This is a genomic window from Acinetobacter sp. YH12236 (assembly GCF_013417645.1).
Classification (GTDB): domain Bacteria; phylum Pseudomonadota; class Gammaproteobacteria; order Pseudomonadales; family Moraxellaceae; genus Acinetobacter.
This window is the reverse complement of sequence record NZ_VPDM01000018.1, coordinates 1-55521: the sequence shown is the minus strand read 5'-3', so window position 1 is coordinate 55521 and position 55521 is coordinate 1. Positions and strand designations below refer to the sequence as shown.

Below are 55521 nucleotides of genomic sequence, written 5' to 3'. Positions count from 1 at the left end.
GTACTTTTTCTTCAAAGCTTAATTCGCGCTGTTGTTGCAACATGTCCGGACTTTCTTGCTGTTCTTCTCCGGTCTTTTGCTCCATCAACGGTGCAGGCATATCGCTCGACATACGATGTGCTTCACGAAATTTACCTGAACCTTGCTGGTCAGTTTGAGCCAGAAAATCTGCATGCTCAATTTTTTCATCAGTTTGACGAATACTGACTGCAATTTCTTTGGTCATGCTCTCCTGATCTTGTGGCATACCAAATTCCAGCGTGAGAAAAATTACGTGCAAAATAACAGCTGCAAATACGGCGCTATTAAAAATTGGATCTTTCCACCAGGCTTTGACCAGAGGCATTAATATCATGGTTGATCTCATCGCTACGAACCCAGACTTGAGTTCATCTCCCAAACAGCATTTTTAAAATTAAAAAATAAACGGCTTTGCATTTTTGTTTTAAAAATGCCAAACCCATCAAATCTTCAACGTTAGATAACTAAAACCCTAAAAATGGTGCTATTTATTTTGCTAAACTGCAAGCTGAAACTCTTGTATTTTTTATACAATTCGACAAGATACACTTCGAATTAAAACATATAGTTGCCAGGACGCTTAAAGATGCAAACGCTAATTTCCAATATTTCTAATAAAATTCGCCAGGCATATCAAAAGGCGGAAGGATTTATTGAGGATGAACGCGAATTTCCTTTGTCTCAAGTTTTCCTGAATGCGACATTTCAACGTTTTGTCACTGACAATGTTTCCATGCTGAAAGATCTGCATGCCGATCTGCATGATGACTGGTTACGACTCTATGCCACGCTGGACTATAAAGGTCTGAACGTGACCTTATCGGTTGATTTAAAACTGGTGCAAATGGAGCTGAATAAGAATACGCAGCTCATTGTATTTGAACAGATCAGTGATACCCAGTTGATTGAAGCCAAATACCCAAATGTCTTTTATAAACTGGGGGTACGATTCGCCCTGTTTTTCTATCAGCGCGTGCTGAATAAGGACCCTCTTGGCATGATTCTGGAAAAACTCGGTGTCATTAAAGTAAAAGATGATTTATTGCATCTGGATCTGAATCGCTGGTTAGGCAAAAACCGCTCGGTGATTGAGACGCTTGGTAAGGTTCATGTAAATCACGCCGTACTTCGCGAAGCTGAACTGGTGGTGATCGGTAATGTGAATCTTGCTGCCCTGTTCAGAAAGCTTTCTCAGGAAAAAGAAGAGAAATGGGACGAAGACGACATGGATGACAATAAAGTCACACCGATCAAACAGAAAGAACCGACTTAAACTGTGTGTAATTCAATAACTAAACAAACTCACCAGTAACTACATGAAATATACATTTTTATTGAAAATCTCCCTTCATTTTCCATATTTTGACCAAATAATAAAAAGTGGAAAGTGATCAATTTTATCTGAAATTACACAGGACAATTCTTTATGGCGAAAACTGTATTCAAAACTTTAGGTGTGACTGCAGGCTTGACTACCGCAATGGTACTTACTGGTTTATCCACCCAGACCTTCGCCATGGCGCCTTTCCAAGCCAATTATCAGTTTAGCTACAATGGAAAAAATATGGGTTCTGCTACCCGTACCTTAAGCAAATCTGGTAATAACTGGACCTATGTTTTTGCAGCCAAAGCAGGTGGCGTTGCTTCAGCGACTGAAACCAGCCGTTTTACTTTCAATAATGGCAAGATTGGTTCAAGCAGTTTCAGCCGTACCAGCAAGATTCTGGTGCATAGCAACACCATGAGTATTAACTTTAATCCTTCTAGCAAAACGATCAGTACCAAGAAAGATGATGAAAAACGTTCTTTTGCCTGGAGAGCAGATGTACTGGATGAGCTAAATGCTGAATTGCAGATTCGTGAAGACCTGAAAAATGGTGGTTTAAAATCGAATTACTACATTGCTGATGCCAAAGAAGTGGAAGGCCGTAAATTCGTCAAACAAGGTACAGAAACGGTGAGCACCAAATATGGTTCATTTAGTACCATTAAAGTAGTGATTAAACACAACAAACCAGGCCGTGAAACTACTTTCTGGTTAGCACCGAAACTGGACTACTTACCAGTCAAAGTATCGCATGTCGACAAGAAAACCTCTTACGGTTTATTGCTGACCAGCTATAACGGTAAAACGAACTAAGGTTTTTTGGTGAATTTCGCTTGATTTTTTTTGGGTGCTTTTTACAATACGCTTTTGCTTTAAAAAGCACCTGCTCTTGAGGATTCTCCCGTGCACGCACTAGAACAGAAAATCTTAGCCGAAGGTATCGTTCTATCTGAAGAAGTTTTGAAAGTTGATTCTTTCTTAAATCACCAAATTGATCCAATCATGATGCAGCAAATTGGTCAGGAATTTGCGCGTCTGTTTAAAGATGCTGGTATTACCAAAATTATTACCATTGAAGCGTCCGGTATTGCACCTGCAGTCATGGCAGGCTTAGAGCTTGGTGTTCCAGTAATCTTTGCACGTAAATACCAGTCTCTCACTTTAAAAGATGATTTATACCGTTCTAAAGTATTTTCATTTACCAAACAGACTGAAAGCACGATTGCCATTTCAAATAAACACATTAGTTCATTTGACAAGGTTTTAGTGATTGATGACTTCCTGGCAAATGGTCAGGCAGCACTGGGTCTTGCTGACTTGATTCATCAGGCGAATGCTGAAGTGGTAGGGATCGGGATTGTGATTGAAAAATCATTCCAGCCAGGCCGTGACTTGTTACTTGAAAAAGGTTACCGCGTTGAATCATTAGCGCGTGTGAAATCTTTGGCAAATGGTACTGTCGAATTTGTTCGCGATTAAGTTTACAAATGAATATTTTAAAGGGTGCTTCGGCACTCTTTTTTATTGGATTTTTTTAATTTCGGTTAGCTAGGAATAACTAAAATATAGCTATAAAATTATCTATTTTCGACTGCACGTAAATAGTTGTACTCCGACTTTTTCTTATGAGATTTCAAGACAACTAAAGCCTCAAGAATTTATTATCCGAAAAATAACAACAATTTAAACTGATATTATTATAAAATAAGAGGCCTAACTATCTGCCAATAGTTAGACCCTTGGTTTATTTTCAACAATAAACTATTTGACAGTCACAGTAATACTACCGCTGTTGACAGCACCAATGGCGGTAGTTGTGATACTGTTGTTAACAGCAGTTTGAGTTCCTTCTGCAATTGCACTTACAGATGCATCAATGGTACCTGCATTGTAAGCAATATTTGCTGCACTATAATTACTTAAAGTTTCATTGATTTGCTCACTGTAGTTGGTCGCCAGTGTAGTACTCACTACTTCTGAGATGTCTGAACTATCAGCAACCTCTGAGAGCTCTTCTACAGTTTCTGAGTTATTAGTTGCACTGGTAACTTCACTGAAGTCATAGTTATATGTCTCATCTGATACGTCTGATATCACGCTATTAAAGCTGCCTTGCTCTAGTGTAATACTACCTGTATTCGCGGCGCCAATTGCTGTAGTTTCAATCGTACCTTCAATTGAACTAATTGCATCCTGTGCTTCTCTTGATACCTCTCCTAATGCTTGTAAATCGACGCTGGCATCAACATCACCTGTATTTACTGCAAGATTCAAGGCAGAACCATTTTCCACCTGCTGAGAGATCGACTCCAGGGTCGCTTGTAAACCAGTATCTACGGTTACTTCAGTTGGTGTTTCATCATCTTGAGCATATGCCATACCTGCACCAGACAGGAAAGCGACGGATAAAGCGATTGTTTTGATCGTGTTTTTCATCGTTGTTTTTCCTTTTTTAGCTTTGAAATACTTCTCGCTCAGTATTTCTTTCTCATAATGGGAGCGAGCCCATTTTTACTGGTCAATTAATCACGCTGAGAACTTGACCAGTAATTTTCTATAACTTCAGGATTGGCATCCCACAACATGGATACCTTCTCCTCTTCTTTTTCTTTAGAATTCGTTTCTTGCGAATTTTTTTCGTTCTTTACTACACCTGAAGAAGATGAAGCTTTTTTCTTACTGATATATTTAATTAAATCTTGTTTACTCATTTCAGGATCTGCTTCAGGATTCTGAATCACTTCGGATTCTTTGTTTTTAGGTGGCTTCGTATCCTTACTCGGTGAATTGGTCGATTTATTTTTTTCATTGGATGAAGAAGATTCTGTTGCAGCTGACTCCTGAACAGCAGTACTGGACGCTATACTATTTTGCTCCTGAATTTTTTTGTACTTATGCAAAGCCACAGAACTTCGCGTCAGATTAAGCTGACCATATTCAGGTGGTATTTGCGCACGGCAACCTGCAAAGACTGGAGGTGGAACGACCTGACTGAGTAATTCAAAAGTGGCCAGATTCAACATTTGCCGTAAAGCAAAATTAGTCGCCTCACGTTCTCCTTTACCGATTTGAACATTTAACAAGGTACGTCCAGTAAACCGCCCTGCACTGACACCATAATCCTGTGCAGCAATCTGCTTTTGCAGCGATACATTCGCAACGACTTTACTCGTACGTGTATCGGTAAGAGATAAATCCAGACCAACCATAATACGGGTTTGACTGTAGTTCGGGCCAACACCCGCAATCTGCATATCAAATCCACCCCCCGGAATAAAATCCAGACTGTTAATACTGCCAGTCACATAATAATCAGAGGCCTGAATCTGTCTTGGATCCCGAATCCCCCACTTGGCTTCACTTTCAATAATTCGGGGATCACGTCGGTTCATTAAGTTGACTCCCGCCTGAAATAAAGCAGACTGCACCATATCTCCAGCGCCTTGAGTGACCATTTTCCCACTACCTCCATTGGTCACCACATCTTTACCGGTTTGATCCAGAATCGCACCCACAGAGAAGCTGACATCATTACGTAATTGCCCTTTTAAACAGGATAAAGCCATATCAAAAGGGGTAAAAATATCGGTAATAGGAGGTCCTTGTACCAGTTTCACCGGTTTCTTAGTGGAAAATGCATGTATTTACAACTCAGCTAAACTTCTCTGAATAAAATTCCACTAGAATCAAATTGGTATGAAATGTTCCTGACTTCAATATTCAGAACCTACATACTGTTGAGCCGGATGTGCTGAATAATTACTTGTCTAAGTAAGGTTCCATATCACACATTTGCTTAAAACGAATAAATACTAATCGCTGATGGAAAATCCTATGCAATGTCCTAAATGTGGTTCAACGGAAATTGAGCTACGCGATCACGAAAAGAATCTGAAAAAAATTGGTGGTATTTTAATGACCTCAGCTGGTGCCACTGCGGGCACAGTAGGTGGCGCAGCCTCTGGCGCTTCAATTGGTGCTGCCATTGGAACAGTCGCAGGTCCTTTAGGGGTAATTGTAGGCGGCACGGTGGGAACCTTCGTAGGCGCAATCAGTGTCGGCATTACTGGGGGGGTGGTCGGAAACTTCTTAGGTAAAAAAGCAGGTGTTTCCGTAGATCGCAACTTATTTCTGGATTACCAGTGTCTGAATTGTAAACATAGATTTAGTCAAAAAGATCAAAAAGATCAAAAAGATCAAAAAGATCAAAAAGATCAAAAAGAAGATTAGTAAAATCAAGGAAATGAAGCTGATTCTTCATTTCCTTTTTAATTAGCTTATTAAGCTTGATTGAGTTTTAAAGCAACCTCGGCCAGACGTTTACCTTGTACTTCACACAAAATTTTCTCATCCTGGCTTAAACCTTGATCATGTCGTGGGCCACTCACATGACTTGCGCCATAAGGCGTACCACCACTTTTAGTATTGGACAGCGCTGGTGTCGCATTGCTTAATCCCATGATCATCATACCGTGATGAAACAATGGCGGTAGCATCGTCAGTAAAGTACTTTCCTGTCCGCCATGCATTGAGCCTGACGCGGTAAAAACACAGACTGGCTTACCATGCAAAGCACCATTCAGCCATAAACTGGTGGTCTGATCCCAGAAGTATTTCATTTCTGAAGCCATATTCCCAAAGCGGGTGGGTGAACCTAATGCCAAAGCAGCACACTGGGCAAGATCATCTAAAGTACAGTAGATATCACCTTCTGCCGGAATACTCGGCTCAGCTTCTTTCACCACGGTCGCAATATTTGGAACAGTACGAATTTTTACAGCCATCCCTGCTGCTTCAACACCATTCGCAATCAGATGCGCCATTTCTTTGGTTGAGCCATATTTGCTGTAATATAAAACAAGGACATAAGGTTGCATAAAGTTCTTATTCATTACTTAAAAAAATAAAACTATACGGTATTTCGCAACTTTTTTGGGTAAGCTGAAGAATGAAAATTCATGATGAATAAAAAAATTGAGATTGAAAGCGCATGATCGTTGAATATTTAAAGAAGTTACCTTTTTATGAAAAACACTGGTTTCAATTTATTTTATTTGTACTACGGCGTTTCGAGGCTGACCGGTGTCGTGAGCAGGCCGGTTCACTGACCTATACTACCCTGTTTGCTGTAGTTCCGATGCTGACCGTGTTTCTGGTCATTATCTCTTCAATCAGGGCATTGGAACCGGCAAGACAACAGCTCCAACAGCTGATCTATAGTAACTTTTTACCTAAAACGACGATCGCTTTCGATAAAGCGCTCAATGCCTTCACGGAGAAATCCAGCAATTTAACTATTATCGGTATTCTTTTCTTATTCATCACCACAGTACTGATGCTCAGTAGCATCGAAACGGTCTTTAACCGGATCTGGCGTGTGACTGAAACCCGCGGTGGCATTATCGGTTTTATGCGTTACTGGACCATAATTTCACTTGGTCCAATTTTGCTGGGCAGCGCCTTTGTGATTTCTTCTACTTTGGCCTCCATGAATATTCTCAGTAATAACTTTGCCGGTTATGAACTGGATGGTGCCTTTATTCTCTGGGGAATATCTTTTTCTCTGACCGTGCTTGGCTTTTTTATTCTGAACTGGACTATTCCCAATCGGAGTGTACCGCTCAAATCAGCTTTTATTGCCGGTCTGTTTAGTGCCATCGTCTTCGAACTTCTGAAGAACCTGTTCGGCTTTTTGATGTCAAACTTTACCAGTTATGAAATTGTTTACGGAGCTTTCGCAGCTGTCCCTATTTTCCTGCTCTGGATTTATCTGTCCTGGATTATTGTATTGCTGGGCGTGGAAATCAGCTATGCCCTGACTGCATTCGAATCTGGACAGGACAATAAGCGCCATCCAATCGTCATGTTGCTGGATCTATTAGAACTGTTTTATAAAAAGCAGAAAACTGGTGAAAGTGTCAGTGAAGCCCAGGCACTAGAAGTTTTGGGACGGGATGAAATTGGACGCTGGCCTAGCTATGTCAGCATGTTTGAAAAACAGAATCTGATTAAACGTACAGATGACAATGAATATGTGCTGGTACGCGATCTGGATCAGGTCAGCTTCTGGAATTTTTATCTACAGCTTCCTTATCCATTGCCGCGCAAACAGCATCTGACTGATGTGCATACTGATGATCTCTGGATGCAAAAGTTCTCACCTAAACTGAATGAAACTGATCAGTTTCTGGAAGAAAAGCTCAGTTTTCCATTATCAGAACTGTTCCGCAGTAAATAAATTCAATCCTCTCTTTTGAGAGGATTTTTTTAAATGAATTGGATCAATTGTCAGCAGATAATCATCCTTGCTGTCATTAAAGCTATAATCCAAAAACTAAGTGTCGTTATTTTCATTGACCGGATTTTTATATAGAGGTTTGAGTCTTGATCTGAGGCACAGGCTTGTTTAACCATCCCTGTAAACTCACCAGAATCACGCCCAGCATCACCATACAGGTCCCAACAATGAAATTGATCTCGATATGCTCATTTAGAATTAACACGCCAAACAGCATGCCAAATACTGGTGTTAAAAAGGAAAATACCCCTAATCGTGAAGCCAGATAATGTTTTAGCATCCAGAACCAGATCAGATAACTGGCGAAGGAAATCACCACCGTATGAAAAATCAGGCTGGAAATAGACAAGGTCGTCCATTGGATACTGGCTTGCCCAGTCAAAAAGGACAAAGGCAACAATACCATGCCAGCGATCAGCAATTGATAGAATAAGGTTTGGGTTGCAGGCGCTTCAGCCAGCGAGCTCAAACGTACACTCACGGTCGTGGCTGCCCAGAACACGCCCGCCAGTAGCGCCAGAAAATCTCCCCATAAGGCATGAGATTGTAAAGCAGATCCTGTCTGCGGGCGCAGCAGGAAACTCACCACAATACCACTAAAGGCAAGAAAAATTCCTCCCCATTGCACATGAGACAAATGTTCCGCCGGCAGTTTCCAGTGCAAGCCCAAAGCCACAAAAATTGGTGCAGTATAGAGCAAGACAATGGTATGCGAAGCTGAGGTATAACGCAGCGCCTCACCCACCAGATAAAATTCAGCGGCAAACAGCACACCAACCAGTAAACCCGCAGATAAGTATCTTGCATTCCAAAGCTGACGGCGTACACTCTGCTGAATTAAAGGATAAACCATAAGTGCAGATAAGGCTGAACGTAATGCAATTTGCATCAGGGCAGAAATATCACTGGCCGCCCACTTCAGTACGACCTGCTGCAAACCCCACAACATACACAGTACAAACATGATGGCAGATGCTTTGACATCTAGTGCCTGACGATGATTCAAATATATTCCCGTTCTTGATTGGAGCCGCTACATACTAAAAATGTTAGAAGTAGAAGATATAACATCAAAATAGACATACGATGGGGGGATTCAGGCAATATTCGTGATGCGTAAAAAACGATTTAGACGCTATCCAATTTATATCTAGAAACTGAATGGCAACCGTGCCTGATCAGTCTGATAAATTATCCCTTGCTCATTACACTTTTCTAAACAAAATAAAGGAGCCCTTCGGCTCCTTGATCTCAAAAATCCGGTCTTACTTTACAAATGTCGTCCAGACATAATCCTGATTTTGGCCTTTTAGGGTCATTTTCAATTGATCACCAGATTGCAAGGCTGCCACCCCTGCTGGTGTACCGGTCATCACTACATCACCTTCTTCCAGTGTAAATACCTGACTAATGTCTGCCAATAAAGTTGCGATATCAAAAATCAATAAAGCTGTATCGCCTTTTTGACGCAGCTCATCATTGATCTCCAGCGTATAATGCACATCTTTCCAGTCAGTAATGACATCGGCTACCGGTATCCAGTCTGCAAGTACACAAGAACCGTCAAAAGCTTTGGCCCGTTCCCAAGGTTGACCTTTTTTCTTTAGGTCATCTTGTAGATCACGCAAGGTCAGATCCAGACCTAAAGTCACAGCACCAATTGCCTGCAAAACTTTGGCAGGATCATTTTCCTTGCTTAAGGTACGGTCAATACGCAAACTTAGTTCACACTCATAATGACAGTTACCCCAGTCCGGATTCCATTCAATACCAGCATCCAGTGCAGTCAAAGCACTCGGTGGCTTGATAAACAACACAGGACGATCAGGTACCGCATTTCCAAGCTCTTTGGCATGGTCAGCATAACTGCGACCGACACAAACAATTTTTGATGGGCGTGTACTCATGATCTCTTTCCTGTTCTTGATCTGTCTTATTTCTTGAAGGTATTTTCGAAAATGCTTTGCTCAGTACCATCTTTAAAGGCACGTTTTGGCACAATCACCACTGTACGGTTTTTCAGTTCCAGCATATAGGTCAGCTTGCCGATAGCAAAACTTTGTACTTCATTATAATGCACGACCTTGCTACGTCCGTTATTGAAAATTTCTGCATAGTCCTGAAACAGGTCAATGCCTTGTTCACTTTTTCCAAACTGATATTTTACAAACTGGCGCTTAAACATCATCGGCAGGAACCAGTAGCGCATGATGCCCTGTAAAATCAGGAAGAAGGCACCCAAAGCCACATAATAACGGCCAACCCCATTCAGGTCCATTGAGAAGCCCCAGATAATAATCCCGATGCTAACCAAAGGCGTCAGAAAGCGTGAAATCTGTTTTTTGCCAAAAGTGGCCAGAGCAAATCCATCCTGAGATTCTTCTAAAGTAAGATAATAACGGGTGGATAAAGTTGGTGCTGACTCAGTCATAGCATCACATCAAAAATATAAAATCCTGATCCATACTATATCAAAATATGCTTAAAACTCATGGCTTATGCTATCAATTACATAACTTTGCTTTGGAAATAACTGAATTTAGTTTTAAATAAATCATCATTAAAACAAAAAACACACAATAGGATATTGGATGAAAGGATTGATCCCCTATCTGCTGATGAGTAGTACCTTATGTGCAATCTCACCGGCTTTTGCAAAAATAACGCCATGGACCCCTAATCTGCCAAGCAGTCTTGATGTATTTCAAGGCAATTCTCAGCAACTGGCTGAACTCACTGGCGAACGTATCCTGATTTATGCGCATCCTGCCAGCAAAACCCATCTACCGACTTTTAAAACGGCTTCTAGTAGCAAATCCCAGTTTTATAGTGCGGCTGTAGTCTTGCCTGCATCCGAAGCACAAGTCGAAAAATTACTGCAACATTATCCGAATTATGTCGGCCTGTTTCCGACCCTAAAATCCGCCAAGGTGATTGAACAGCAAGGTAGCATTCAACAAGTCAAATATCAGGTGCATATTCCCACTCCAATCCCGGTCTTAAACTTTAAAGAAACTGTGGTGATGCAGCATCATCTTGAAAATAACAGTATCAGCACACTAATTCTGGACGCGCCAATTCCCTATGGGGCCGGAAAGCTGGAATGGTTTGCACTGGGTTCCAATAAAACCTTAGTGACGGTGACGCAATGGGGTGATCTAAACCAGCCGCAAGGTTTTCTGTTTAGCAAGATCCTGAATGCACTGCCGGAAGCCAAACTTGGTATTCCTGCCGGCACCAATGCCTTTCTGCTTGAAGCTTTACAACAGCGTTTTAAATATCCTGCTGCTACAATTTTAAATACGGCAATACCCCAAGTTCAGCTCAGCAATCAGCAAACTCAGAAAATTGCCCAGCTTAGTCAAAAATCAGGACAACCTGTCAGCTTTATTTTGCCCAATTATCAGGTCAAGGCCGGTAAAGGTTCAGAAAATCTAAGATTCAGTACTACCTATCAATATTTCTCACATCCAACTGAGAAGCTGCAGCCTTGGTTATCGGCTCAGGCCAGCCAAAAACTCTTTCCGCGACAAATCAAAAAAGTGGAACTGAACCCAGTCAACCCGCAAAGTATTGATGCCAACTACAAGGTATCAGTCGGCTTAGGCGTCATTCAGATTCCCTTTAATTTTAAAATGCGTTTTGAACAGCCAAATACCTTACAAAACCAATTCTATGCTAATGGCGGAGATTTAAAATTTGTACGGGGTGGAATGAAGCTTTTGCCGCAATCTCAGGGAACGCTATTCCAAATCACCAGTTCCATGAAAATTCATGATCAGGCGCCTTTTTTACTGAAAGCCATGCGCAGCCTTCCCTATCATGACATGTTGCCGGCAGTTGGTGGTAATACCGTCTATGCCTTAAAAGTACAGCAGAAATTAAAATCTTAAGTTCATGTCTAATTATTGGTTTTTTATATGAAAAATTAAAAAACTGAAGACGTAAAAAAACCGCATCAATGTGCGGTTTTTTCAGAATTCTTTATCAAGATTGGTGCGCTCAGAGAGATTCGAACTCCCGACCCCTTAGTTCGTAGCCAAGTGCTCTATCCAGCTGAGCTATGAGCGCGACGTCTTGATGGGGTGCATTATATAGAGTTTTCAGCACTTGTTAAGTGTTTTTTAATAAAATCACAACCGAACGTACAGTAATTAAACGATACTGCAATATTTCAGTTTTTTTAATGAAAATTCCTGCGGATTTAGAGTTAAAAACAATAACCCAGACTTGGCGAGATTTCAGGATTAGCTAAATTAATCTTTCAGTTACCTCATATTCATTTGCTCACAGCCTAATAGAGCTATTCCCCAACCAGACCAGTTTTAACCTTGCCTGCCCGCTGATAACAGCTCAATACCACGCCATTTGAAGTCACTTGATGATCTGTCAGTGCAAATGCTGCTGGCATAGAGTCTTCAGCAAATAGACGTTTTCCTTTGCCCAATATTATAGGAAAGGTCATTAAATAGAGTTCATCCACAAGATCATGTTTAAAAAGCGCCTGTACCACTGCAGCACTGCCATACACTCGAATATTCCCCTCCCCTGAAGCCTTCAGGTTAATGATCTCATCAATACTTTTTAGAAAGATCGTATTTTGCCAGTCCGAGTGATCCAAACTGGTGGATAGCACATATTTATTCACTTCATTAATTCCTGGCCAGTCTTCAGCATGCTTCGGTCAGTAGGGTTCAAAAATCTGAAAGGTATTCTTACCAATCAGAATATCGGTGGACTGCATCCATTTTTGCATGATGCGATCAAATACTGGATCGGGTTCAGTACTAAAATACGGCGCCACCCAGCCACCATATTGAAAGCCACCCGATGTGTCCTCTTCCGGACCGCCGGGTGCCTGCATTACACCGTCTAGAGTTAGAAATTCCTGGACAATAATTTTTCTCATCACCATGCCCTTATTTTTATTGAGTCATCTAGGATTTATTTTTAGCATGTGATTCAGGCGGATTCTGTAAATTTTAGGCACAAAAAAAACCGCAACATGTGCGGTTCATTGTTCAAGTTGGTGCGCTCAGAGAGATTCGAACTCCCGACCCCTTAGTTCGTAGCCAAGTGCTCTATCCAGCTGAGCTATGAGCGCGTAACTTGTGTCGTCTTTATTAGACTGCGTTATTTTCCGGTTTACTTATTGGTGCGCTCAGAGAGATTCGAACTCCCGACCCCTTAGTTCGTAGCCAAGTGCTCTATCCAGCTGAGCTATGAGCGCGACATAAGTAAAGTGGCGGTGAGAGAGGGATTCGAACCCTCGATACAGTTGCCCGTATGCGTCCTTAGCAGGGACGTGGTTTCAGCCACTCACCCATCTCACCGTAACGTGCCGCCATAATACAAATTTCGGCATAGCACTGCAAGCACAGCTTGAAAAAAAACTGCATATTTTTGCTCGTTTAAATACTTTTTAAACAATTTCCCTGTTTTTAGTCATTTAAGTCCTGAAAAAACCCGATAAATTTCCAGTTATCTAAAATTAGCCAAAAATCGAAAACTTAAACAGATTATTGCAATCATTTACGTGCAGTCTGCACTGACATGACTTATGCTAAACCTATCTCCAAGGACACTTTAAAGATATGATGAAAAATTGGGTCGATCCTGAAGCAAAAGCTGAAGCCGAACGTTATGACAACCCTATTCCAAGCCGTACCCTGATTCTCGAAACTATAGAAGAAAAAACTGCCCTGTCCCATGCTGACCTGGTGGAATATTTTGAAATTGCCGATCAAAAAAGTATTGATGCCCTGAGCCATCGTCTGATTGCGATGGTACGTGACGGGCAATTGATGAAAGACGGTTACAAGTTCCAGATCGCGGCGGAACAGCCTGAGCATGAAGCAACGGTATATATCAACTCCAAGGGAAGCGGCACAGCCAATATTTCAGGTGAAGATGACCTGCTCTTACCTGAACGTGAATTGCGTCAGGTCTTTAACGGTGACCGTGTCAAAGTCCGTCAGACCTCAGTAGACCGCAAAGGTAAGGCCTGGGGCTTTATTACCGAGGTTTTGCAGCATCGTGTCAAACAGATCATTGGTAAAGTGTCTGAATATGAAGGCGAATATTTTGTTCAGCCAGCTAATCCAAATGCACATCAGCCTATTACTCTAGAAAAAGAGCTGATCGAGCATGCCCAGGTCAAAGTCGGCGATTCAATCCGCGTGGCAATTGATACCTACCCAACCAAAGAAGAATTTGCGACTGGCCATATTGTGCAGTCGATGGCAGACAAAGCCGATACCGAAATCATCATTCCACAGACGATTCTGGAATATGGCCTGCCATATGAATTCCCTGAAGAAGTCTTGAAAGAAGCGGAAAGCTTTAAAGAGCCTTCTGCCAAAGACCGTGACGGCCGTGTCGATCTACGTGATTTAGCGCTTGTCACCATTGACGGGGAAGATGCACGTGACTTTGATGATGCGGTCTATGCAGAAAAACGTCCGGGCGGTGGTTATCGTGTCGTCGTGGCAATTGCTGATGTGAGTCATTATGTACGTCCGGGCAAACCACTGGATGATGAAGCGCAAGAACGCGGGACATCCGTGTATTTCCCACACTTCGTTTTACCAATGTTGCCTGAAGCACTCTCTAATGGCCTGTGTTCATTAAATCCGAATGTCGATCGCCTGTGCATGGTCTGTGACCTGAAACTGTCACGTGCTGGCCGAGTCACTGGGTATGAATTCTATCCTTCAGTCATGCATTCCAAGGCACGTCTGACCTATGATCAGGTCGCGAAGTATTTTGAAGGTGACAGTACAGCAATCACTGAAGATCGTAGTGTACGTAAATCACTAAATACCCTGTTCCAGTTGTATCAGATTCTAAAAGGCTTACGTGCTGAACGTAATGCGATGGAATTCGAAACCATTGAAACCTATATGACTTTCGATGAGCTGGGTGGTATTAATGAGATTCTGCCACGTACCCGCAATGACGCGCATAAGCTGATTGAAGAATGTATGTTGCTAGCCAACGTTGCAGCAGCTGAATATGCATTGAAAAATGAAATACCGATGCTGTACCGGGTGCATCAACCCCCTGAGTTCTCACGTATCCAGAAAGTTCGTGATTTCGTGAAACTGCTGGGTCTGCCATTCCCGGAACAGCCAACCCAAGCTGACTATCAAGCGGTGATTGAAGCGACCAAAGACCGGATTGATGCGCCAAGTATTCATGCCGTGTTATTACGCTCCATGATGCAGGCCTATTACGGTGCCGACAATGCTGGTCACTTTGGTCTGGCTTATGAAGCGTATACACACTTCACTTCTCCAATTCGCCGTTACCCGGATCTGTTATTACATCGTGCTATCAAAGCTCATTTGAGTAAAAAGCCATATCCAATTTCAGGTGCATCTTTAGATGATGCCGGTGAGCATTTCTCAGCGACAGAACGCCGTGCTGATGAAGCCTCCCGCTCTGTAACGACCTGGCTGAAATGTCACTATATGCAGCAACATCTTGGTGAAGAGTTCGTCGGAATTATCAGTGCAACGGCTGAATTTGGTTTGTTTGTCACGCTGAAAGACCTCTATGTCGATGGTATGGTGCATGTTAGCCAGTTGGGCGATGACTTCTTTGTCTTTGATCAAAGCAGCCAGAGTCTGGTCGGCCAGAACCGTGGCCAGATCTTTGGTCTGGGTGATGAAGTCAAGATCAAGGTCGCTGGAGTCAATCTGGAAGAACGCAAAATTGACTTTGAATTGATCCAGCAACTGACTCATGCGGGTCGTCCAATTCGCGCCCGTGCTCCACGTGTCGCAGAAAAAAAACCTGCACCACGTCCAGAAGCAAAAGAGGAAGTTTTCAATAATCATGAGCGTGCGCAAAAAGCCCAGCCCAGTGATGATGGAGAACAGCCCATACGACGCAAAAAAGACAAATCCAAGCCCAGTTCCTACAGCAAAAAGCCTGCTAAAAAATCTGCAGGAAAGTCTGAAACAAAGGCTAAAGATAAAGTAAAGAAAAAAGCCAAGATCAAAAAGAAAAAGTCGAATGCAAAAGCCAAGACTGAATAATTTCTGATGATCATAAAAAGAGCGCTACGGCGCTCTTTTTATTTTATAATTCAGTTAAATAACGACTAAAAAAATATCATGCTTATTGCATCAAATAATAAACAGCATTTACATATCTATGCGATTCTAATTTTTACGATTTTGATCCTCAGTGACTTTATTGCACTCAAGTATTTTAATTTTGTAGCAACGCCACTTACGAATTATTTTGCATTGATTATAAGCTGTGTCATATGTATTGGAATATTGCTGTATTTTATAAGACTCAAACAGCATGGTTTATGGTTTCCACCTTATCATTGGCGTAATTTCAGAAAGTGCCCCAAATTTTATAGTCTTTTTATCTTTCCTTCGGTCATGATCTCAGCACTTTGGATTAATCTGACCACCTATCCACCCTATCTTTATACGAAGCTGACAGGCGAAACTAACAGTATTTCGATTACTACTCAGGCTGGGAAATTCAAAGGTGTTCGAAATCATATCTCTTATGCCTTTGACACAGAATATAGACATTTACCGGTTATGGAGTTATCTGCTTCTGAGTTTCTGCTTTATCAAAATAAACCCGTTGAACTACAGCTTAAGCTTACAACAAGTAATTTAGGCAGCATTGTGCATGAGATTGAAGAGATCAGGATCCAGTCTGAAGTCGAATAAATAATACCGTCGTATGCTTGATTTCCCTGCCAATAAGCCCTACATCTAGATTTAACACAGGAAATGACTTCGGCAGAAACGACATGACATTAGAAAAAGCAACTTTACCCGTTCCACAATTCGATCAGATTACGCTGGCAGATCTTAAACAAAAAATTGAAAACTGCATTCAGCAAGGTTTGCAATTTCTAAATGAACTGAACCAGACACCTGATACTGTCCAGGAACAACTTGCTGTTCTGAAACAGGTCGACACGCTAGAAAATAATATGAGCGAGTCCTGGGGTGTTTTGTCGCATCTCAACGCAGTCATGAATAATAGTGAAACCCGTGATGTTTATCAGGCATTATTACCGGGTCTAAGTGATTACTATACGCAGCTAGGCCAGCACACAGCGCTATATCAAACCTATCAACATATACAGGATGCACCGGTCTTCAATGAACTACCGGAAGCCCAGCAAAGTGCAATTAAACTGGCGCTACGTGACTTTAAATTGTCAGGCGTAGCTCTAGAGGGTGAAGCAAAAAAACGCTATGCGGAAATTTCTGCACGTTTGTCACAACTTTCCTCAGATTTCTCCAATCATGTACTGGATGCAACTCAAGCTTATTTCAGACCGCTTAAGGAAGAAGAATTAGCGGGGCTGTCTGAAAGTAATATTGAACTGTTAAAACAATATGGCCAGCAACGTGAACTGGATCAGCCGGTTGCTACTTTAGATTTCCCGTCTTATCTGGCAATTATGACTCATGCCGAAGATCGTGGCCTGCGTGAAGAACTCTATAAAGCCTATACCACACGCGCGTCAGATCAGTCCGAACAGACTGAATTTGACAATACAGCCATCATGGAAGAAATCCTGAAATTACGTCAGGAAATGGCAGCACTATTAGGCTTTAATAACTATGCCGAATATTCACTGGCCAGCAAAATGGCGCCAAATGTCGAAGCTGTTGATGAATTCCTGCGTGATCTGGCGGAACATGCCCGTGCGCCTGCTAAACAGGAAGTGGCTGAACTGAAAGCCATTGCTGCTAAAGATGGCATCACAGAATTAAAGCCTTGGGACAGCAGTTACTATTCTGAAAAGCTGAAAATGCAGCAGTTTAATCTGTCTCAGGAATCGCTAAAACCCTACTTCCCGGCTCCAAAAATCTTGCAAGGCTTGTTCAGTATCCTGAAACGTTTATATGACATTCAGGTGGTTGAACGTGAAGCGCCAGTTTGGCATCCAGATGCGCGTTATTTTGAACTGGAAGATCAGGGCGAAGTGATTGGCGGTTTCTATTTCGATCTCTATGCACGTCAGGGCAAACGTGGCGGTGCCTGGATGAGCGGCTTCCGTTCACGCATGCAAATTGCTGAAGGCCTGCAAAAACCAATCTGTTATATGGTAGCAAACTTTACTCCACCTGTGGGTAACCGCCCTGCACTACTGACTCATGATGAAGTAATTACCCTGTTCCATGAGTTTGGTCATGGGCTGCATCATATGCTGACAGAAGTGGACAATATTGCCGTGGCTGGTACACATGGCGTGGATTGGGATGCTGTCGAACTACCAAGCCAGTTTATGGAATTCTGGGCTTGGGATCAGGACAGTTTAAACCTGCTCAGCGAACATATAGAAACCAAGGAAGTCTTACCTGCTGACTTGTTAAAAGCCTTGCTGGATGCCCGTTTCTTCCAGTCCGGTATGCAAACTTTGCGTCAGCTGGAATTTGCTTTATTTGACTTAACCATTCACCGTGCCAATCCGGCATTGAATGCTGAACAGATTCAGGCAACCTTGAACGAGATTCGTGAAAAATACGCTGTTTTACCTACTACAGCATATAACCGATTCCAGCACAGCTTCAGTCATATCTTCGCGGGTGGATATGCAGCGGGCTATTATTCTTATAAATGGGCAGAAGTTTTGGCCAGTGATGCCTTCGATCGCTTCGAAGAAGAAGGAATTTTTAACACTGAAACCGGAAAGCAGTTTAGACAAAAAATTCTAGCAGTTGGCGGAAAAGATACAGCACTTGACGCATTTATCAATTTCCGCGGACGCGAGCCAAAAATAGATGCTTTGTTACGTCATCAAGGTTGGACGAACCGCTCTAAAAACGCTTAAACTACGTTTTTAAGTAAATCACAGGGTGAGTATGATGGCTATCAAACGTCGTTTCATTGCAGGCGCAAAATGTCCTAAATGTCAGGCGTTGGATCGGATCGTTATGCTGACCTCTGGTGAAGCTGAATGGATTGAATGTATCGAATGTGGGTATGAAGAAAACCGTCCTACCCATATCGAGGAACCTGAGTCACCAGCCGTTCCGGATGAAATTGGTGTGATTCAGTTTAAACACCGTCAGCCAAAAGAATAATTTCGGGAACCTAAATGACTCTAGATCATCGACAAAATCCTAAACTTTTATGGGGAATAGTGAGTGGATTAATTGTTGTGATTATTGCTGTTTTAATAATTACACAGTTTTTTCTCACGCAAAATGAAACATTACCGGCACATCAGGGTGACTTGATGCACGCACCGGTGACACAAGCCGCACCTAAAGCAGAACCTGAACCAGAAGAAATTGTGCCTACTTCTGAAAATGTTCTGGTCGATGCCTCTATTATAAGAGAAGAAGTTACTGAGAATGCCACTTTGGCGAAAGAAGAAATTGCCAAACTGGAAGATATTCAGCAACAGCTCAATGAGCAGGAAAAAAGCCTGAAGCAACAGCATAGTGATGCGGATGAGCTGATTAAACTCAAAGAGGAACAAATCAAGTTACTCGAAGCACAACTGGCACAATAGTCAGAATGAGTTAGGGATTTTCAGCTAGAATATCCACAGATTTTCTAGCTAAGTTCCCTCATGAGTGTAGCCTCTCCCTCGCATCTGGTTAAGGCAATTGTCTTTCTGACCTGTTCCGCTTTTTTGTTTTCAGTCATGGGCGTCTGTATCCGCTTCGCCTCACATACCGTTGACAATGCCACTGTGGTATTTTTCCGGAATTTTGTCGGCCTGTTTATTTTTCTTCCTTTAATCTTCAATAAAGGCATTAGCTTTTTTAAAACTGAAAAACTCTGGATGCACACCTGGCGTTCTGTCGCAGGTCTGACGGCGATGTATGGCTTTTTCTATGCCATTGCACATTTAAAGCTCTCCAATGCCATGGTCTTCACCTATTCCTCACCGATTTTTATTCCGCTGATTGCCTGGCTGTTTCTAAAAGAAAAAGTCACTCAGAGCATGTTACTGGCTGCTGCGATCGGTTTTATTGGCGTGTTGTGCGTAGCCAAGCCTGATTCCGGTTTATTTAACCTGATGTCTGTGATTGGCTTGAGTGCCAGCTTCCTGGCTGCTATGGCTTTTGTTACGGTTCGTGCTCTAACCCAAACCGAACCGCCAGAACGGATTGTGTTTTATTTCTGTCTGATCGGCACCCTGATTTCCATGATTCCAATGTTCTGGCATTGGCGTCCTTATACCCTGACTGAACTCGGTTATTTAATTGCAGCCGGTTTATTGGCAAATACCAGTCAGTTATTTCTATCCAATGCTTATAAACTGGCACCTGCTGGTCAGATTGGACCAGTGAACTATATTGCGATTTTCTTCGCTGGCTTATGGGGCTATTTATTCTGGCAGGAAGTTCCGGATCTCTATAGCCTGCTCGGATTAGGGCTGATTTTTTGTGGGATTTTACTTTGCAGTCCTGTTTTACAAAATAAGCTTAGGCTGCGTTAAGGCCACAATAAAAAAAGCACCCGAAGGTGCTTTTTTTATTTGCTTAAATTACTGATACCAGCCGAAGAGTTTAAATACATAAGGCACATAGGCAATGATCAGCATCGCTGGCAGTAACACGATCATCGGTAAAATCCAGCGCTCATAACGGTAATAAAAGGACTTATGTCGAACTTCTGCATCCGCCTCGGCCACCTCAGCATCACCAATGGATTGCCTTGCCAACAGATGGTTCAGAGCAACTGGTGGTGTCACATAACCCAACTCGAAACCAATCAAGGTAATCATCCAGAAATGTACCGGATGAATTCCATACTGATAGGCGACTGGTGCAACCGTTGCTGAAATCAGGATCACTGCGCCGAATGGGTCCATAATCATGCCAACGAACACCATCAGGCCAACAATCATGGAAATCACCAGAATGGTACTGCTAATATCTGTCGGGAACGCTTCCATAATTTCCATACGTTCCAGCAGGCCGCCCACACTGACAGATAGTGCCATCAGAATCACCAGCGCACCAATGTGTCCAACCGTTTCACTGGTCGAAATGTGTAATGATTTCCAGAAGCCGACATGACGTAAACTTTCAACCGCAGTCGAACGTTTTACACCATGATCTACAGCCAGCTCACCGCCCTGCTGCTCAACATGGTCTGCTTCACGATATTCAGCATTAATGGCTGTACCCGCAGTCGCCATTGCAGGCGTATTTCCTGAACCTAAGGTGGTGGTTAAGGTTTCATCCCAATGCCCTACTGGTGGTAATGGTGCAGGCTCATGACGTAACTTATCAAATAGCACGATCATCAACAGAATGACTGGCATCATGACAGGTGCAGTAAATTCATTCAGATCTGTAGATAAAGCATATTTGTAGAACAGCCAGATCAGGATGAAAATCACAATATAAGGAATCACATTTACAAAGGCACGTGCAGACTGTGGTGAAGCCAGACCAGGTGCAGCAATACGGAACTTGCTTTCAGCAAAGAATAGCGAAATGATCAGGAACAATGTTGAACTGAGCAGGAAGACATAGACACCGTAGTGATACAGCATATCTGTCGTCACTTCCTTGTTCAGTGAAGCAACCACAACAATCAGTAGACATGGACGAAGCACCACACCGAGTGAACCGGACATCGCTGTTGCTGCCAAGGCAAACTGACGGCGACCACCGGCATTCCAGACTTCCTTATAAATGATCGCACCTGCAGCAATCACGAAAATCCCGGATGCACCGGTATAAGCGGTTGGTAGTGCAGCTGCCAGCAGGATTAACCAGGTCAAGGTTTCTGGTGCCAGATTCCATGGACGTAGGATATTCAGGAACATGTCTACGACACGGGTTTGTTTCAGCAACATACCGGCCCAGATAAATAAGGCCAGATTTAGGAAGATGCTCGAAAATTCAACCAGTTGCCCCAGATAGATGCCCTGACCCATCGGGTAATCCATCAAGAAGACAAAGTTAAATCCGGTACTGATGGCCATATAGGCATACAGTGGCACGCTTAAGAAAGCCAGCCCGAAACTGCCCCCTTCTCGGGTCGCCTGAGGTGGCTTAATGACTTGATACAAACTGATCAGGGTCAATGTCCCAAAGAGAATCATCCATAGCCAGTAGACATACTTCATGTCTCCCATTGGCACCCCGGAATTCAGCACCGACATATATTGGCTATAGGAAGAATAGACCAGGAAACTGTTCGCGATCAGCATCGCCACAGAATAGACTTTAAAGTCGATACGAGTGGCTGGACTACGTAGACCAATATGATGGGTTTTCAATGTCGCGCTGATTGCAGCAAATACCACCATAATGATGAGCAGCAAGGCACGGTTTTCAGTCCCGAACTTGAAAATGCCAAAGAATGAAGTTTCAAAACTGCGATAGGCACGAATACTTGGATGCGCTTCAATATGCGTTATCGCCTTGTCATAGAACTGGTAAGACTCTTCACAAACCTGTTGTGCCTGCATCACTGCAGCACGCACATCCGCTTCAGAACGTACACCGAAGAAATCGGCATATTCATCGGCGGCATCTGCTTTCATCTGCTCCTGAACTTTTTGATCGACATTAATATTACGATCACATTGTGGTGCTTTCGGTTCAGCACGCAAAAACGAATATTGCATGCCTGTCGCCGGATCACCATACAGACGCTCGCCCATACGCAGTAACTGACCATGAATCATTTCCCCGGTTCCAATCACCAAGGTCAGTAAGAGCAAGATGAGCACGACAAAGGTCGAGATCCACTCTGTCCAGATATAACGTAACAGACCTAATCCTGATCTGTTTTGATTATCGTTGTGCATGTATTTTCCTATTCTTGTTTTCGCGCCTTACATTCTTTTAAGCGCTGGTCTTCCTGTCTGCCCCGAAAATTCCTTTACAAGGGTCAGTATCATTATTTTCTGTTTTGACTCTGCATGAAAATCAGCAGAATAAAAATGACAATTTATCTTTTCTTTTTGTCTTTTCTGCCAACAGTTTCAGCTATCCTGGACATAATTGCCCAAGATATAGAGCAATGCGACTACCACTCCCCAGATCACCCCTAATAAATGCGCTTCGACCAGTACCGGACTGCCGATAAGTTGTGCAGTTTCCTGATTTCCAATGGTATTTTCCCAAATCAGTTTGGCAAAGATTAAAAATAATACCAGCACGGCAAATCCACGTTCGCGTTGATAAAGCAGATGCACACAGGCGACTGCGACATAAGCCCCATGTAATACCCCGGATAGTCCTGCATATGCTTCAATATTTGGCAGGAAAAAATAAAAACTCAGGCTGATCAACGGCGGCAGAATCAAAAGAATCGAGACGAAATGCCACACAGATGCACGGGGGAAAATGAAAGGTAGACAGATAAAGGCAAGAATATTCAGAAAATAATGGGCCCAGCCGACATGCACCCAGTGCGCGGTCCAGAGCCGCCAAAACTCCCCGAGCAGGCTTTCCTGCCAGTAGATGAAAGCATCGTTAAAGATTTGCAAACTCGCTGAAAGAGAGACAAAAGCCGCCAGAAAAATAATTTTTCGTCGAAGATGTTGATCTTGCATCGGCTCCTTGAACTCCTTTCAGCATATTGAAAATGACCTCTATGAGCATCATTCACTTAATTTTTCATTAAATTATAAGTCAGCGCTAAACAGATCATCCAGTTCTGAAGAATTATCTGTTTCATCCCAGAAGGTCTGCATGCCATCATCTGCACTACGAATACCGGTATTTTCAGTCCAGTAACGGTCAGAAATACCATTCACCATAATGGCAGCCATACTGTCGATCAGCTTGAACTGAGGATTGACCGGCTTCTCATCACTACGTGCCTGATCAAAGGTTCTTAGCGCATCACGGATTTTGGCATCATCCCCACTGGCCTGTGCCGCTACAGCATATAAGGCATGTGATAAACGTACACCTTTTTGCTCACCGATTTGTACTGACTGTTTCAGAGTTTGGTAAGGATCAGGTTTTCCATCACCTGCCCCTGGCAATAAAGTCCAGATCACAGCACGGGTTGCATTTGGCGCGCCCCAGAATTTGGTATTATCCAGACAGGTCATGCCACGCTCAACCACAGCCGCAATATCTTTAGGTACTTGTACAGCCCCACCCGAGTTAATGTCATTGGTCATGGCTTGCAAGCCACTCAGCATGCCCAGCAGATAAACTGTCTGTTCAATATCACTGTTCATGCGTGGACAGCCTTCACCCAGCGCTTTTTTATATTTTTTCTCATAACGGGTCTGGAATAACTGATAACCCGTGTACTGGCGTTGTGCAGCCAGTGCAGCCCAGCGTTTCTGCTCAATCCGCGCATCCTGAGCTTCAGTCACCTGGTTGACTTTAGAAGCACGCAGATACCGCAGCTCTGCATCCAGTGCTTTCTGCTCGGCACAAATCCCGGCTGCAGAATACATCAGTACCGCAACACGAGTCGGATCAGCCCCCATTTCCTTGGTCGACATGATGGCTGGTGTTAAAGAATTCCCGGAATTACACACCATCTCGGCATCATCCATCGCCAGGATTGGTGGAACAATATGCTTTTCAGTGAAGCCCAGCGCCACATTGGCACCGGTTTTAATGACCTGAGAACATCCTGTTAGAACTGTTGTTGTTATTGCAATGGTCGCCATACCTTGGCATATTTTTCGGACGCTCGACATTTTCCTGTCCTCTATAATTGTGATTATGTCCATTATTCTGCTAAACATATCAGAAGCATATAACGAATAAAAGAGTATTTACTCTAATTTAGACCAGACACTTTGCCATTAAATTGCCCAGCTGCAATTGACTGTAGTAGATAAAATCCCAAATTTTGGGCAAAAAAAAGTAGCATTGCGACGGTTCAGCACATGCTACTTATCAACTTGGCAAGCCGAGAAGAAAATAGGTTCTCGAGCTTAATTCTGTTATTTAGGTGAAAATCTGTCCTTCAGCACCGTTCCCAGCCGTCCTATGACTAGGGCCATCACAATCGCAACGATCAAAAACATCCACATTGGAAATTCCATCATGATCTCCTGTGTTCGCTGTTGGTGACTTAAATGTACCTGCTTATAAAAAAAGCAGCTGAAAAATTGTCAGACAATTCATTGTTTTTACAGAGAAATGTGATTTTTTGTCTGACAATTCAAGCGGGGTTAGCGGATAAATCTTTATTTTTAATCAATTTATTTAAAATTTCGGAATATCATTTGTCGGACAATTAAAGTATTTTTGTCAAAACTTTCAAAGACTTCCATTGTTTAAAAGGCAACTGGTCACACCAGATGAGCAACGGACGTGCTTTTGCATGCTGGAAATACACCACGATATAAGCTTGGTGATCAATCACGTGACTGATCAACACTCGCCGTGTGCCTTGCGCAGCTGCTGTCAGTGACCATTCACGTCCATCCAGATATTCAAACTGCTCAATGTGCGGTGTCTTACGATAAAACAACTGGTAGATGACCACTCCGATGACGCCACAAACCAGCCAAATTATCACAGGCAATAACTGATACAGCAGGAACATTAATACAGCGAAAATAAAAAGCTGAAACACCAGCGCACACTTGCTGCGTTTCAGCTTGAAACAACGATTATCCATGAACGTAAAATTTAAGCTTCTTGATAAAATCTTTTAATTCAGGGCGTGGGGGTTCAGACACTTCCATAAACCAGTCCAGCAGGTCTGGATCTTCCTGTGCAACCAGCTCAGCAAACATCTGTTTTTCGAAGGGATCAGCAGTGAGATAATAGTTTTTCACGTAGGGATCAAAATATACATCGATCTCTTTCAAGCCACGACGCGCGCGATAAATCACTTTGCGCTCTTCTAAGGTGATGTCATCAGTCATCGAATTTTCCCAACTCGTTACAAACCTGAGTAGTTTACCTTAAGCCATTGCTGAATTTCGAGGTATTTCATACAAATGACCAAAAGCATCAGTAGATTCCCCAGATTTGAACATTCAGCTCATTGTTCCCTCATCTGCTCTATCTTAAGTTAAATAAAACATCACAATAAGGGAATTATAAGATGCATTCGAGCGCGATCCGTCCATTGGCCAGCATGCTGCCACGTCAGCTTTTCAATGATGAACATGAAGCCTTTCGGGAGATGGCAACAGGTGAAGTGGTCACGGCAATTGCGATGACCGAACCTGGAACTGGCTCCGACCTGCAGGCAGTACGCACTAGTGCTGTATTAGAGGGTGATGAGTATGTGATTAATGGTTCCAAGATATTCATTACCAATGGCTATCTTTGTGATACGGCAATTGCGGTATGTAAGACGGGTCATAGTGAGAAAGGCTCTGCCAATCTTTCTTTGATTATGGTCGAAGCAGATCGTGCAGGATTTAGTAAAGGTAAACCCTTAAATAAAATCGGCATGAAAGGTCAGGATACCTGTGAACTGTTCTTTGACAATGTCCGTGTGCCTAAAGAAAACCTGCTAGGTCAGGAAGGCATGGGTTTTATGATGCTGATGAAAGAACTGGCTTGGGAGCGGTTAATTGTGGCCATCATATGTCAGGCAGGGGCAGAAGCGGCATTCGCACATACGGTAAAATACACCAAAGAACGTCAAGCCTTTGGCAAACCGATCAGCGCTTTTCAAAATACCCGTTTTAAACTGGCAGAACTGCGTACCGAAATTGAAATCTGCCGAGCTTATCTGGACCGTTGTATGCAACTACAGCTTATTCAAAAATTGGGAGTTGATGCCGCCGCAGCTGCTAAATACAAAATTTCTGAACTGTATAGCAAAGTGGTGGATGAATGCCTACAACTGCATGGTGGTTATGGCTATATGCTGGAATATCCGATTGCACGAGCGTACCTGGATAATCGCGCGAACCGCATTTATGCAGGAACCAATGAAATCATGAAGGAACTGATTTCCAGATCACTCTAATTTGAAATATGAAAAAGGAGTACATCAGGTACTCCTTTTATCTATGTCTATACTTAAGACACCAATCTTGGCTTGGCTGGCACAGCACTGGATTTCGATTTGAATTTCAATACTCCATCTTCAAAAGATGCCGTTTTAAGCTCTTTACGGTCTGCCAGATAATTATTGGATACTTTCCAAGGTGCATGCTTACCCTGTTTCGGCATCACATCTGCGGCACGGGCAATATAGCCTGAAGTTAAACTACCCATCACCGTATCTTCAAGTAATTCCGTAGCATCCCCTTCTGGAATCACTTCATCATAACCATGCTGATCCATATAATTGAGCAGACGGCAGATATATTCTGCGGCAATATCCACTTTCAAGGTCCAGGAAGCATTGATATAACCAATAATCAGCGCCATATTTGGCACATCACTGAGCATGACCCCTTGATACAGCATATGCTTCGACGTATCCAAAGGCTTGCCATCCATCGTGGCCTGAATACCACCCAGAATCTGAATATTTAAACCAGTAGCAGACACAATAATATCCGCATCCAGATATTTACCTGATTTCAGCTGAATCCCAGTTTCAGTAAATTTCTCGATATGATCTGTTTCTACAGATGCATGACCTTCACGCAGGATTTTGAATAAATCCCCATCTGGCACTACACATAGGCGCTGATCCCAAGGTTCATAATTCGGGGTAAAGTGTTTCATATCCACTTTCCCTTTCAACTGAAACTGTACAGATTTCAATAATAAGGTTTTCAGTAGTTTTGGCTGTTTTTGTGCGAGTGCATAGATACCACGCTGCATGCCAATATTACGCGCACGGGTCAGCTTATAAGCCACATCTTCTGGCAATAATTTACGCATTTTTGAGTAAATCATGTCGATCGAAGGAACTGAGGCGATATAGGTGGGAGAGCGTTGTAACATGGTCACATGCCCTGCACCGCCTTTCACCATGGCTGGAACTAATGTTATTGCTGTCGCACCACTGCCAATAATCACTACTTTTTTTCCGCTATAGTCCAGATTTTCAGGCCAATGCTGCGGGTGAATAAATGTACCTTTGAATGCTTCCTGATGCGGGAATTCCGGCTGGAAGCCTTGATCATAATTGTAGTAACCCGTACAGCCAAGAACAAAATTAGCGATCCAGGTCTGCTTTTTGCCTTGAGCATTTTCAACTACGACTGACCATTTACGTGTCGCTGAATCATAATTGGCACTAACGACGCGATGTTGAAAATAAATTTTTGAGCTCAAGTTAAATTCTTGAACCACTTCTGCTAGATAATTTTTAATTGCCGAGCCGGAAGCCAATACACTTTCTTTTTTCCAAGGCTTAAAGTTGAAGCCAAAAGTCGACATGTCCGAATCTGAACGGATACCAGGATATTTAAACAGGTCCCACGTACCGCCAAAGCTTTCGCGACGTTCAATAATTTCGAATGAGCGTTGAGGACTATGTTTAGAAAGATGGGCCGCCAGACCAATTCCCGAGATCCCCGCGCCTACAATTAAAATATCAACTTGCTTTTCCATATTCTTCTTTTACCTGAGCATTGTCATATATTTTATTAAATCACAAAATTGACAATACACAATGTCAAGTTTGAATAAAAGTGATTATTTTCTTATCTTTTCAGGACAAATTTCTAAACTGCCTGATAATGGGTAAATGCAAGACAATAAAAAAGGCCGGTTTATTCAACCGACCTTTTCGAACAACGTTTGCTGCTCTACACGAAATTAGTTAACTTCGCGATCTACTAGCTCAACGTAAGCCATCGGTGCAGCATCACCTGCACGGAAGCCCGCTTTAAGAACACGTAGATAACCGCCGTTACGCTCTTTGTAACGAGGGCCAAGAACGGTAAATAATTTACCAACAGTTGCAGCTGAACGAGTACGAGCAAACGCCAAACGACGGTTTGCTACTGTATCGACTTTAGCTAAAGTGATTAAAGGCTCAGCAACACGACGTAATTCTTTTGCTTTAGGCACAGTTGTTTTGATCAACTCGTGCTCGAACAAAGAGTTAGCCATGTTTTGGAACATCGCTTTACGATGACTGCTTGTACGGCCTAATTTCACACCACTATTACGATGACGCATGGTGATAGTCCTACTTAATTAACGGCTACGATAGGCGAAACGATCGTCCATACGGAGACTAGCTGGTGGCCAGTTCTCTAAACGCATGCCGAGTTGTAAGCCTTTGGAAGCCAGAACATCTTTGATCTCAGTAAGCGATTTTTTACCAAGGTTAGGAGTTTTAAGTAACTCAACCTCAGTACGCTGTACAAGATCACCAATGTAGTAAATGTTTTCTGCTTTCAAACAGTTAGCAGAACGAACAGTTAGCTCTAGATCATCTACTGGACGAAGCAAAATTGGATCAACTTCTTCACGAGGTTCTTGAGCCACAGGAGCTTGATCTTTCTGAAGATCAACAAAGATTGCAATTTGTTGTTGCAAGATTGTTGCCGCTTTGCGGATTGCTTCTTCTGGATCAACTGTACCGTTGGTTTCAAGATCAATGACCAGTTTATCAAGGTCAGTACGTTGTTCTACACGAGCGTTTTCCACTGTGTAAGACACACGTTTGATCGGGCTGTAAGATGCATCTAACTGTAAGCGACCCACTGGGCGAGTCTCGCCTTCTGGGAAACGTGAGTCAGAAGTCTCGTAGCCACGGCCTTGAGCCACTTTCAGGCGCATCTTAAGATTGCCTGATGCACTTAATGTGCCGATCAAGTGTTCAGGGTTAACCACTTCAACATTATGAGGTAAACGAAGGTCAGCCGCAGTTACGTCGCCTGGACCTTGTTTCTCTAATGTTAAATAAGCTTCATTTTGATCGAACAGCTTAATAGACAATCCTTTTAGGTTCAGCAAGAGCTCGACGATGTCCTGCTGCAAGCCTTCCAAAGTACTGTACTCGTGCTCAACACCTTCAATCTCAACTTCTACCACAGCAGCGCCAGGTAAAGAAGAAAGAAGGATGCGACGTAAAGCATTGCCCAGAGTATGACCAAAGCCACGCTCTAAGGGTTCTAGAATAACTTTTGCCGAGGTCCCGCTTGCCGCTTCGACCTTGATCGCTTGCGGAGTTAGAAACTCATTTGCAGTACGCGTCATATTGCTACCTCAAGGATTATTTAGAATACAATTCTACAATCAAGCTTTCGTTGATTTCAGCAGGTAAATCAGAACGATCCGGTGCAGCTTTGAACGTACCTTCTAGTTTAGAATGATCTACTTCCATCCAAGAAGGAATGCCACGTTGAGCAGCTAATTCAATTGCGTTTTTGATACGTAATTGTTGTTTAGCGCCTTCGTGAACTGCAATCACGTCACCAGCTTTAACTTGGATAGACGCGATGTTAACGCGGCGGCCATTTAAAGTGATTGAACGGTGAGATACTAACTGACGAGCTTCTGCACGTGTAGAACCAAAACCCATGCGATAAACAACGTTATCAAGACGGCTTTCGAGCAATTTCAACAGGTTTTCACCAGTTGCGCCTTTAACACGAGCAGCTTCTTTGTAGTAGTTACTAAATTGACGCTCTAAAACACCGTACATACGACGTACTTTTTGTTTTTCACGTAATTGTAGTGAGTACTCAGATTGTTTACCGCCACGAGCTCCACCATGTTGACCAGGAGCTTTAGCGTGTTTTTTAGTTTTGACGTCAAATGGTTTAACGCCAGATTTTAATTGCAGGTCTGTCCCTTCGCGGCGAGAGAGTTTGCATTTTGGACCAATATAACGAGCCATGAATGTTTCTCCTTACACGCGACGTTTTTTAGGTGGACGGCAACCGTTGTGAGGGATTGGAGTCACATCGGTAATGCTGTTAATTTTATAACCCACTGCACCTAATGCACGAACCGCAGACTCACGACCTGGACCAGGACCTTTCACAAGGACGTCCAAGTTTTTCAAACCGTAATCTAAAGCAGCTTTACCAGCAACTTCAGCAGCTACCTGAGCAGCAAACGGAGTTGATTTACGTGATCCACGGAAGCCTTGTCCACCTGAAGTGGCCCAAGCCAGTGCATTACCTTGACGATCGGTAATAGTCACAATGGTGTTATTAAAAGAAGCGTGAATGTGTGCAACACCTTCAGAGACGGTACGAGTGACCTTCTTGCGTGTGCGAGTATCTTTAGCCATCTTTTAGCTTCCAGAAATCTTATTTCTTAATTGGTTTGCGCGGACCTTTACGGGTACGTGCGTTAGTTTTGGTGCGTTGACCACGGACAGGCAAGCTGCGACGATGACGAAGACCGCGGTAGCAGCCTAAATCCATTAAACGTTTAATGTTCATGGAAATTTCGCGACGTAAATCACCTTCGGTCGGAACCTTGGCAATTTCTGCACGAATCGCATCAAGCTGAGCGTCATCTAATTCACGGATCTTAGTAGTAGTTGGGATACCCGCAGCAGCTAAGATTGACTTAGCAGTGTGGCGACCAATACCAAAGATGTACGTTAGAGAGATAACAGCATGCTTGTTATCCGGAATGTTTACACCGGCAATACGAGCCATTCAATTTTCTCCAAAAAGGCAGTAGAGATAATCAACCGCCCCACAAAAATCTTGAGGGGCGGATAATAACCCAATTCGCCTACTGAAATCAACAGGTCTTGATCAGATTAACCTTGACGCTGCTTATGACGAGGTTCTGCGCTACAAATTACGCGGATAACCCCATTACGACGGATAACTTTACAGCTACCACAAATTTTCTTTACAGAAGCTTGTACTTTCATGATGAAACCTCTAAGTGCGCTTATCCCTTAGGATGAGCAGTCGTTTTTCTCATTAACGTTTGATTGTCATACTGGTGCGAGGTGAGATGTGCTTGAAGCTGAGCCATAAAGTCCATCACCACCACTACCACGATCAGCAACGATGTTCCGCCCAAGCTAAATGGAATACCAAAAGAGCTTTGCAGAATCATCGGCATTAAACAGATGACAGTGATGTATATCGCGCCAATAAAGGTCAAACGATTGAGAATATGATCTAAGTAACGAGCAGTTTGCTCACCTGGACGAATACCAGGCACGTAAGCTCCGCTGCGTTTCAAGTTCTCTGACACTTCTTTAGGACTAAATACCAGTGCTGTATAGAAGTAACAGAAAAAGATAATTAACGCACCAAAGAGCACCAAATACAACGGCTGACCAGGCGATAACACCAATGCCAAGTCTTGTAGACTACGCTTGATAATTCCTGCACTTGGATCCGAACTACCAACCCACTGACCTAAGCTCGCTGGGAACAAAAGTAAAGAGCTGGCAAAAATTGCCGGAATTACACCCGCCATATTAATTTTTAATGGCAAGTGCGTTTGCTGTGCAGTAAATACACGACGTCCCTGCTGCTTTTGAGCATAGTTCACCGGAATACGACGTTGCGCCTTCTCGATAAACACAATCGCTGCAAGTACAGCAATCGATAACAGACCAAAAATTGCTAATCCAATTAGACTAGACTGGCCATTATCAACTGAAGTTAGAGACTGCATAACTAAAGTCGGCAATCCTGCAACGATACCTGCGAAGATGATCATGGAAATACCATTGCCCACCCCACGCTCGGTAATCTGTTCACCCAGCCACATCAAGAACATGGTCCCCGCAACCAAAGAGGTTACCGCAGGAACATAAAAAGCCAGACCAGAGGTCAGGGTAATTCCCTGGCTGATCAGGCCAGCACACATACCAATTGCTTGCACAAGTGCAAGGAACAGCGTGCCTTGTCGTGTGTATTGGTTAATCTTACGTTTGCCCTGCTCGCCTTCTTTTTTCAAAGCTTCGAGCGATGGAACCACTGTAGACATTAACTGCACAATAATCGATGCAGAGATGTATGGCATGATCCCTAAAGCAAGAATCGACATTCGCTCTAATGCACCACCCGAAAACATGTTAAACAAACCAAGGATGGTACCTTGGTTTGCATTAAACAGATTTTCTAGCGCGGCATTATTAATCCCTGGTACTGGAATATGCGCTCCTAGTCGAAACACCAACAACGCACCAATGAGAAACATCATTCGACGAATAATTTCACGGTATTTCACATGAAATGGTTGGCCTTTCATCATGTTGACATGACCTGAAGAACTAGGAGTCATAGACACTGGGGATTACTCCTCGACTTTACCGCCAGCAGCTTCAACAGCAGCTTTAGCGCCTTTAGTCAATGCAACACCTTGTACAGTGAATGCACGAGTAATTTCACCAGAAAGTACGATACGAGCACGAGTCATGTCTTTACGTACAACGTTCGCAGCTTTTAAAGTTTCAAGAGACACGATGTCGCCTTCAACTTTAGCAAGCTCAGATAAACGTACTTCAGCAGTTTTCAAAGCCAATTGGCTAGTGAAACCGAATTTAGGCAAACGACGATAAAGTGCAGTTTGACCACCTTCGAAACCTGGACGAGTACCACCGCTCTTACGTGAGTTTTGACCTTTGATACCACGACCACCAGTCTTACCAACGCCAGAACCGATACCACGACCTAGACGAAGGTTGTCACGCTTAGCACCTTCTGCAGGTGCAATTGTATTTAAACGCAGAGTCATGGCTTATTCCTCTACACTAACCATATAGTAGACTTGGTTGATCATACCACGGTTAGAAGGCGTATCTTGCACTTCTACAGTATGACCAATACGACGCAGACCTAAACCTTTCAGGCTCAGCTTGTGATTTTTCAAGCGGTGCGATGCAGATTTAGTCTGGGTAACTTTAATCGTTTTCATGATTGATTACCCTTGAATTTGTTCTACTGTTAAACCACGTTTCGCAGCAACTTTCTCAGGAGAAGTCATATCACGCAAACCGTTAAAAGTTGCGTTTACTACGTTAGCAGCGTTTGTAGAGCCATAACATTTAGTTAATACATTACGTACGCCAACAGCTTCTAAAACTGCACGCATCGCACCACCAGCAATTACACCAGTACCTTCAGAAGCAGGTTGCATGTAAACGCGGCTTGCACCGTGACGAGCATTGATAGGGTGCTGAACAGTACCATCAACAAGGTCAACAGTAATCATGTTACGACGAGCAGCTTCAAGTGCTTTAGAAATAGCAGCTGGAACTTCACGCGCTTTACCACGACCAAAACCTACGCGACCATTACCATCACCCACAACAGTTAATGCTGTGAAAGAGAAGATACGACCACCCTTAACAACTTTGGCTACACGATCAACGGCAACCAGCTTTTCAACAAGACCTTCGTTTTGTTCAACTTTAGCCATGATTAGAACTCCAAGCCGTTTTCACGGGCAGCATCAGCCAAGGCTTTGATACGACCATGATATTTGAAACCAGAACGGTCAAATGCAACTTTAGTAACACCAGCTGCTTTAGCGCGTTCTGCGATTAAAGCACCTACTTTTTGAGCTGCTTCAACGTTACCAGTAGTACCCGCACGTAAAGTAGCGTCTAGAGTAGAAGCTTGCGCTAATACTTTGCCACCATCTGCTGAGATAACTTGAGCATAGATGTGACGCGGAGTGCGGTTTACACACAAACGAGTCGCACCCAATGCACGGATGTGCAAGCGTGTGCTTTTCGCACGACGCAAACGGGATTGTTTCTTTTCGTTCATAAGAACCTCGCGCCTTATTTCTTCTTAGCTTCTTTACGAAGTACAACTTCGTCAGAATAACGAACACCTTTACCTTTATAAGGCTCTGGTGGACGGTAACCACGGATATCTGCAGCGACTTGACCTAGAACTGCTTTATCAGCAGATTTAAGTACGATTTCAGTTGCAGTTGGAGTTTCAGCAGTTACACCTTCAGGAAGCGTATAGTCGATCGGGTGAGAGAAACCAAGGTTAAGGTTAACAACGTTACCTTTAACCGCAGCTTTATAACCAACACCGATAAGTTGTAACTTACGTTCGAAACCTTCGCTTACACCTTTTACAAGGTTGTTAAGCACAGCGCGAGCAGTACCAGCTTGCATCCAAGCGTCTTTAGATTCAGCTTTAGGAGCAATAACTAGAGTACCGTCTTCCTGTTTTAGCTCGACCAGCGCATGCAGGTTGAAAGACAATGTACCTTTGCTGCCTTTCACTTCGACCTGCCGGCCGTTCTGAGTAACTGTTACACCGTTAGGTACAGTTACTGGGGCTTTAGCCACACGAGACATGAGGAATCACCTATTAAGAAACAAAAGCAATAACTTCACCACCAACGCCTGCAGCACGTGCAGCGCGATCAGTCATGATGCCTTTGCTTGTAGAAACAATTGCAATACCTAAACCTTGCTTAACGCTTGGAAGTGCATCTTTACCGCGATACTGACGTAGACCTGGACGGCTTACGCGTTTCACAGTTTCGATAACTGGCTTGCCTTCAAAATATTTTAAAGTCAAAGTAAGAGTTGCTTTGCCTTCAACTTCAGCAACTTCTACGTTTGAAATATAACCTTCTTGTTGAAGTACGTTAGCAATCGCAACTTTCAACTTAGAATTAGGCATAGAAACAGTTTGTTTCTTTGCCATTTGTGCGTTACGAACACGTGTTAGCATGTCGGCAACGGTATCTTGCATACTCATTTATAGTGCTCCTTACCAGCTTGCCTTAACAACGCCAGGTACATCACCTTGCATTACTTTATCGCGTACCATGTTACGGCTTAAGCCGAACTTACGGAAGTAACCATGAGGACGACCAGTTAAACCACAACGGTTACGTAGACGTACTGGAGATGCATTACGTGGTAATGCCTGTAATTTCATCATCGCATCGAAACGTTCTTCATCTGAAGCATTTACGTTTGCAATAATTGCTTTTAATTCAGCACGTTTTGCAGCGTATTTAGCAACAGTAGCTTCGCGTTTCAATTCGCGATTAATCATACTTTTCTTAGCCATTTCGACCTCTTATTTGAACGGGAAGCCGAATGCACGCATTAGCGCACGGCCTTCGTCATCGGTGCGAGCAGTCGTAGTGATGGTAATGTCCATACCACGAATACGGTCAATCTTATCAAAATCGATCTCAGGGAACATGATCTGTTCTTTAAGACCCATTGAGTAGTTACCACGACCATCAAATGATTTCGCAGAGAAACCACGGAAGTCACGGATACGAGGAATCGCAATCGAGATCAGACGGTCTAAGAATTCGTACATACGTTCGCCGCGTAAAGTAACTTTACAACCAATCGGCCAACCATCACGGATTTTGAAACCAGCGATAGATTTACGAGCTAACGTAAGAACTGGTTTTTGACCAGCGATAGCTTGCATATCAGAAAGAGCACCATCAAGGAGTTTCTTGTCAGCAGAAGCTGCACCAACACCCATGTTGATAGTGATTTTAGTGATGCGAGGGATCTCCATCACATTCTTAATTCCCAATTGTTCTTTTAATTGAGCTTTAAGTTCGTCGTTGTAACGTGCTTTAAGTCTGGCCATTGCCTTTTTCAACCTATTACTTCGCTACCGCCACTGATTCACCATTAGATTTGAATACGCGAGTTTTCACGCCGTCAATCGTTTGGTAACCAACACGGTCAGCCTTTTGGGTTGTAGCATTAAAAATTGCCACGTTTGAAATGTGAAGCGAAGCTTCTTGAGTTACGATGCCGCCTTCAGCGCCAGTAACACGGTTCGGCTTTTGATGCTTCTTCACCAAGTTAAGGCCTTCAACCTTAACGCGGTCATTAGAAACAGACAGAACAGTACCCTGTTTGCCTTTTTCTTTACCTGCGATCACAATTACTTGATCGCCTTTTTTAATCTTAGCCATGATCGCCTCTTATAGAACTTCAGGAGCCAATGAAATAATTTTCATGAACTGTTCAGTACGAAGTTCACGAGTCACTGGTCCGAAAATACGAGTTGCAATCGGCGCTTTGTTGTTGTTCAAAATAACAGCAGCGTTATCGTCGAAACGAATCACTGAACCGTCTGGACGACGGATACCGAATTTTGTACGTACAACTACTGCATTCATCACGTCACCTTTTTTAACACGTGCGCGTGGAATTGCTTCTTTTACAGTAACTTTAATAATGTCGCCAACAGAAGCATAACGACGATGTGAACCACCAAGTACTTTAATACATTGTACGCGGCGAGCACCACTGTTGTCTGCTACGTCGAGCATAGTTTCGGTCTGAATCATTGCCCTACTCCAAAACCGAGCATCACCGGTCACAATTTCGAAAGGCTCAAAGAGTACTCGAAATTGACCGATGATGCAACAAGAACGTTAATTACTCAGCAGCTGCTTCAACAACTTCAACTAAAGTCCATGACTTAGTTTTAGACATTGGGCGGCTTTCTTTAATGGTTACAACGTCGCCAACTTTAGCTGTGTTGTTCTCATCATGAGCATGTAATTTTGTTGAACGGCGGATTGATTTGCCATACAACGGGTGTTGAACACGGCGTTCGATAAGAACAACGATAGATTTTTCCATCTTGTCGCTTACTACTTTGCCTGTTAACGTGCGGACTGTATTTTCACTCATTGTCCGTTCCCCTGTTTTTCGGTAAGGAGGGTCTTGATACGAGCAATAGTCTTGCGAGTCAATTGCACTTCGTGCGATTTACCCAATTGACCAGTTGCTTTCGCCATACGAAGACGGAATTGGTTTAGCTGTTGCTCATCAAGCAAAGCTGTCAACTCTTCTACCGACTTTTCACGTAGATCTTTAGTTTTCATTACATTACCGTCCGAGTCACGATAGTGGTTTTAAACGGAAGTTTAGCAGCAGCAAGCGTGAACGCTTCGCGAGCTAGGTCTTCGTTAACACCATCAATTTCGTACAAGACTTTACCTGGTTTGATTTGGCAAACCCAGTATTCCACAGAACCTTTACCTTTACCCATACGCACTTCAAGTGGTTTAGAAGTAATTGGCTTGTCCGGGAATACACGGATAAAGATTTTACCACCACGTTTAATACGACGGCTAATTGTACGACGCGCTGCTTCAATTTGACGTGCAGTCATTTGACCACGTTCGATTGATTTAAGTGCGATAGTACCAAAAGATACTGAGCTACCGCGGTGAGCTAGACCAGTGTTACGGCCTTTTTGCACCTTACGGAATTTAGTACGTTTAGGTTGCAACATGGATTATTCTCCTTTTTCAGCAGAACGATCATTGCGACGACCACGACGCTCTTGACCTTCACCACGACCGCGACCGCGTTTAGCTGGACGTTCTTCAACTGGAGCTGGGTTCATGACTTGTTTCATGCCACCCAAGATCTCGCCACGGAAGATCCAAACTTTAACACCAATCGTACCGTAAGTAGTCTCAGCACGCATAGTCGCGTAGTCGATATCTGCACGAAGAGTATGTAGAGGTACACGACCTTCACGATACCATTCAGTACGAGCAATCTCAGCACCACCTAAACGGCCTGAAACTTCTACTTTGATACCTTTCGCACCAGCACGCATAGTGTTTTGAACCGCACGCTTCATAGCACGACGGAACATTACACGTTTTTCCAATTGAGAAGCGATAGCTTCAGCAACTAGACGCGCGTCTAAGTCTGGACGATCAATTTCGTTGATACTTACTTGCGCAGGAACACCCATAATAGATGTTAATTCGCGTTGTAATTTCTCAATGTCTTCGCCTTTTTTACCGATTACGATACCAGGACGAGCAGTGCTAATAGTTACTTTAGCAGCGCCTGTTGGACGTTCGATAAGAATATTGCTGATCATTGCATTCTTAAGTTTTTTAGTTAAAAACTCACGAACTTGCAAATCTTTAAGCAAGTATTCAGCGTATTGTTTCGGACTCGCATACCAGTTAGCGTTATGACGTTTCACAACACCTAGGCGGATACCGATTGGATGAACCTTCTGACCCATATCAAACCCCTACCTTAACGGTGATGTGACAAGTACGCTTAGTAATACGATCTGCACGGCCTTTAGCACGTGGCATAATACGTTTCAGGCTCATGCCTTCATCAACGTAGATCGTAGAAACTTTAAGGTCGTCTACATCTAAACTGTTATTATGTTCAGCGTTTGCAATTGCAGATTCCAACGCTTTCTTAACCAATACTGCAGCTTTTTTGTTGCTGAAGTTTAAGATGTTAAGAGCGTGCGCAACAGATTTGCCGCGGATAAGATCTGCAACCAAACGAGCTTTTTGTGCCGAGATAGCGGCACCGCGTAATTTAGCAGTTACTTCCATCATAGCACCTATTAACGTTTAGATTTCTTGTCAACACCGTGACCACGGTAGGTACGAGTCGGTGCAAATTCACCAAGCTTGTGTCCAACCATATGTTCAGAGATGATCACTGGAACATGGTTACGGCCATTGTGTACAGAAATTGTTAAACCAACAAAATCCGGGAGGATCATCGAACGACGCGACCAAGTTTTGATCGGCTTACGGTTATTAGCCGCGATAGCCGCTTCAACCTTAGCGAACAAGTGCGCATCGACGAATGGGCCTTTTTTCAGAGAACGAGGCATTGTCAGATTCCTTTACTTGTTACTTAACGCGACGGTCGCGAATAATCATCTTAGTCGTACGCTTGTTGGTACGTGTTTTGTACCCTTTAGCTTTTTGACCCCATGGGCTTACAGGTTGAATACCTTTGTTACGCCCTTCACCACCACCGTGTGGGTGATCAACTGGGTTCATCGCCATACCACGAACGGTAGGACGAACACCACGCCAGCGTGATGCACCAGCTTTACCTAGTGAGCGAAGGTTGCTTTCTGAGTTAGATACTTCACCTAACACAGCGCGGCATTCAACATGAATTTTACGCATCTCGCCTGAACGAAGACGAACGATAGCGTAGGAACCGTCACGACCCAACAACTGAACAGAAGTACCAGCTGAACGAGCTAACTGCGCGCCTTTACCGATTTTAAGTTCGATGTTGTGAAGAGTAGAACCGATAGGCATGTTGCGAAGTGGCAAGCAGTTACCTGGACGGATTGGAGCATCGTTACCAGATTGAACTGAATCACCAGCGCGTAAACCTTTAGGCGCGATGATGTAGCGACGTTCACCGTCAGCATACTTCAACAACGCAATGTGCGCAGTACGGTTTGGATCGTATTCAATACGCTCAACTACAGCTGGGATGCCGTCTTTGTTACGTTTGAAGTCGATTAAACGGTAGTGTTGTTTGTGACCGCCACCAACGTGACGAGTCGTAATGTGACCGTTGTTATTACGGCCGCCAGTACGTTTTTTAGCTTCAACTAGTGGAGCATAAGGCGCGCCTTTGTGAAGGTGATCATGAACCACTTTCTCTACAAAGCGACGTCCTGGAGACGTTGGCTTACATTTTTGAATAGGCATAGTTTTCGTCCTTATTCCGCTGCGCTTTCAGCGGCATCGCCCAAGTCAGCCATTTCAACATCTTGGCCAGCTTTCAGGGTGACGTATGCTTTTTTAACATCAGAACGACGTCCTAATGTTTTACCAAAGCGTTTAGTTTTACCTTTAGTGATCGTAGTGTTAACTTTAACAACTTCTACACCAAACAATTGTTCCACTGCTTTTTTGATTTCAAGCTTGTTTGCATCAAGTGCAACTTTGAATACTTGAACACCAGCAGTTTCACCTAAAACTTGTGCTTTTTCTGAGAAAACAGGTCCTTGCAGGACTTGATATAAACGTTCGTTGTTCATCCGAGTTCTACCTCAATTTTCTTAGCAGCAGCTACAGACATAACAACTTTATCGAACGCGATCAAGCTAACAGGATCGATTGCAGTCGCATCAACCACATCAACGTGTGGAAGGTTACGAGCAGCTAGATACAAGTTCTCATCAACAGCATCAGTAACGATCAATGCACGAGTAGCATTCAAGTCGTTAAGTTTTGCAAGCAATTCTTTAGTTTTTGGAGCTGCAACAGCAAACTCTTCAACTAGAACTAAGCGATCTTGACGAACAAGTTCAGCCAGGATGCATTGCATAGCACCGCGGTACATTTTACGGTTTACTTTTTGAGACCAGTCTTGTGGACGAGCAGCAAAAGTTTTACCACCGCCAACCCAGATTGGGCTACGAATAGAACCAGCACGAGCGCGGCCAGTACCTTTTTGACGGAATGGTTTTTTACCACCGCCAGAAACGTCTGCACGTGATTTCTGAGCTTTAGAACCTTGACGACCACCAGCTAAGTAAGCTGTAACAACTTGGTGTACAAGAGCTTCATTAAATTCACGACCGAACGCAACTTCTGATAATTCAACAGCAGAGCCGGAAACAGTATTTAAATTCACGTTATTTCCCCTCAGGCCTTGATCGTAGGACGAACAGTTACGTCGCCACCAGTAGCGCCAGGAATCGCACCTTTAACTACTAGAACTGAACGTTCTGCGTCGATAGATACAATTTCAAGACCCTGTACAGTTACGCGTTCAGCACCTAAATGGCCAGCCATTTTTTTGCCTTTGAACACGCGACCAGGAGTCTGGTTTTGACCTGTAGAACCTAGAACACGGTGAGAAACAGAGTTACCGTGAGTAGCGTCTTGAGTACGGAAGTTCCAACGCTTAACACCACCTTGGAAACCTTTACCTTTAGACTGACCAGTTACGTCAACAATTTGACCAACTGTGAACAGATCTACACCGATAGTAGCGCCAACTTCACGACCTTCAAGCTCAGCTTCTGAAACGCGGAATTCTTGAACCAGACGGCCAGCAGCAACACCAGCTTTCGCGAAGTGACCTTTCTGAGCGTTAGTTACGCGAGATTCGCGACGTTCACCAGTAGTGATTTGAATCGCTTGATAACCATCAGTTTCAAGCGTTTTGATTTGAGTGATGCGGTTAGGATCAACCTCAATCACTGTAACAGGCACAGAAACACCAGCATCTGTAAAGATACGTGTCATACCGCACTTGCGACCGACTAAACCAATAGCCATGTGCATAAACCTCTAAAAAAGCGGCCTAATTAACTTAGAGCGTTAATTAACCCGAAAGCCTTAACCCAATGCGATCTGAACATCAACACCAGCTGCAAGATCTAACTTCATCAATGCATCTACAGTTTTGTCTGTAGGTTGAACGATGTCGATCAAACGTTTGTAAGTGCGGATCTCGTATTGGTCACGCGCATCTTTGTTAACGTGTGGTGATGTTAAAACGTTAAAACGTTCAATGCGTGTAGGCATTGGAATTGGACCACAAACTTGTGCGCCAGTACGTTTTGCTGTTTCTACGATTTCTTGAGCTGATTGATCAATAAGACGGTGATCAAAAGACTTAAGACGGATACGAATTCTCTGGTTAGACATACCAGTTAACTCCAAGCCAAATATATAAAGAATCACTCTTGACGCATCTCACCCCACTATTTTAAGGCAAGTGTCAAGAGCAGTGAAATATCACTAAGGTCGTGATCGATGCCACGACTGTAACGATAGTTAACTACTTTCTTCGTAGTTAACCCCCTTCCTATTGAAGGGTCGCTTATTATAGCCATTGTTTATTGCATAAGCAAATCCCTTTTAGAGTTTTTCTTGCTGTATTTCAATTTATTCGGGAAATCAATTGTTTATTTTTTACCCACTAGGCCGTTTTTTCCAAAACATACTGAATAGCTTGATTTAGTATTTGATTTCCTTGGATAAAATTATTTTTGGTTGTTCTTTTCAGTTGTTGGATGTCCTGTACATATTTTCCAGAAAATTGTGAAATTTCTTCTTCATTTTCCAAAAACAGCTTTAAAGTTTCCGGGGTGATTTCCGGATGAAACTGGAACCCCAAGACATTCTTGCCGAGTTGATACATCTGATTACGACAGGCTTCATTTTCTGCCAGATGAATTGCCCCTTTAGGTAGTTCAAAGGTTTCACTATGCCACTGCATAATTTCAAACTGTTCAGGTAAAATAAAACAATCCTCGGGTACATGCGCGACTTTGCGTACCGTGGTCCAGCCTAACTCCTGCTCCTGGTTACGGCTGACGGCCGCACCCAAGGCATTGGCAATCAGCTGCCCACCTAAACATAGGCCAATCGCCGGTTTGCCTTGAGAAAGATAACGGCGTAACCAGCGTTTTTCGATCTTGAGCCATGGATAATTTGCCTCATCATTGACACTCATGGTGCCTCCCATGATGATCAGCAAATCAACTTCTTCAACTGCTGGTAAAGCTTCTATATCGAGTGGACGATCGACGGGTAAAGCAAAGAATTCAGTCGCAGTAATTTGCGCCTGATGCTGCTTTAAAAAATCAATACAACTACCAAAACCCTCGCCAGCAATATGCTGAAAATAATGTACTTTTAACTGCGACTTCATGCGCCTAAACCTTTTGTTGTAGCTCTCTGATTTTAGGTTTTGCAAAAATGAAGCCAACTTTTTAGCAATGTCAATTTTTTCAACATTTCACAACATAACTGGCAGCAATAATGAGATTCTCTTAAGCTAAAGCAATATTTGATTACATTTAAGAGCATTCACGTGAAAAAAAATCCTCAAACAGCGCTGATTCATGCACCACGAAAGGCCCCGCAATATATCTCCAGTATTCAACCTCCCCTGTTTCGTGCATCCACCATCATCTTTAACAATACTGATGCCCTATTTAATCGCCACTGGACTGATGACTATGACTATAGCTATGGCACGCATGGTACACCGACGACATTTACCTTAGGCGATAGCATTGCCCAGATCGAAGGCGGTCAATATTGCTTGCTGGCACCGAGTGGTTTATCCGCGATTAATCTCGTGAATTCTTGTTTTTTAAGCCAAGGCGATGAAGTGTGGGTTGCAGATAATATCTATGGTCCAAACATGGAACATTTACGTAATCTGGAAACCCGCTATGGTATTCAGGTCAAAGTCTATAATGCGATAGATGCGGATACTTTTCAGCCCTCGGAAAAAGCCAAACTACTTTGGCTTGAAGCGGCGGGTTCCGTGACTTTAGAATTTCCCGATTTAAGTCGCTTGGTCAAGAAAGCTCAAGCTAACAACATTCTCACTGCGCTGGATAATACCTGGGGTGCAGGTCTTGCCTTTAATGCTTTTGATTTTGGCAATGAACACTTAAGTGTCGATATGACCGTGCATGCCCTGACTAAATATCCAAGTGGTGGCGGTGATATCCTGATGGGTTCAGTGGTTACGCGCAATAAAGAACTGCACCACAAGTTGTTCCGTGCGCATGCCATTCAGGGTATTTCAGTATCAGGTGATGATGTCGCTCAGGTACAACGAAGTCTGGCATCGATGCAACTCCGATATGAACATCAATCACAAAGCTGCTTAACTTTATTAGACTGGCTCAAACAGCAACCAGAATTTGTTCAGGTCTTACATCCGGCTGATACTGACAATGCTGGCCATAAAAACTGGAAAGAAATTTGCAAGCAAGGACACAGTGCCGGAGTGGTCAGCGTGATTTTTGACAATAACTACAAGTTGCAAGATATTCGCAATTTCTGTGACAGCTTAAAACTGTTTAAGCTTGGCTTTAGCTGGGGTGGTCCTGTCAGTCTGGTCATGCTATATAACTTAAAAGAAATGCGTGTGCTTGAACATTCACATTTGAAGGAGGGTTTTCTGGTTCGTTTCTGTATTGGTCTGGAACATCCGGAAGATCTGATTGAAGATATTCAGCATGCACTACAAGAAATGAAAAAACTTAAAAATGAATAAATAACAACAGGAAAATTTATGGGTACACCAATCATTATTGCAAAAAAAACCAGTGATACTACGCAAGATATTGTACTGCACTCACAGCTTGCCAACCGTCACGGACTGATTGCCGGCGCGACCGGAACCGGCAAAACGGTAACCTTGAAAGTTTTGGCAGAAAACTTTTCTCGCATTGGTGTACCCGTGTTCCTTGCCGATGCCAAAGGCGATGTTTCCAGCCTGGCCAAGCCAGGCGAAAGTAATCCTAAGTTTGATGAACGTATTAAAAGTCTGAATATTGATTCGATTCCTTTTGAAGCTTCGCCGGTCGTATTCTGGGATCTGTTTGGTGAACAAGGCCATCCGGTCCGTACTACGATTTCTGAAATTGGGCCACTCTTGCTTGCCCGCATCCTGAACCTGAATGACACGCAAGAAGGCGTTCTCTCGGCAGTCTTCCGAATTGCCGACGATCAGGGCTTGTTACTGATCGATTTTAAAGACCTGAAAGCCATGCTCAGCTATGTCAGCGAACATGCTGCAGACTTTAAAGCGGAATATGGCAATCTCTCCCCCGCCAGCCTCGGTGCGATTCAACGCAATTTATTGGCACTTGCAGATCAAGGCGGGGATAAATTCTTTGGCGAGCCAGCACTCGACCTGATGGATTTCCTGCAAACGGATAGCCAAGGCCGCGGCAATATCAATTTGCTGGCTGCCGACAAGCTGATGAATACACCGAAGTTGTACGCCACTTTCCTGCTATGGATGCTGTCAGAGTTATTTGAACAGTTACCAGAAGTGGGTGATCTGGACAAACCGAAACTGGTGTTCTTCTTTGATGAAGCCCACCTACTCTTTGATAATGCCAGCCCCGCCCTGCAGGAAAAGATTGAACAGGTGGTGCGTCTGATCCGCTCCAAAGGTGTGGGGATTTATTTTGTCACCCAGAATCCACTGGATTTACCTGAAAGCGTATTAGGACAACTCGGCAACCGTATTCAGCATGCTTTACGCGCTTTCACACCTAAAGACCAGAAGGCAGTCAAAACGGCAGCAGATACCTTCCGTGCCAATCCAGAATTTAAAGTGCAGGAAGCGATTACTGAACTTGCTGTGGGTGAAGCGCTGATTAGCTGTCTGGATGAAAAAGGGACTCCACAGATTGTGGAACGTGGCTGGATCATGCCCCCACATTCTTCTTTTAGCTCAATTACACTAGAAGAACGTAAGGCACTGATGCAACAAAGCATTGTCGCTGGTATTTATGAGCAGGAAGTTGACCGTGACAGTGCACATGAGATGCTGCAGCAAAAAGTACTGGAACGTCAGCAGCAGATTCAAGCCGCGGAACTTGCCAAGCAGCAAGCCAAGGAACAGGAACGTTTGGCACGTGAACAGCAAAAAGAAGCTGAACGTGCAGTCAAGCAACGTGAAAAACTCACACAGGATATTGTGGGTACCTTTGCCAAAAGTGCAGCACGTAGTCTGGGTGGTAGTACCGGACAGAAAATTGTGCGTGGTCTATTAGGTTCCCTCTTCGGGCGCAAATAACCTTCCTTTCTCCGATCGAAAACATCATTTTTATGGGATATTTTTATATCCCATAATTTTTTTATGGTTTTATGCTTTTACTATATTGTAAAAGCGCTTTATAAGATGTATTTTAAATACATCTTATAAATAACAGCCATGAGAGATCAACTATGACTCCACAGCAAATTGACCTTGTAAAAGCCACTGTTCCTGTACTTCGTGAAAATGGGGTCGCCCTGACCGGTTATTTCTATAACCGCATGCTAGGCAATAATCCTGATTTGAAAGAAACCTTTAACATGGGACATCAACGCAGTGGAGCTCAAGCACAAGCCTTGGCAGGTGCGGTTCTGGCTTATGCTGAAAATATCGAAGATCCATCTGTGCTGTTACCCGTGGTTGAGCTGATCGCACACAAGCACGTGAGCTTAAACATTAAGGCACCGGACTACGGTATCGTTGGGGAAAACCTTTTACATTCGATCAGTGAAGTGCTGAACATTTCGATGGATGATCCACTGATTGATGCTTGGGCTACAGCGTACGGTCAACTGGCGGATCTGTTCATTGCCACTGAAAAAGCGATCTATGATCAGCATGAACAGACTAAAGGCAGCTGGTTAGGCTGGCGCAACTTCAAGATTGCCAAGAAAGTCGTGGAAAGTGACGAAATCACTTCTTTCTACCTGGCTCCAGTCGACGGCGGTCCATTACCAAAATATGAAGCCGGCCAATACATTTCAGTACGTGTATTTGTACCTGAGCTGAACCTGAGACAGCCACGCCAATACACCCTGTCAACTTGCCCACAAGCGGATTACCTGCGTATTTCCGTGAAACGTGAAGATCAGAAAGGCGACATGGTTCCAGGCTGGGTATCGAATACTTTACATAGCCTTCCAGAAGGTTCAGAAATTGAAGTCTCTGCACCAACAGGTAACTTCTACCTGATCGATCCGAACAAACGTAATGTGTTTATCAGTGGCGGTGTAGGCCTGACTCCAATGGTGGCCATGCTAAACCAGCTGGTGACTCTGGACATGCCACAACCTGTGACTTTCATCCATGCCTGCCGTAGCAAACAGGTTCATGCGATGAAACAGCATATTCATGACCTGAAAGCCAAATATCCACGTTTAAGCACAATGACTGCTTATGAATTCCCGCACCCAAGCGATAAACTGGGCGAGGATTATGATGTTGCCGGTCGACTGGACTTAAGCACTGTAGATAGCGCATTATTACCAGCCAATGCAGACTACTATCTCTGTGGCCCAATGCCATTTATGGCTGAACAGCAAAAGGCGCTTGTCGCTCGCGGAATTCCTGCTGAGAACATTCATAGCGAAGCCTTTGGCACAGGTGGTGTACGCCACTAACTGCTTCTTCAGCTTAAAATAAAAACAGAGGGTTAGCCTGGTATGCTAGACTAACCCTAATTTTTTTCATCAAAAACATCAGTATTATCATGCAACTGAATAAATTTACTGACTATGCGCTGCGCATACTGATGTATGTTGCACAACCCCGCGATCTGCCTTATACGATTGCCGAGCTGGCGGAGCGCTTACAGATTTCACAGAACCATGCCATGAAAATTGCCTACTTTATGGCGAAACAGGACTGGCTCATTACCTCTCGCGGTAAAGGCGGTGGAATCCGTCTTAATCCGGCTGCCCTGAAAGTTCAGCTAGGACAGATTGTGCGTATTCTGCAACGTGACAACCAGATTGTGGAATGTAATGATCCACCCTGTGTATTACGTACCAATTGCGGATTAAAAGGCATTCTGGATCAGGCTGTGGAGCAGTTCTACACCAGTCTGGATCAATATATTCTGGGTGATGTCGTTGAACCGACCAAGGAACATTTTAGTATCCAGTCACCAATTAGCCTGATCAATCTCTAATACCCTTATTCTATTGGGCAATTCTAAAGTTCGCTTGCCCGCCCGACTTCCTTTATAATAGCTTCTTGTATAATTAGTCATTGAAGTTGAGCCATGCATCACAGCAGAGGAAAGTCGAAAAACAGTAAGGCATCAAATGCCCCAAAGCAAAAGATCAGCTATGAAAAAAAGGTCGATCCAGCCATTACTGAATATTCGGTACAAGCCCTCAACTGGTTACGCAAAGCTGAGTTCCTGATGAGTGCACCCAAGCTCAGCTTGTGTGTAGAAGATACCGGTTATGAGGTGGCTTTTGCTGGCCGTTCCAATGCGGGTAAATCGAGTGCCATCAATGCCCTGACCAATCAGAAACAGTTGGCCCGTGCGTCCAAAAAACCAGGCCGTACCCAGATGATCAACTTCTTTAGCCTTGGCAATCCGGATCAGCGCCTAGTCGATTTACCGGGTTATGGTTATGCAGCGGTCCCAGAAGCCATGAAAATTGTCTGGCAGAAAGAACTGGAAAACTATCTGATTCACCGCAAGAGCCTGCAAGGTCTGGTGTTGCTGATGGATATCCGTCATCCGCTACAACACTTTGATGTGATGATGCTGGAATGGGCGTATTCACGTAAATTATTCGTACATGTGCTGCTGACCAAAGCCGACAAGCTGAACCGTGGCCCCGCTTCGAAAGCGCTACAAGAAGTGAAAGTCAAACTGAAAAAGATGAAGCTGGATTTCTCGATTCAACTATTCTCTTCTCTAAACAAGCAAGGTCTGGAAGAACTGGCCAGTGTGATGGGCGGCCGTTTGAACTTCACTTTGAATCAAACACCTGAATTTGATCTGGACAGCATTCCTGAAGCTTCAATGCATGATTTAAATGAAGCTGATGAACCAATTGAATTATTAGAAGATGAAGATGAGACCAACAGCGCTCATGAAGTCACTGCCAGTGAACTGAATGATCTGGATGCACCTGTGGAAGCCGATCCAACAAAGATTGTCGAACAGGATCCACAAAAATAAGCCGAATGTGTTTCATCGGATAAAAGAATGTCCCGTATTGCCTGCCGCAATTCGGGATATTTTTTTCATACTGTCTTGATCAAGCAGTGATGGATTCACACCATGTCTTTACTTTCGCGCTTCAAAACAACAAGAATTGGCTCTTCCATTTCCTATTTTATCCAGCCTCGCAAAGTCAGCTTTGAATGGCAAGACACTCCAGTCGACTGGATTCCTGATCAGCCCTTTGCCAGTTACTTCGTCAATGAAATTAATAATATTCTGCCCGCGGGTGAACTCTGGTTCTGCCGTTTATATAACAAAGTCCTTCCCCAGATCACTGACGAAAAATTAAAGCATGATGTGCAGGCATTTATCCGTCAGGAAGCCATGCATGCCCAAGCGCATAATTCGGCCAATAAAGAATATTTATCTGAACGTCAGATTGATATCCAGCGCAATCTGCACATCATGCATTTCCTATTTAACAAGCTCCTAGCCGATCATCCATTCGGTCTCAAAATTCCTAAAATCTTAGAACACCAATGGGATCTGTTCCGTCTCGGTATCATTGCGACGATAGAACACATGACCTGTGTCCTGGGTAAATACGCACTCTACAATACTGAATGGGAACGTCTGGGTGCTGATCCGAATATGCTGGATCTGGTGAAATGGCATGGTGCTGAAGAAATTGAACATCGTAGTGTGGCTTTTGATTTATATCGTCACCTAGGTGGCGGCTATATTGCCCGTTATTATCTAAGTGTGGTGGTCATTATTGGTGTAATTGGCCTTTGGGTGGATGGTGCTGCACATCTGTTATCGCAGGATTCACGTTTCAAGCAGTATAAGCCAGCCGTATATAAACCCTGGATCTGGAAAGAATGGTTGCGTATTTCCCAGTCAGATAACCGCCTTCTGCCTAACCCGCTGTGGTTAGTATCCCAACAGCTCGGTTATTTAATGCCTTGGTATGATCCGGTGCATGAAGGCAGTACCGATGATGCGCTGCATTATCTCAACCATTCACAGGCAGCCAAACGCGCTACTCTCAAAGTCGCTTAAGCTTGCCTGTTATTACAATTTCTAACAGCAGGGATCGCTTCCCTGCTTTTTATTTGTCCTAAGATAGAAATATAACAATCATAATCAGGAGGGACTTATGCAAGCACGGATTTCTGTGATTACCCTCGGTGTGCTCGATCTGGAAGCTTCACTACGCTTTTACCGTGACGGACTGGGTTTTCCCAGTGAAGGAATTATGGGTGAAGAGTTTGAATATGGCGCGGTGGCTTTTATTCAATTACAATCTGGTCTTAAGCTTGCCTTATGGCCACAGCGTAGTATCCAGCAAGATACCGGTCTGGAGCCAAGCCCAATCTGTCCGACGCAAATGACTCTGGGGCATAATGTTTATAGTCCCTTAGAAGTCGACCAGGCAATGGCACAGGCTGAACGTGCCGGCGCTAAAATTATTAAACCTGCACACACGACTTTTTATGGCGGATATGCAGGTTATTTTCAGGATCCCAATGGTCATCTCTGGGAAATTGTCTGGAACCCGGACTTTGACAAAGATTAAACCGGCACTTCAGGTTCTCGGGTATGGCGGTCCACCACTACACTAATCATCATATCACCCTGTACATTTACCACAGTACGTACGGTATCCAGCAGACGGTCAATCGGAAGTAGAATCGCAATGGCTTCTGCCGGCAAACCCACTGATTGCAGCACCATGATCATGGTGACCATGCCAGCGCTTGGAATGCCTGGTGCACCTAGGGACGCAATCATTGCCGTGGCACAAACCACTAGTTGCTGACCTAAGGTTAGATCCAGTCCCATCAGATTGGCAATAAACAAAGCTGCGGCTGCTTCATAAAGTGCTGTTCCATCCATATTCAGCTGCGTGCCAAGAGGAATTACAAAACCGGCTGTTTGCGGACGTACGCCCAGATTTTCCTGCGCGCATTTTAAAGAAATCGGCATGGTTGCCGAACTGGAACTGGTGGCAAAGGCGGTAATTAATGCACTACGGGTGCCTTTAAAAAAGGTTAGCGGATTCATTTTTCCGAAGAGCCATAGTAATAACGGCAACACCACTATCCCATGGAAAATCGTAGTGCCTGTCACCACTGCCGCAAACTCGGCCAGACGGCTCAGCACTGAAATATCTTCAGTGGCAATTAACTTGGCGAGTAATGCAAAAATCCCAATCGGTGCCAGTTTCATGATCCAGCCAATCATCAACATCATGATGTCAAAAAACTGGTGACTCAGCTTACGCACAGTACGGAAGCTGTCTCCACCTGCGACCAGCGCCACACCGATAAACAGAGCAAAAATCACAACGGCCAAAACATTGCCATCAGCAAAGGCCTTAAAGGGATTGATCAGGGTATTCTGAATAAAATTAGTAAAGAAAGACGACGGCGTTAAAGTATCAGGAGTCTGATGCTGAGCCATAGCATCCTGAAACATCACCACATCCACACCTCTCCCCACATTAAACAGATGCGCACAGGTTAGCCCTAAAATCAGTGCCAATGAGGTGGTGGTCACACAGCACAGCAAAGTAATTTTCCAGGTTCGACTCAGCTGCCCCCCCGCCTGCAGATTAGAGACCCCAACCACAATTGAGGTAAAAATCAGGGGAATCAAAATCATTTTCAGCAGGCCAATAAAAAGGCTGCTGGCAATTCCAATCCCGTACAGGCCGACATCAAAAAATGTGCTTTGCGGAAATAAAGTCAGTAAAAATCCAAACAGTACCCCCAATACGGCGGCAATTAAAATCTGCGTATTTAAGCTCATTTCACATGCATTTTTAATATTGATCTTAAGGGCACTATGCCATGCAAGTGCTGGAGAATCGAGTAATTTTTTATAAAGAGCCGTGCTTAAAAATGTATAAAGCCGGATCTGGGATCCGGCTTTATTTAAATTAAAAGTATGCTTTACTGGGTTTCAATTTCACGTAAACGGATCAGGCCTTCTTGTGTGGTACTGCAGACCAGCTCACCATTTTGCCACATGCGGCCAAAGTTCAGACCACGTGAACTGGCACTTTGAGTAGCATCCATGTCGTATAACATCCATTCATCTACCCGGAATGTTTTATGGAAATACATGGCATGATCAATACTGGCACATTGCAAGCTTGGAGACAGATAACTTAAACCATGCGGACGCAGCGCTGTGGTCATTAGGGTAAAGTCCGAATAGAAAGCAGCAATCGCCTGATGCAGGGAAATCTCATCCACTTCTGCAGCAATCTTTCCATGAGTACGGATATAGTGCGCATAATTTGGCGCTTCCGGTTGCGGCTGGAATGGATTCACTGGCATTACAGGGCGAATTTCGACATGACGGTCACGCATGAAAGAAGCACGCACATTTTCCGGAATAAATTCAATAATCTGCCGGGTGAGCTCTGCTTCATTTTTCAGGCTTTCTGCTGGTGGATACTCAGGTTCTGAAATCTGATAGTTCAGACCTTCTTCCTGATGCGCAAAGGAAACCATACACATGAAGATAGTACGGCCATGCTGAATGGCACGAACCTGACGGCTGACAAAGCTTTTTCCATCACGGATACGATCCACTTCATAAATGATCGGTGCATTGACATCGCCACCAAACAGGAAATAGGCATGCAATGAATGCGCAGGACGATCTGTAGTATAAGATGCAGCACGTAGGGCCTGTCCCAGAACCTGTCCACCAAATACGCGCTTGCCTACCAGATTACGGCTAATTCCCCGGAAAATATTTTCTTCTAACTTTTCTAAACTGAGCAGCTCGACCAGTTCCTGTGTTAAGGCATTCATAAGCAACCTGTGTGATATTGGCAAGATCCAGAAGTGTAGAAATAAATCTATACAATTTATTCTGAATATTCTGCCATAAAATCCAAGCAATCTTCTAAAGATTGATTGACTGTTCTGTCAACTGGTCTTGCAACTTACTAGGAAAAACATCTGCTTTCGCGCTAAAATTGAACCACTTCGATTGAATTTGTCAGAAAATGACATATTGTTTGTTTTTATAATCAATCAAAATAAATTCCCTCAGAAATTCTGTAGTTTGGTCAGTAAAATTAGGAGTAACTATGTCCAAGAGTGGCTTTGGTCAAATGTATCGCAAGCTTTCAAGTAAGCTACTTGATCTTGTGGTCACCCCGCATGTTCTTGGGGAAGTACCAAGTGAAGTGACAGCTCCTACTGCTGACCAGACTCCGGCAGCGCAGCAGAAAATCGTCTGTTATATCTTGCAGAATCATTCACGCAGTAATGCATTGGTGGTCGATGCGGAAACTCGCCGTTTAAACATGCCGCCTGCGCTCGACCCTCTACAGATTGGTGACAGCAAGGAAAAGGCTTCGGTTCTGTTCCTGCAGCATCATGATGAGAATAATCTGCTTAGCTCACCACCACATGCTTTTCCTCCACGCCTGTTACGCCTGATTGAAGTCCTAGAAAAAAATCCCGAACTGGATGTGGAACTGGTACCGGTGACTGTACTTTGGGGTCGTGATCCTGAAAAAGAAGATTCTTGGTTCAAGCTTTTATTTACCGATACCTGGTCTACGCCAAGCCGGGTCAAACAGCTGGTCAATATCGGTCTGCATGGTCGCCAGTCTTATCTGGAGTTTCATGAGCCACAATCTTTGCGCGCCCTCATGGAATTTGCCAAAGAAACTTATCCAAATTCAGCGCCAGCGACCTATATTGTCAGCCGTCTGAATGACTATTTGGATGCACAGCGTGAAGTGATCCTCGGCCCTGACCTGTCAGATCGCCGTAATGTGATGCATGGCCTGATTAAATCTCCGGATGTACAGGCGGCTATTCGTAATGAAAGCATCCGCAGCAAAATCAGTATGCTGGAAGCAGAACGTCGTGCGATTGGCTATCTGAATGAAATTGTATCGGACTACTCTCACTCTACCGTACGTTTCGCCGATAAAGCCCTGACCCGTTTATGGACCCAGCTCTATGACGGCGTGGAAGTACATAATTTCAGTACCGTGCGTGAACTGGCCAAAGATTATGAAATTGTCTATACGCCATGTCACCGCAGTCATATCGACTATTTATTATTGTCTTATGTGATTTATCGTCGTGGTCTGATGGTGCCTTATATTGCGGCAGGCGATAACCTGAACATGCCATTTGTGGGTCAGATCTTACGGGGTGGTGGTGCTTTCTTTATCCGTCGTACCTTCCGCGGTAATGCACTCTATACCACCGTATTTAAAGAATATCTGTATAGCGTGCTGTCGCGTAATACTCCACTGGAATACTTTATCGAAGGTGGCCGTTCACGTACTGGTCGTCTGCTGCCACCAAAAACCGGCATGCTGGCGATGACCGTACATGGTCATTTACGTGGCAAAGCTAAGCCAATTGTCTTTGTTCCGACTTATATCGGCTATGAACGCCTGATGGAAGGTGGTACTTATGTCGGTGAGATGAATGGCAAGCCGAAAGAAGCAGAATCTATTTTTGGCATCCTGAAAACCTTGCGCAAAATTGAACGTATTTTTGGCAAGGTCCATCTGAACTTCGGTGAACCGGTATTTCTGGATGACATCCTGAAACAGCATGGTGCAGAACATATCAAAATTGAAAAGAATGATGATCCGATTCCGCAGCCAGTATCCGACGCAGTCAACAGTTCTGCCCAAGCCATTCTGGAAAATATCAACCGTGCAGTCGTGGTGAATCCGGTTTCACTGCTGTCACTTATTTTATTGGCAACACCGAAACATACGCTGGACGAAGAAATCTGTATCAAGCAGCTGGATACCTACCGTAATCTACTGGTGGCTTTACCTTATGATGAGCGTATGCAAATTACCTCACTTTCAGGTAAAGAGATTATTGCCTATGCAATGAAGCTCAAGCTGATTAAACGGGTGAAACACGTTCTGGGCGATATCATTGCCATTGAAGATAATCAGGCCGTATTGCTGACTTATTTCCGTAATAACATCGTGCATAGCTTTGTATTGCCGTCCCTGATTGCGGCACTGGTAGAACACAATGGCATGATTCGCCGTGAAGATGCGATCAACGCTAGCAGTACACTCTATCCATTCCTGAAAGCTGAGCTATTCCTGAAATGGAAAGAAGACGAAATTCAGCAACATGTTGATGCTTATATCGATGCTTTACTTGCAACCAATCTGATCAGTGCAGATGGTGAAAATCTGGTAGCGCCAGCACCGAATACTGAAGCGCATCACCAGCTTGAAGTTCTGGCTGCTCCAGTAACCCAAAGTCTGGAACGTTACTATATGACACTGGCTTTGATCACCCAGCGTGGCCCAGGCAATATTTCAACCCGTCAGGTGGAAGAACTGAGTCATCTGGTGGGGCAACGTCTTTCTGTACTGTATGAATTCAACTCACCAGAATTCTTTGACAAAGCCTTATTCCAAAGCTTTATTAAGGTTCTGACGCAAAAAGGCTATATTTGTACCAACGAAGACAATGCCATTGTCTATGATGAGCAGCTGACCAATGTTGCGCAGTATGCAGATCTGGTACTGGATGAAGTGAAGCTGCAAATGCTGCATCACATCACCTCCTTTACCGATGAAGAGTTGAAAGAAGCACTAGATGCGGTTGCGGCTGAACAAGCCAAGAAACGTGCGAAACGCAAGAAAAAGTAAAGTTTACTTAAAGAAAAAGAGAGGTTTTGGCCTCTCTTTTTTTGCTTGAGAATTAATAAAAATGATAAATATTCCCTCTCCTTTTAGGAGATGAGATACCGTCTTGGTAGTCAATCAGGTTTTGAGATTATTCGACCACTAAATAATCTCTTTGATAGGCAGTCTGATGTTTTAAAACGCCATAACACAGATGTATAAGCTTGCGC

General features: G+C 43.7%; 63 protein-coding genes, 4 tRNA genes and 3 pseudogenes (1 of these 70 only partly in view). 21 read left to right on the top strand and 49 right to left on the bottom strand.

The features are described from left to right. Nucleotides 1-346: the 5' portion of an energy transducer TonB gene (locus FTV14_RS09385; RefSeq protein WP_171284737.1), read on the bottom strand. 512 nt of this gene lie to the left of the window's left edge; the window shows 346 of its 858 coding nt (coding positions 1-346); the start codon lies at nt 344-346; its stop codon lies beyond the left edge, outside the window. 261 nt (nt 347-607) lie between these two features. Between FTV14_RS09385 and FTV14_RS09380 the strand changes: the two genes are divergently transcribed. The 3 genes from FTV14_RS09380 to FTV14_RS09370 all read left to right on the top strand — a co-directional run bounded on the left by FTV14_RS09380 (nt 608) and on the right by FTV14_RS09370 (nt 2827). After that, on the top strand, nt 608-1294 hold the full coding sequence (locus FTV14_RS09380; RefSeq protein ID WP_004786832.1) for a hypothetical protein: 687 nt from the start codon (nt 608-610) through the stop codon (nt 1292-1294). A 207-nt stretch (nt 1295-1501) separates the two neighbouring features. After that, nucleotides 1502-2161: a DUF3108 domain-containing protein gene (locus FTV14_RS09375; protein WP_373683638.1), complete on the top strand. Its 660-nt coding sequence runs from the start codon at nt 1502-1504 to the stop codon at nt 2159-2161. Nucleotides 2162-2251: 90 nt separating this feature from the next. Continuing rightward, nucleotides 2252-2827, top strand: coding sequence for a xanthine phosphoribosyltransferase (locus tag FTV14_RS09370; protein WP_180053810.1), 576 nt, complete (start codon nt 2252-2254; stop codon nt 2825-2827). Between the two features lie 282 nt (nt 2828-3109). On the opposite strand, the gene FTV14_RS09365 is transcribed toward FTV14_RS09370, so the two are convergent. Next, the gene (locus tag FTV14_RS09365; RefSeq protein ID WP_004786838.1) at nt 3110-3784 is read right to left on the bottom strand and encodes a hypothetical protein; all 675 of its coding nucleotides are present in this window, start codon (nt 3782-3784) and stop codon (nt 3110-3112) included. Nucleotides 3785-3870: 86 nt separating this feature from the next. Next, nucleotides 3871-4980 (bottom strand): annotated as a pseudogene (locus FTV14_RS09360) (CsgG/HfaB family protein); the annotation flags it as partial. A gap of 190 nt (nt 4981-5170) precedes the next feature. Between FTV14_RS09360 and FTV14_RS09355 the strand changes: the two are divergent. Then, a complete protein-coding gene (locus tag FTV14_RS09355; RefSeq protein ID WP_171069954.1) occupies nt 5171-5578 on the top strand; it encodes a hypothetical protein in 408 nt (135 codons plus the stop codon). 50 nt (nt 5579-5628) lie between these two features. Here the strand turns inward: FTV14_RS09355 and wrbA are convergent, their stop codons facing one another. After that, nucleotides 5629-6225, bottom strand: coding sequence for an NAD(P)H:quinone oxidoreductase (gene wrbA / locus FTV14_RS09350; RefSeq protein WP_180053809.1), 597 nt, complete (start codon nt 6223-6225; stop codon nt 5629-5631). A gap of 113 nt (nt 6226-6338) precedes the next feature. Between wrbA and FTV14_RS09345 the strand changes: the two genes are divergently transcribed. Continuing rightward, nucleotides 6339-7586: a YihY family inner membrane protein gene (locus FTV14_RS09345; RefSeq protein ID WP_004786848.1), complete on the top strand. Its 1248-nt coding sequence runs from the start codon at nt 6339-6341 to the stop codon at nt 7584-7586. A 127-nt stretch (nt 7587-7713) separates the two neighbouring features. Here the strand turns inward: FTV14_RS09345 and FTV14_RS09340 are convergent, their stop codons facing one another. The 3 genes from FTV14_RS09340 to FTV14_RS09330 all read right to left on the bottom strand — a co-directional run bounded on the left by FTV14_RS09340 (nt 7714) and on the right by FTV14_RS09330 (nt 10077). Beyond that, nucleotides 7714-8652, bottom strand: coding sequence for a DMT family transporter (locus FTV14_RS09340; protein ID WP_179992781.1), 939 nt, complete (start codon nt 8650-8652; stop codon nt 7714-7716). A 259-nt stretch (nt 8653-8911) separates the two neighbouring features. Further along, nucleotides 8912-9553 carry a fumarylacetoacetate hydrolase family protein gene (locus FTV14_RS09335; protein WP_180053808.1) on the bottom strand — a complete coding sequence of 214 codons (642 nt, stop codon included), beginning with the start codon at nt 9551-9553 and terminating at the stop codon, nt 8912-8914. Between the two features lie 26 nt (nt 9554-9579). Continuing rightward, nucleotides 9580-10077: a YcxB family protein gene (locus tag FTV14_RS09330; RefSeq protein WP_180004383.1), complete on the bottom strand. Its 498-nt coding sequence runs from the start codon at nt 10075-10077 to the stop codon at nt 9580-9582. A 160-nt stretch (nt 10078-10237) separates the two neighbouring features. Here FTV14_RS09330 and FTV14_RS09325 point away from each other — a divergent pair, with 160 nt between their 5' ends. Beyond that, on the top strand, nt 10238-11539 hold the full coding sequence (locus FTV14_RS09325) for an SRPBCC family protein (RefSeq protein ID WP_180053807.1): 1302 nt from the start codon (nt 10238-10240) through the stop codon (nt 11537-11539). 101 nt (nt 11540-11640) lie between these two features. Here the strand turns inward: FTV14_RS09325 and FTV14_RS09320 are convergent. The 5 genes and pseudogenes from FTV14_RS09320 to FTV14_RS09300 form a co-directional block, all read right to left on the bottom strand. Further along, nucleotides 11641-11717: transfer RNA gene (locus tag FTV14_RS09320), tRNA-Arg, on the bottom strand. A gap of 232 nt (nt 11718-11949) precedes the next feature. Continuing rightward, nucleotides 11950-12555 (bottom strand): annotated as a pseudogene (locus FTV14_RS09315) (dihydrofolate reductase family protein). A gap of 118 nt (nt 12556-12673) precedes the next feature. Next, nucleotides 12674-12750 (bottom strand) — tRNA-Arg (locus FTV14_RS09310). 49 nt (nt 12751-12799) lie between these two features. Continuing rightward, a tRNA-Arg gene (locus tag FTV14_RS09305) sits at nt 12800-12876 on the bottom strand. Nucleotides 12877-12889: 13 nt separating this feature from the next. Beyond that, nucleotides 12890-12979 (bottom strand) — tRNA-Ser (locus tag FTV14_RS09300). Nucleotides 12980-13240: 261 nt separating this feature from the next. On the opposite strand from FTV14_RS09300, the gene rnr reads away from it, so the two are divergent. The 6 genes from rnr (at nt 13241) to FTV14_RS09270 (ending at nt 20094) form a co-directional block, all read left to right on the top strand. Next, nucleotides 13241-15688, top strand: coding sequence for a ribonuclease R (rnr, locus tag FTV14_RS09295; RefSeq protein WP_180053806.1), 2448 nt, complete (start codon nt 13241-13243; stop codon nt 15686-15688). Between the two features lie 78 nt (nt 15689-15766). Then, on the top strand, nt 15767-16348 hold the full coding sequence (locus FTV14_RS09290) for a hypothetical protein (protein ID WP_179992776.1): 582 nt from the start codon (nt 15767-15769) through the stop codon (nt 16346-16348). Between the two features lie 83 nt (nt 16349-16431). Continuing rightward, nucleotides 16432-18471 carry a M3 family metallopeptidase gene (locus tag FTV14_RS09285; RefSeq protein ID WP_180053805.1) on the top strand — a complete coding sequence of 680 codons (2040 nt, stop codon included), beginning with the start codon at nt 16432-16434 and terminating at the stop codon, nt 18469-18471. Between the two features lie 40 nt (nt 18472-18511). Next, on the top strand, nt 18512-18724 hold the full coding sequence (locus FTV14_RS09280; protein WP_180053814.1) for a YheV family putative zinc ribbon protein: 213 nt from the start codon (nt 18512-18514) through the stop codon (nt 18722-18724). Between the two features lie 14 nt (nt 18725-18738). Continuing rightward, nucleotides 18739-19158 (top strand): hypothetical protein, encoded by a 420-nt coding sequence (locus FTV14_RS09275; RefSeq protein WP_034169654.1) that lies wholly within the window; start codon nt 18739-18741, stop codon nt 19156-19158. A gap of 60 nt (nt 19159-19218) precedes the next feature. After that, nucleotides 19219-20094 (top strand): DMT family transporter, encoded by an 876-nt coding sequence (locus tag FTV14_RS09270; protein ID WP_179992774.1) that lies wholly within the window; start codon nt 19219-19221, stop codon nt 20092-20094. Between the two features lie 48 nt (nt 20095-20142). Here FTV14_RS09270 and FTV14_RS09265 read toward each other — a convergent pair whose 3' ends face one another. From FTV14_RS09265 to FTV14_RS09245, 5 genes are all read right to left on the bottom strand, one after another. Next, nucleotides 20143-22425 carry a TRAP transporter large permease subunit gene (locus tag FTV14_RS09265; RefSeq protein WP_180011208.1) on the bottom strand — a complete coding sequence of 761 codons (2283 nt, stop codon included), beginning with the start codon at nt 22423-22425 and terminating at the stop codon, nt 20143-20145. A gap of 177 nt (nt 22426-22602) precedes the next feature. Continuing rightward, nucleotides 22603-23175: a rhombosortase gene (gene rrtA, locus FTV14_RS09260; RefSeq protein ID WP_104425691.1), complete on the bottom strand. Its 573-nt coding sequence runs from the start codon at nt 23173-23175 to the stop codon at nt 22603-22605. Between the two features lie 72 nt (nt 23176-23247). Further along, nucleotides 23248-24288 (bottom strand): hypothetical protein, encoded by a 1041-nt coding sequence (locus tag FTV14_RS09255; protein ID WP_004786877.1) that lies wholly within the window; start codon nt 24286-24288, stop codon nt 23248-23250. A 545-nt stretch (nt 24289-24833) separates the two neighbouring features. After that, a complete protein-coding gene (locus FTV14_RS09250) occupies nt 24834-25220 on the bottom strand; it encodes a hypothetical protein (RefSeq protein ID WP_159122623.1) in 387 nt (128 codons plus the stop codon). Next, a complete protein-coding gene (locus FTV14_RS09245; RefSeq protein WP_034590267.1) occupies nt 25213-25470 on the bottom strand; it encodes a succinate dehydrogenase assembly factor 2 in 258 nt (85 codons plus the stop codon). Before FTV14_RS09245 ends, FTV14_RS09250 begins: the two co-directional genes overlap by 8 nt. A gap of 260 nt (nt 25471-25730) precedes the next feature. Between FTV14_RS09245 and FTV14_RS09240 the strand changes: the two are divergent. Next, a pseudogene (locus FTV14_RS09240) lies at nt 25731-26531 on the top strand (acyl-CoA dehydrogenase family protein); the annotation flags it as partial. Between the two features lie 53 nt (nt 26532-26584). Here the strand turns inward: FTV14_RS09240 and FTV14_RS09235 are convergent. The 30 genes from FTV14_RS09235 to FTV14_RS09090 all read right to left on the bottom strand — a co-directional run bounded on the left by FTV14_RS09235 (nt 26585) and on the right by FTV14_RS09090 (nt 42848). Further along, complete coding sequence (locus tag FTV14_RS09235) at nt 26585-28075, bottom strand: NAD(P)/FAD-dependent oxidoreductase (protein WP_180053803.1); 1491 nt, start codon at nt 28073-28075, stop codon at nt 26585-26587. A gap of 207 nt (nt 28076-28282) precedes the next feature. Further along, nucleotides 28283-28648, bottom strand: a complete 366-nt coding sequence (rplQ, locus tag FTV14_RS09230; protein WP_004786886.1) for a 50S ribosomal protein L17 — start codon at nt 28646-28648, stop codon at nt 28283-28285. A gap of 18 nt (nt 28649-28666) precedes the next feature. Then, nucleotides 28667-29674, bottom strand: a complete 1008-nt coding sequence (locus tag FTV14_RS09225; RefSeq protein WP_004786889.1) for a DNA-directed RNA polymerase subunit alpha — start codon at nt 29672-29674, stop codon at nt 28667-28669. Between the two features lie 16 nt (nt 29675-29690). After that, nucleotides 29691-30317: a 30S ribosomal protein S4 gene (rpsD, locus tag FTV14_RS09220; RefSeq protein WP_004786890.1), complete on the bottom strand. Its 627-nt coding sequence runs from the start codon at nt 30315-30317 to the stop codon at nt 29691-29693. 12 nt (nt 30318-30329) lie between these two features. Further along, nucleotides 30330-30716 carry a 30S ribosomal protein S11 gene (gene rpsK, locus FTV14_RS09215; RefSeq protein ID WP_001040166.1) on the bottom strand — a complete coding sequence of 129 codons (387 nt, stop codon included), beginning with the start codon at nt 30714-30716 and terminating at the stop codon, nt 30330-30332. A gap of 19 nt (nt 30717-30735) precedes the next feature. Beyond that, nucleotides 30736-31092, bottom strand: coding sequence for a 30S ribosomal protein S13 (gene rpsM / locus FTV14_RS09210; RefSeq protein ID WP_004786893.1), 357 nt, complete (start codon nt 31090-31092; stop codon nt 30736-30738). Nucleotides 31093-31199: 107 nt separating this feature from the next. Further along, the gene (gene rpmJ / locus FTV14_RS09205; protein ID WP_000867907.1) at nt 31200-31316 is read right to left on the bottom strand and encodes a 50S ribosomal protein L36; all 117 of its coding nucleotides are present in this window, start codon (nt 31314-31316) and stop codon (nt 31200-31202) included. Between the two features lie 20 nt (nt 31317-31336). Then, nucleotides 31337-32656: a preprotein translocase subunit SecY gene (gene secY / locus FTV14_RS09200; protein WP_171505548.1), complete on the bottom strand. Its 1320-nt coding sequence runs from the start codon at nt 32654-32656 to the stop codon at nt 31337-31339. 45 nt (nt 32657-32701) lie between these two features. Beyond that, a complete protein-coding gene (gene rplO, locus FTV14_RS09195; protein WP_004786897.1) occupies nt 32702-33142 on the bottom strand; it encodes a 50S ribosomal protein L15 in 441 nt (146 codons plus the stop codon). A 3-nt stretch (nt 33143-33145) separates the two neighbouring features. After that, nucleotides 33146-33322: a 50S ribosomal protein L30 gene (gene rpmD / locus FTV14_RS09190; RefSeq protein WP_004786899.1), complete on the bottom strand. Its 177-nt coding sequence runs from the start codon at nt 33320-33322 to the stop codon at nt 33146-33148. A gap of 6 nt (nt 33323-33328) precedes the next feature. After that, nucleotides 33329-33826 (bottom strand): 30S ribosomal protein S5, encoded by a 498-nt coding sequence (gene rpsE / locus FTV14_RS09185; protein WP_004786901.1) that lies wholly within the window; start codon nt 33824-33826, stop codon nt 33329-33331. A 2-nt stretch (nt 33827-33828) separates the two neighbouring features. After that, nucleotides 33829-34179, bottom strand: a complete 351-nt coding sequence (gene rplR, locus FTV14_RS09180; RefSeq protein WP_004281497.1) for a 50S ribosomal protein L18 — start codon at nt 34177-34179, stop codon at nt 33829-33831. 14 nt (nt 34180-34193) lie between these two features. After that, nucleotides 34194-34727 (bottom strand): 50S ribosomal protein L6, encoded by a 534-nt coding sequence (rplF, locus tag FTV14_RS09175; RefSeq protein ID WP_004786903.1) that lies wholly within the window; start codon nt 34725-34727, stop codon nt 34194-34196. Nucleotides 34728-34740: 13 nt separating this feature from the next. Next, nucleotides 34741-35136 carry a 30S ribosomal protein S8 gene (gene rpsH / locus FTV14_RS09170; protein ID WP_004786905.1) on the bottom strand — a complete coding sequence of 132 codons (396 nt, stop codon included), beginning with the start codon at nt 35134-35136 and terminating at the stop codon, nt 34741-34743. 12 nt (nt 35137-35148) lie between these two features. Next, the gene (gene rpsN / locus FTV14_RS09165) at nt 35149-35454 is read right to left on the bottom strand and encodes a 30S ribosomal protein S14 (RefSeq protein ID WP_004786907.1); all 306 of its coding nucleotides are present in this window, start codon (nt 35452-35454) and stop codon (nt 35149-35151) included. 9 nt (nt 35455-35463) lie between these two features. Next, on the bottom strand, nt 35464-36000 hold the full coding sequence (gene rplE / locus FTV14_RS09160; protein WP_004786908.1) for a 50S ribosomal protein L5: 537 nt from the start codon (nt 35998-36000) through the stop codon (nt 35464-35466). A gap of 16 nt (nt 36001-36016) precedes the next feature. Beyond that, nucleotides 36017-36334 carry a 50S ribosomal protein L24 gene (rplX, locus tag FTV14_RS09155; RefSeq protein WP_004786911.1) on the bottom strand — a complete coding sequence of 106 codons (318 nt, stop codon included), beginning with the start codon at nt 36332-36334 and terminating at the stop codon, nt 36017-36019. Nucleotides 36335-36343: 9 nt separating this feature from the next. Continuing rightward, on the bottom strand, nt 36344-36712 hold the full coding sequence (rplN, locus tag FTV14_RS09150) for a 50S ribosomal protein L14 (RefSeq protein ID WP_001982634.1): 369 nt from the start codon (nt 36710-36712) through the stop codon (nt 36344-36346). 91 nt (nt 36713-36803) lie between these two features. Then, nucleotides 36804-37061 carry a 30S ribosomal protein S17 gene (rpsQ, locus tag FTV14_RS09145; protein WP_004786913.1) on the bottom strand — a complete coding sequence of 86 codons (258 nt, stop codon included), beginning with the start codon at nt 37059-37061 and terminating at the stop codon, nt 36804-36806. Next, the gene (gene rpmC / locus FTV14_RS09140; RefSeq protein ID WP_004786915.1) at nt 37058-37255 is read right to left on the bottom strand and encodes a 50S ribosomal protein L29; all 198 of its coding nucleotides are present in this window, start codon (nt 37253-37255) and stop codon (nt 37058-37060) included. Before rpmC ends, rpsQ begins: the two co-directional genes overlap by 4 nt. Further along, entirely contained in the window at nt 37255-37668 is a 414-nt protein-coding gene (gene rplP, locus FTV14_RS09135; protein ID WP_004786917.1) for a 50S ribosomal protein L16, read from the bottom strand. The genes rpmC and rplP overlap by 1 nt, the downstream gene beginning before the upstream one ends. 3 nt (nt 37669-37671) lie before the next feature. Then, nucleotides 37672-38424, bottom strand: coding sequence for a 30S ribosomal protein S3 (gene rpsC, locus FTV14_RS09130; RefSeq protein ID WP_180053802.1), 753 nt, complete (start codon nt 38422-38424; stop codon nt 37672-37674). 1 nt (nt 38425) lies between these two features. Beyond that, complete coding sequence (gene rplV / locus FTV14_RS09125) at nt 38426-38755, bottom strand: 50S ribosomal protein L22 (protein ID WP_001982638.1); 330 nt, start codon at nt 38753-38755, stop codon at nt 38426-38428. A gap of 11 nt (nt 38756-38766) precedes the next feature. Next, nucleotides 38767-39042: a 30S ribosomal protein S19 gene (gene rpsS, locus FTV14_RS09120; RefSeq protein ID WP_004673001.1), complete on the bottom strand. Its 276-nt coding sequence runs from the start codon at nt 39040-39042 to the stop codon at nt 38767-38769. Between the two features lie 19 nt (nt 39043-39061). Next, complete coding sequence (gene rplB, locus FTV14_RS09115) at nt 39062-39886, bottom strand: 50S ribosomal protein L2 (RefSeq protein ID WP_005233738.1); 825 nt, start codon at nt 39884-39886, stop codon at nt 39062-39064. An 11-nt stretch (nt 39887-39897) separates the two neighbouring features. Further along, complete coding sequence (rplW, locus tag FTV14_RS09110) at nt 39898-40218, bottom strand: 50S ribosomal protein L23 (RefSeq protein WP_004786923.1); 321 nt, start codon at nt 40216-40218, stop codon at nt 39898-39900. After that, complete coding sequence (gene rplD / locus FTV14_RS09105) at nt 40215-40817, bottom strand: 50S ribosomal protein L4 (protein WP_004786925.1); 603 nt, start codon at nt 40815-40817, stop codon at nt 40215-40217. Before rplD ends, rplW begins: the two co-directional genes overlap by 4 nt. 11 nt (nt 40818-40828) lie before the next feature. Beyond that, nucleotides 40829-41467: a 50S ribosomal protein L3 gene (gene rplC, locus FTV14_RS09100; RefSeq protein WP_005233737.1), complete on the bottom strand. Its 639-nt coding sequence runs from the start codon at nt 41465-41467 to the stop codon at nt 40829-40831. 60 nt (nt 41468-41527) lie between these two features. Then, nucleotides 41528-41839: a 30S ribosomal protein S10 gene (rpsJ, locus tag FTV14_RS09095; protein ID WP_000070912.1), complete on the bottom strand. Its 312-nt coding sequence runs from the start codon at nt 41837-41839 to the stop codon at nt 41528-41530. A 274-nt stretch (nt 41840-42113) separates the two neighbouring features. Beyond that, nucleotides 42114-42848 (bottom strand): type 1 glutamine amidotransferase, encoded by a 735-nt coding sequence (locus tag FTV14_RS09090; RefSeq protein WP_179992772.1) that lies wholly within the window; start codon nt 42846-42848, stop codon nt 42114-42116. A gap of 162 nt (nt 42849-43010) precedes the next feature. Between FTV14_RS09090 and FTV14_RS09085 the strand changes: the two genes are divergently transcribed. The 7 genes from FTV14_RS09085 (at nt 43011) to FTV14_RS09055 (ending at nt 50215) form a co-directional block, all read left to right on the top strand. Next, entirely contained in the window at nt 43011-44213 is a 1203-nt protein-coding gene (locus tag FTV14_RS09085; protein WP_180053801.1) for a PLP-dependent transferase, read from the top strand. An 18-nt stretch (nt 44214-44231) separates the two neighbouring features. Beyond that, nucleotides 44232-45749 (top strand): helicase HerA-like domain-containing protein, encoded by a 1518-nt coding sequence (locus FTV14_RS09080; RefSeq protein WP_180053800.1) that lies wholly within the window; start codon nt 44232-44234, stop codon nt 45747-45749. Between the two features lie 152 nt (nt 45750-45901). Beyond that, the gene (gene hmpA, locus FTV14_RS09075) at nt 45902-47110 is read left to right on the top strand and encodes an NO-inducible flavohemoprotein (RefSeq protein ID WP_180053799.1); all 1209 of its coding nucleotides are present in this window, start codon (nt 45902-45904) and stop codon (nt 47108-47110) included. Nucleotides 47111-47199: 89 nt separating this feature from the next. After that, entirely contained in the window at nt 47200-47640 is a 441-nt protein-coding gene (locus FTV14_RS09070) for an Rrf2 family transcriptional regulator (RefSeq protein WP_004786937.1), read from the top strand. Between the two features lie 93 nt (nt 47641-47733). Then, a complete protein-coding gene (gene yihA / locus FTV14_RS09065; RefSeq protein WP_180053798.1) occupies nt 47734-48651 on the top strand; it encodes a ribosome biogenesis GTP-binding protein YihA/YsxC in 918 nt (305 codons plus the stop codon). A 102-nt stretch (nt 48652-48753) separates the two neighbouring features. Then, nucleotides 48754-49698, top strand: coding sequence for a metal-dependent hydrolase (locus FTV14_RS09060; RefSeq protein ID WP_166135540.1), 945 nt, complete (start codon nt 48754-48756; stop codon nt 49696-49698). Between the two features lie 97 nt (nt 49699-49795). Continuing rightward, nucleotides 49796-50215, top strand: a complete 420-nt coding sequence (locus FTV14_RS09055; protein ID WP_180053797.1) for a VOC family protein — start codon at nt 49796-49798, stop codon at nt 50213-50215. Here FTV14_RS09055 and FTV14_RS09050 read toward each other — a convergent pair. Both FTV14_RS09050 and FTV14_RS09045 read right to left on the bottom strand, forming a co-directional pair. Continuing rightward, the gene (locus FTV14_RS09050; RefSeq protein WP_180053796.1) at nt 50212-51450 is read right to left on the bottom strand and encodes a dicarboxylate/amino acid:cation symporter; all 1239 of its coding nucleotides are present in this window, start codon (nt 51448-51450) and stop codon (nt 50212-50214) included. The two genes, FTV14_RS09055 and FTV14_RS09050, sit on opposite strands and share 4 nt — an antisense overlap. A 143-nt stretch (nt 51451-51593) precedes the next feature. Then, nucleotides 51594-52466 (bottom strand): acyl-CoA thioesterase II, encoded by an 873-nt coding sequence (locus FTV14_RS09045; protein WP_180053795.1) that lies wholly within the window; start codon nt 52464-52466, stop codon nt 51594-51596. Between the two features lie 281 nt (nt 52467-52747). On the opposite strand from FTV14_RS09045, the gene plsB reads away from it, so the two are divergent. Further along, complete coding sequence (plsB, locus tag FTV14_RS09040; RefSeq protein WP_180053794.1) at nt 52748-55315, top strand: glycerol-3-phosphate 1-O-acyltransferase PlsB; 2568 nt, start codon at nt 52748-52750, stop codon at nt 55313-55315. Nucleotides 55316-55521: the final 206 nt, after the last annotated feature.

Coding starts and splice junctions, on each gene's coding strand:
- FTV14_RS09380 (WP_004786832.1), top strand. CDS start 608: ATGCAAACGCTAATTTCCAATATTTCTAATAAAATTCGCCAGGCATAT.
- FTV14_RS09375 (WP_373683638.1), top strand. CDS start 1,502: ATGGTACTTACTGGTTTATCCACCCAGACCTTCGCCATGGCGCCTTTC.
- FTV14_RS09365 (WP_004786838.1), bottom strand. CDS start 3,784: ATGAAAAACACGATCAAAACAATCGCTTTATCCGTCGCTTTCCTGTCT.
- FTV14_RS09355 (WP_171069954.1), top strand. CDS start 5,171: ATGGAAAATCCTATGCAATGTCCTAAATGTGGTTCAACGGAAATTGAG.
- wrbA (WP_180053809.1), bottom strand. CDS start 6,225: ATGCAACCTTATGTCCTTGTTTTATATTACAGCAAATATGGCTCAACC.
- FTV14_RS09345 (WP_004786848.1), top strand. CDS start 6,339: ATGATCGTTGAATATTTAAAGAAGTTACCTTTTTATGAAAAACACTGG.
- FTV14_RS09335 (WP_180053808.1), bottom strand. CDS start 9,553: ATGAGTACACGCCCATCAAAAATTGTTTGTGTCGGTCGCAGTTATGCT.
- FTV14_RS09330 (WP_180004383.1), bottom strand. CDS start 10,077: ATGACTGAGTCAGCACCAACTTTATCCACCCGTTATTATCTTACTTTA.
- FTV14_RS09325 (WP_180053807.1), top strand. CDS start 10,238: ATGAAAGGATTGATCCCCTATCTGCTGATGAGTAGTACCTTATGTGCA.
- rnr (WP_180053806.1), top strand. CDS start 13,241: ATGATGAAAAATTGGGTCGATCCTGAAGCAAAAGCTGAAGCCGAACGT.
- FTV14_RS09290 (WP_179992776.1), top strand. CDS start 15,767: ATGCTTATTGCATCAAATAATAAACAGCATTTACATATCTATGCGATT.
- FTV14_RS09285 (WP_180053805.1), top strand. CDS start 16,432: ATGACATTAGAAAAAGCAACTTTACCCGTTCCACAATTCGATCAGATT.
- FTV14_RS09275 (WP_034169654.1), top strand. CDS start 18,739: ATGACTCTAGATCATCGACAAAATCCTAAACTTTTATGGGGAATAGTG.
- FTV14_RS09270 (WP_179992774.1), top strand. CDS start 19,219: ATGAGTGTAGCCTCTCCCTCGCATCTGGTTAAGGCAATTGTCTTTCTG.
- FTV14_RS09265 (WP_180011208.1), bottom strand. CDS start 22,425: ATGCACAACGATAATCAAAACAGATCAGGATTAGGTCTGTTACGTTAT.
- rrtA (WP_104425691.1), bottom strand. CDS start 23,175: ATGCAAGATCAACATCTTCGACGAAAAATTATTTTTCTGGCGGCTTTT.
- FTV14_RS09255 (WP_004786877.1), bottom strand. CDS start 24,288: ATGTCGAGCGTCCGAAAAATATGCCAAGGTATGGCGACCATTGCAATA.
- FTV14_RS09250 (WP_159122623.1), bottom strand. CDS start 25,220: ATGGATAATCGTTGTTTCAAGCTGAAACGCAGCAAGTGTGCGCTGGTG.
- FTV14_RS09245 (WP_034590267.1), bottom strand. CDS start 25,470: ATGACTGATGACATCACCTTAGAAGAGCGCAAAGTGATTTATCGCGCG.
- FTV14_RS09235 (WP_180053803.1), bottom strand. CDS start 28,075: ATGGAAAAGCAAGTTGATATTTTAATTGTAGGCGCGGGGATCTCGGGA.
- rplQ (WP_004786886.1), bottom strand. CDS start 28,648: ATGCGTCATCGTAATAGTGGTGTGAAATTAGGCCGTACAAGCAGTCAT.
- FTV14_RS09225 (WP_004786889.1), bottom strand. CDS start 29,674: ATGACGCGTACTGCAAATGAGTTTCTAACTCCGCAAGCGATCAAGGTC.
- rpsD (WP_004786890.1), bottom strand. CDS start 30,317: ATGGCTCGTTATATTGGTCCAAAATGCAAACTCTCTCGCCGCGAAGGG.
- rpsK (WP_001040166.1), bottom strand. CDS start 30,716: ATGGCTAAAGATACTCGCACACGCAAGAAGGTCACTCGTACCGTCTCT.
- rpsM (WP_004786893.1), bottom strand. CDS start 31,092: ATGGCTCGTATTGCCGGTGTAAACATTCCGGATAACAAGCATGCTGTT.
- rpmJ (WP_000867907.1), bottom strand. CDS start 31,316: ATGAAAGTACAAGCTTCTGTAAAGAAAATTTGTGGTAGCTGTAAAGTT.
- secY (WP_171505548.1), bottom strand. CDS start 32,656: ATGAAAGGCCAACCATTTCATGTGAAATACCGTGAAATTATTCGTCGA.
- rplO (WP_004786897.1), bottom strand. CDS start 33,142: ATGACTCTGCGTTTAAATACAATTGCACCTGCAGAAGGTGCTAAGCGT.
- rpmD (WP_004786899.1), bottom strand. CDS start 33,322: ATGAAAACGATTAAAGTTACCCAGACTAAATCTGCATCGCACCGCTTG.
- rpsE (WP_004786901.1), bottom strand. CDS start 33,826: ATGGCTAAAGTTGAACAAAACGAAGGTCTTGTTGAAAAGCTGGTTGCC.
- rplR (WP_004281497.1), bottom strand. CDS start 34,179: ATGAACGAAAAGAAACAATCCCGTTTGCGTCGTGCGAAAAGCACACGC.
- rplF (WP_004786903.1), bottom strand. CDS start 34,727: ATGTCTCGTGTGGCTAAAGCCCCAGTAACTGTACCTAACGGTGTAACA.
- rpsH (WP_004786905.1), bottom strand. CDS start 35,136: ATGAGTATGCAAGATACCGTTGCCGACATGCTAACACGTGTTCGTAAC.
- rpsN (WP_004786907.1), bottom strand. CDS start 35,454: ATGGCTAAGAAAAGTATGATTAATCGCGAATTGAAACGCGAAGCTACT.
- rplE (WP_004786908.1), bottom strand. CDS start 36,000: ATGGCCAGACTTAAAGCACGTTACAACGACGAACTTAAAGCTCAATTA.
- rplX (WP_004786911.1), bottom strand. CDS start 36,334: ATGGCTAAGATTAAAAAAGGCGATCAAGTAATTGTGATCGCAGGTAAA.
- rplN (WP_001982634.1), bottom strand. CDS start 36,712: ATGATTCAGACCGAAACTATGCTCGACGTAGCAGACAACAGTGGTGCT.
- rpsQ (WP_004786913.1), bottom strand. CDS start 37,061: ATGAGTGAAAATACAGTCCGCACGTTAACAGGCAAAGTAGTAAGCGAC.
- rpmC (WP_004786915.1), bottom strand. CDS start 37,255: ATGAAAACTAAAGATCTACGTGAAAAGTCGGTAGAAGAGTTGACAGCT.
- rplP (WP_004786917.1), bottom strand. CDS start 37,668: ATGTTGCAACCTAAACGTACTAAATTCCGTAAGGTGCAAAAAGGCCGT.
- rpsC (WP_180053802.1), bottom strand. CDS start 38,424: ATGGGTCAGAAGGTTCATCCAATCGGTATCCGCCTAGGTGTTGTGAAA.
- rplV (WP_001982638.1), bottom strand. CDS start 38,755: ATGGAAGTAACTGCTAAATTACGCGGTGCCGCTATCTCGGCACAAAAA.
- rpsS (WP_004673001.1), bottom strand. CDS start 39,042: ATGCCTCGTTCTCTGAAAAAAGGCCCATTCGTCGATGCGCACTTGTTC.
- rplB (WP_005233738.1), bottom strand. CDS start 39,886: ATGCCTATTCAAAAATGTAAGCCAACGTCTCCAGGACGTCGCTTTGTA.
- rplW (WP_004786923.1), bottom strand. CDS start 40,218: ATGAACAACGAACGTTTATATCAAGTCCTGCAAGGACCTGTTTTCTCA.
- rplC (WP_005233737.1), bottom strand. CDS start 41,467: ATGGCTATTGGTTTAGTCGGTCGCAAGTGCGGTATGACACGTATCTTT.
- rpsJ (WP_000070912.1), bottom strand. CDS start 41,839: ATGTCTAACCAGAGAATTCGTATCCGTCTTAAGTCTTTTGATCACCGT.
- FTV14_RS09090 (WP_179992772.1), bottom strand. CDS start 42,848: ATGAAGTCGCAGTTAAAAGTACATTATTTTCAGCATATTGCTGGCGAG.
- FTV14_RS09080 (WP_180053800.1), top strand. CDS start 44,232: ATGGGTACACCAATCATTATTGCAAAAAAAACCAGTGATACTACGCAA.
- hmpA (WP_180053799.1), top strand. CDS start 45,902: ATGACTCCACAGCAAATTGACCTTGTAAAAGCCACTGTTCCTGTACTT.
- FTV14_RS09070 (WP_004786937.1), top strand. CDS start 47,200: ATGCAACTGAATAAATTTACTGACTATGCGCTGCGCATACTGATGTAT.
- yihA (WP_180053798.1), top strand. CDS start 47,734: ATGCATCACAGCAGAGGAAAGTCGAAAAACAGTAAGGCATCAAATGCC.
- FTV14_RS09060 (WP_166135540.1), top strand. CDS start 48,754: ATGTCTTTACTTTCGCGCTTCAAAACAACAAGAATTGGCTCTTCCATT.
- FTV14_RS09055 (WP_180053797.1), top strand. CDS start 49,796: ATGCAAGCACGGATTTCTGTGATTACCCTCGGTGTGCTCGATCTGGAA.
- FTV14_RS09050 (WP_180053796.1), bottom strand. CDS start 51,450: ATGAGCTTAAATACGCAGATTTTAATTGCCGCCGTATTGGGGGTACTG.
- FTV14_RS09045 (WP_180053795.1), bottom strand. CDS start 52,466: ATGAATGCCTTAACACAGGAACTGGTCGAGCTGCTCAGTTTAGAAAAG.
- plsB (WP_180053794.1), top strand. CDS start 52,748: ATGTCCAAGAGTGGCTTTGGTCAAATGTATCGCAAGCTTTCAAGTAAG.